This window comes from Rhizobium sp. B230/85 (assembly GCF_019355735.1).
GTDB classification, from domain to species: domain Bacteria; phylum Pseudomonadota; class Alphaproteobacteria; order Rhizobiales; family Rhizobiaceae; genus Rhizobium; species Rhizobium rhododendri.
Genome location: NZ_CP072156.1, coordinates 2,513,132 through 2,570,599 on the forward strand (window position 1 = coordinate 2,513,132; position 57,468 = coordinate 2,570,599).

Annotated in this window: 51 protein-coding genes, 3 tRNA genes and 2 pseudogenes (1 of these 56 running past the window's edge); 17 read left to right on the forward strand and 39 right to left on the reverse strand. The window is 61.4% G+C overall.

The features are described 5' to 3' along the window. Positions 1–659: the end of a Si-specific NAD(P)(+) transhydrogenase gene (sthA, locus tag J5289_RS12220; RefSeq protein WP_142823030.1), read on the forward strand. 748 nt of this gene lie to the left of the window's left edge; the window shows 659 of its 1,407 coding nt (coding positions 749–1,407); the start codon falls outside the window, past its left edge; its stop codon occupies positions 657–659. A 741-nt stretch (positions 660–1,400) separates the two neighbouring features. On the opposite strand, the gene tig is transcribed toward sthA, so the two are convergent. From tig to J5289_RS12240, 4 genes are all read right to left on the reverse strand, one after another. Continuing rightward, positions 1,401–2,894, reverse strand: a complete 1,494-nt coding sequence (gene tig, locus J5289_RS12225) for a trigger factor (protein ID WP_209183928.1) — start codon at positions 2,892–2,894, stop codon at positions 1,401–1,403. 189 nt (positions 2,895–3,083) lie between these two features. Further along, positions 3,084–3,168: transfer RNA gene (locus tag J5289_RS12230), tRNA-Leu, on the reverse strand. Between the two features lie 142 nt (positions 3,169–3,310). Beyond that, a complete protein-coding gene (locus J5289_RS12235; protein ID WP_209183929.1) occupies positions 3,311–3,913 on the reverse strand; it encodes a GDYXXLXY domain-containing protein in 603 nt (200 codons plus the stop codon). Continuing rightward, positions 3,910–5,013, reverse strand: coding sequence for a DUF2157 domain-containing protein (locus J5289_RS12240; protein WP_209183930.1), 1,104 nt, complete (start codon positions 5,011–5,013; stop codon positions 3,910–3,912). Before J5289_RS12240 ends, J5289_RS12235 begins: the two co-directional genes overlap by 4 nt. A gap of 743 nt (positions 5,014–5,756) precedes the next feature. Here J5289_RS12240 and J5289_RS12245 point away from each other — a divergent pair. The 3 genes from J5289_RS12245 (at position 5,757) to trmFO (ending at position 7,908) form a co-directional block, all read left to right on the forward strand. After that, entirely contained in the window at positions 5,757–5,903 is a 147-nt protein-coding gene (locus J5289_RS12245) for a DUF1127 domain-containing protein (RefSeq protein ID WP_111221764.1), read from the forward strand. Positions 5,904–6,190: 287 nt separating this feature from the next. Further along, on the forward strand, positions 6,191–6,334 hold the full coding sequence (locus tag J5289_RS12250; protein WP_111221763.1) for a DUF1127 domain-containing protein: 144 nt from the start codon (positions 6,191–6,193) through the stop codon (positions 6,332–6,334). A 128-nt stretch (positions 6,335–6,462) separates the two neighbouring features. Further along, a complete protein-coding gene (gene trmFO, locus J5289_RS12255; protein ID WP_209183931.1) occupies positions 6,463–7,908 on the forward strand; it encodes a methylenetetrahydrofolate--tRNA-(uracil(54)-C(5))-methyltransferase (FADH(2)-oxidizing) TrmFO in 1,446 nt (481 codons plus the stop codon). Here the strand turns inward: trmFO and J5289_RS12260 are convergent. The 5 genes from J5289_RS12260 to yajC all read right to left on the reverse strand — a co-directional run bounded on the left by J5289_RS12260 (position 7,899) and on the right by yajC (position 12,647). Continuing rightward, positions 7,899–8,360, reverse strand: coding sequence for a hypothetical protein (locus J5289_RS12260; RefSeq protein ID WP_142823035.1), 462 nt, complete (start codon positions 8,358–8,360; stop codon positions 7,899–7,901). The genes trmFO and J5289_RS12260 overlap by 10 nt on opposite strands. Positions 8,361–8,431: 71 nt before the next feature. Then, a complete protein-coding gene (locus tag J5289_RS12265) occupies positions 8,432–9,286 on the reverse strand; it encodes a phytoene/squalene synthase family protein (protein ID WP_209183932.1) in 855 nt (284 codons plus the stop codon). Between the two features lie 9 nt (positions 9,287–9,295). Beyond that, positions 9,296–9,685 carry an Mth938-like domain-containing protein gene (locus tag J5289_RS12270; protein ID WP_209183933.1) on the reverse strand — a complete coding sequence of 130 codons (390 nt, stop codon included), beginning with the start codon at positions 9,683–9,685 and terminating at the stop codon, positions 9,296–9,298. After that, positions 9,685–12,234, reverse strand: coding sequence for a protein translocase subunit SecDF (gene secDF, locus J5289_RS12275; protein ID WP_209187483.1), 2,550 nt, complete (start codon positions 12,232–12,234; stop codon positions 9,685–9,687). Before secDF ends, J5289_RS12270 begins: the two co-directional genes overlap by 1 nt. 62 nt (positions 12,235–12,296) lie before the next feature. Then, positions 12,297–12,647: a preprotein translocase subunit YajC gene (gene yajC, locus J5289_RS12280; RefSeq protein ID WP_142823038.1), complete on the reverse strand. Its 351-nt coding sequence runs from the start codon at positions 12,645–12,647 to the stop codon at positions 12,297–12,299. Between the two features lie 203 nt (positions 12,648–12,850). Here yajC and J5289_RS12285 point away from each other — a divergent pair, with 203 nt between their 5' ends. Both J5289_RS12285 and J5289_RS12290 read left to right on the forward strand, forming a co-directional pair. Further along, positions 12,851–13,723: an ATP-binding protein gene (locus J5289_RS12285; RefSeq protein WP_209184126.1), complete on the forward strand. Its 873-nt coding sequence runs from the start codon at positions 12,851–12,853 to the stop codon at positions 13,721–13,723. Between the two features lie 214 nt (positions 13,724–13,937). Further along, the gene (locus J5289_RS12290) at positions 13,938–15,485 is read left to right on the forward strand and encodes a bifunctional diguanylate cyclase/phosphodiesterase (protein WP_209183935.1); all 1,548 of its coding nucleotides are present in this window, start codon (positions 13,938–13,940) and stop codon (positions 15,483–15,485) included. Positions 15,486–15,619: 134 nt separating this feature from the next. Here the strand turns inward: J5289_RS12290 and J5289_RS12295 are convergent, their stop codons facing one another. The 14 genes and pseudogenes from J5289_RS12295 to J5289_RS12360 all read right to left on the reverse strand — a co-directional run bounded on the left by J5289_RS12295 (position 15,620) and on the right by J5289_RS12360 (position 31,843). Next, entirely contained in the window at positions 15,620–16,168 is a 549-nt protein-coding gene (locus J5289_RS12295; RefSeq protein ID WP_209184127.1) for a TetR/AcrR family transcriptional regulator, read from the reverse strand. Positions 16,169–16,175: 7 nt separating this feature from the next. Next, positions 16,176–16,637, reverse strand: coding sequence for a nuclear transport factor 2 family protein (locus J5289_RS12300; protein WP_209183936.1), 462 nt, complete (start codon positions 16,635–16,637; stop codon positions 16,176–16,178). Between the two features lie 155 nt (positions 16,638–16,792). After that, the gene (locus J5289_RS12305; protein ID WP_209183937.1) at positions 16,793–18,400 is read right to left on the reverse strand and encodes a LysM peptidoglycan-binding domain-containing M23 family metallopeptidase; all 1,608 of its coding nucleotides are present in this window, start codon (positions 18,398–18,400) and stop codon (positions 16,793–16,795) included. A gap of 167 nt (positions 18,401–18,567) precedes the next feature. Then, complete coding sequence (locus tag J5289_RS12310) at positions 18,568–19,221, reverse strand: protein-L-isoaspartate(D-aspartate) O-methyltransferase (RefSeq protein WP_142823042.1); 654 nt, start codon at positions 19,219–19,221, stop codon at positions 18,568–18,570. 216 nt (positions 19,222–19,437) lie between these two features. Then, entirely contained in the window at positions 19,438–20,721 is a 1,284-nt protein-coding gene (gene serS, locus J5289_RS12315) for a serine--tRNA ligase (protein ID WP_209183938.1), read from the reverse strand. Between the two features lie 101 nt (positions 20,722–20,822). Then, entirely contained in the window at positions 20,823–21,650 is an 828-nt protein-coding gene (gene tatC, locus J5289_RS12320) for a twin-arginine translocase subunit TatC (RefSeq protein ID WP_209183939.1), read from the reverse strand. Between the two features lie 293 nt (positions 21,651–21,943). Further along, positions 21,944–22,516 (reverse strand): annotated as a pseudogene (gene tatB, locus J5289_RS12325) (Sec-independent protein translocase protein TatB); the annotation flags it as partial. A gap of 54 nt (positions 22,517–22,570) precedes the next feature. After that, positions 22,571–22,804, reverse strand: a complete 234-nt coding sequence (locus J5289_RS12330; RefSeq protein WP_111221750.1) for a twin-arginine translocase TatA/TatE family subunit — start codon at positions 22,802–22,804, stop codon at positions 22,571–22,573. 187 nt (positions 22,805–22,991) lie between these two features. Next, the gene (gene scpB, locus J5289_RS12335; protein WP_209183941.1) at positions 22,992–23,669 is read right to left on the reverse strand and encodes an SMC-Scp complex subunit ScpB; all 678 of its coding nucleotides are present in this window, start codon (positions 23,667–23,669) and stop codon (positions 22,992–22,994) included. Between the two features lie 35 nt (positions 23,670–23,704). Then, complete coding sequence (locus J5289_RS12340; protein ID WP_374108280.1) at positions 23,705–24,502, reverse strand: ScpA family protein; 798 nt, start codon at positions 24,500–24,502, stop codon at positions 23,705–23,707. A 73-nt stretch (positions 24,503–24,575) separates the two neighbouring features. Further along, complete coding sequence (gene nagZ / locus J5289_RS12345) at positions 24,576–25,589, reverse strand: beta-N-acetylhexosaminidase (RefSeq protein ID WP_209183943.1); 1,014 nt, start codon at positions 25,587–25,589, stop codon at positions 24,576–24,578. Positions 25,590–25,702: 113 nt separating this feature from the next. Next, entirely contained in the window at positions 25,703–28,750 is a 3,048-nt protein-coding gene (locus J5289_RS12350; protein ID WP_209206537.1) for an SPOR domain-containing protein, read from the reverse strand. Positions 28,751–28,810: 60 nt separating this feature from the next. Beyond that, complete coding sequence (gene argS / locus J5289_RS12355) at positions 28,811–30,571, reverse strand: arginine--tRNA ligase (protein ID WP_209183945.1); 1,761 nt, start codon at positions 30,569–30,571, stop codon at positions 28,811–28,813. Positions 30,572–30,625: 54 nt separating this feature from the next. Then, positions 30,626–31,843 (reverse strand): deoxyguanosinetriphosphate triphosphohydrolase, encoded by a 1,218-nt coding sequence (locus J5289_RS12360; RefSeq protein ID WP_209183946.1) that lies wholly within the window; start codon positions 31,841–31,843, stop codon positions 30,626–30,628. Positions 31,844–32,049: 206 nt separating this feature from the next. On the opposite strand from J5289_RS12360, the gene erpA reads away from it, so the two are divergent. Beyond that, on the forward strand, positions 32,050–32,382 hold the full coding sequence (erpA, locus tag J5289_RS12365) for an iron-sulfur cluster insertion protein ErpA (protein WP_209183947.1): 333 nt from the start codon (positions 32,050–32,052) through the stop codon (positions 32,380–32,382). Between the two features lie 125 nt (positions 32,383–32,507). After that, complete coding sequence (xth, locus tag J5289_RS12370; protein WP_209183948.1) at positions 32,508–33,299, forward strand: exodeoxyribonuclease III; 792 nt, start codon at positions 32,508–32,510, stop codon at positions 33,297–33,299. A 22-nt stretch (positions 33,300–33,321) separates the two neighbouring features. Here xth and exoR read toward each other — a convergent pair whose 3' ends face one another. The 8 genes and pseudogenes from exoR to J5289_RS12410 all read right to left on the reverse strand — a co-directional run bounded on the left by exoR (position 33,322) and on the right by J5289_RS12410 (position 42,363). Next, positions 33,322–34,125, reverse strand: a complete 804-nt coding sequence (gene exoR, locus J5289_RS12375) for an exopolysaccharide production regulator ExoR (RefSeq protein ID WP_209183949.1) — start codon at positions 34,123–34,125, stop codon at positions 33,322–33,324. Continuing rightward, positions 34,118–34,426 (reverse strand): hypothetical protein, encoded by a 309-nt coding sequence (locus J5289_RS12380; protein WP_209183950.1) that lies wholly within the window; start codon positions 34,424–34,426, stop codon positions 34,118–34,120. The genes exoR and J5289_RS12380 overlap by 8 nt, the downstream gene beginning before the upstream one ends. Before the next feature lie 366 nt (positions 34,427–34,792). Next, positions 34,793–36,061, reverse strand: coding sequence for an OmpP1/FadL family transporter (locus J5289_RS12385; RefSeq protein WP_209183951.1), 1,269 nt, complete (start codon positions 36,059–36,061; stop codon positions 34,793–34,795). A 402-nt stretch (positions 36,062–36,463) separates the two neighbouring features. Further along, a pseudogene (locus J5289_RS12390) lies at positions 36,464–39,486 on the reverse strand (valine--tRNA ligase). A gap of 23 nt (positions 39,487–39,509) precedes the next feature. After that, positions 39,510–40,463, reverse strand: a complete 954-nt coding sequence (locus J5289_RS12395; protein WP_209183953.1) for a DUF2497 domain-containing protein — start codon at positions 40,461–40,463, stop codon at positions 39,510–39,512. 240 nt (positions 40,464–40,703) lie between these two features. After that, positions 40,704–41,375 carry a protein-L-isoaspartate O-methyltransferase gene (locus tag J5289_RS12400; protein ID WP_209183954.1) on the reverse strand — a complete coding sequence of 224 codons (672 nt, stop codon included), beginning with the start codon at positions 41,373–41,375 and terminating at the stop codon, positions 40,704–40,706. A gap of 438 nt (positions 41,376–41,813) precedes the next feature. Beyond that, positions 41,814–41,887, reverse strand: a tRNA-Cys gene (locus J5289_RS12405). A 158-nt stretch (positions 41,888–42,045) separates the two neighbouring features. Further along, positions 42,046–42,363 (reverse strand): hypothetical protein, encoded by a 318-nt coding sequence (locus J5289_RS12410; protein WP_209183955.1) that lies wholly within the window; start codon positions 42,361–42,363, stop codon positions 42,046–42,048. A 117-nt stretch (positions 42,364–42,480) separates the two neighbouring features. Between J5289_RS12410 and J5289_RS12415 the strand changes: the two genes are divergently transcribed. From J5289_RS12415 to J5289_RS12435, 5 genes are all read left to right on the forward strand, one after another. Further along, positions 42,481–42,555 (forward strand) — tRNA-Asn (locus J5289_RS12415). Between the two features lie 251 nt (positions 42,556–42,806). Beyond that, positions 42,807–43,097, forward strand: a complete 291-nt coding sequence (locus tag J5289_RS12420; RefSeq protein WP_209183956.1) for a hypothetical protein — start codon at positions 42,807–42,809, stop codon at positions 43,095–43,097. 141 nt (positions 43,098–43,238) lie between these two features. Continuing rightward, positions 43,239–43,730, forward strand: coding sequence for a hypothetical protein (locus J5289_RS12425; protein WP_247749104.1), 492 nt, complete (start codon positions 43,239–43,241; stop codon positions 43,728–43,730). 127 nt (positions 43,731–43,857) lie between these two features. After that, positions 43,858–46,812 (forward strand): excinuclease ABC subunit UvrB, encoded by a 2,955-nt coding sequence (gene uvrB / locus J5289_RS12430; RefSeq protein ID WP_209183957.1) that lies wholly within the window; start codon positions 43,858–43,860, stop codon positions 46,810–46,812. A 138-nt stretch (positions 46,813–46,950) separates the two neighbouring features. Continuing rightward, on the forward strand, positions 46,951–47,154 hold the full coding sequence (locus J5289_RS12435) for a hypothetical protein (RefSeq protein ID WP_142823061.1): 204 nt from the start codon (positions 46,951–46,953) through the stop codon (positions 47,152–47,154). Positions 47,155–47,253: 99 nt separating this feature from the next. On the opposite strand, the gene J5289_RS12440 is transcribed toward J5289_RS12435, so the two are convergent. The 3 genes from J5289_RS12440 to J5289_RS12450 all read right to left on the reverse strand — a co-directional run bounded on the left by J5289_RS12440 (position 47,254) and on the right by J5289_RS12450 (position 49,873). Continuing rightward, on the reverse strand, positions 47,254–47,835 hold the full coding sequence (locus J5289_RS12440; protein ID WP_247749105.1) for an SH3 domain-containing protein: 582 nt from the start codon (positions 47,833–47,835) through the stop codon (positions 47,254–47,256). Between the two features lie 8 nt (positions 47,836–47,843). After that, positions 47,844–48,338: an invasion associated locus B family protein gene (locus tag J5289_RS12445; protein ID WP_209183958.1), complete on the reverse strand. Its 495-nt coding sequence runs from the start codon at positions 48,336–48,338 to the stop codon at positions 47,844–47,846. A 953-nt stretch (positions 48,339–49,291) separates the two neighbouring features. Continuing rightward, the gene (locus tag J5289_RS12450; RefSeq protein WP_111223034.1) at positions 49,292–49,873 is read right to left on the reverse strand and encodes a DnaJ domain-containing protein; all 582 of its coding nucleotides are present in this window, start codon (positions 49,871–49,873) and stop codon (positions 49,292–49,294) included. A 676-nt stretch (positions 49,874–50,549) separates the two neighbouring features. Between J5289_RS12450 and J5289_RS12455 the strand changes: the two genes are divergently transcribed. Continuing rightward, positions 50,550–50,762 (forward strand): cold-shock protein, encoded by a 213-nt coding sequence (locus J5289_RS12455; RefSeq protein WP_111223035.1) that lies wholly within the window; start codon positions 50,550–50,552, stop codon positions 50,760–50,762. A 319-nt stretch (positions 50,763–51,081) separates the two neighbouring features. Here J5289_RS12455 and dusA read toward each other — a convergent pair whose 3' ends face one another. The 4 genes from dusA to J5289_RS12475 form a co-directional block, all read right to left on the reverse strand. Then, positions 51,082–52,047 (reverse strand): tRNA dihydrouridine(20/20a) synthase DusA, encoded by a 966-nt coding sequence (gene dusA / locus J5289_RS12460; RefSeq protein ID WP_247749140.1) that lies wholly within the window; start codon positions 52,045–52,047, stop codon positions 51,082–51,084. A gap of 228 nt (positions 52,048–52,275) precedes the next feature. Further along, positions 52,276–52,476, reverse strand: coding sequence for a hypothetical protein (locus tag J5289_RS12465; RefSeq protein WP_209183960.1), 201 nt, complete (start codon positions 52,474–52,476; stop codon positions 52,276–52,278). Positions 52,477–52,699: 223 nt separating this feature from the next. Then, positions 52,700–52,921 (reverse strand): hypothetical protein, encoded by a 222-nt coding sequence (locus J5289_RS12470; protein WP_111218049.1) that lies wholly within the window; start codon positions 52,919–52,921, stop codon positions 52,700–52,702. Positions 52,922–52,967: 46 nt separating this feature from the next. Next, a complete protein-coding gene (locus J5289_RS12475; protein WP_209183961.1) occupies positions 52,968–53,447 on the reverse strand; it encodes a DUF2938 domain-containing protein in 480 nt (159 codons plus the stop codon). Positions 53,448–53,658: 211 nt separating this feature from the next. Here J5289_RS12475 and J5289_RS12480 point away from each other — a divergent pair, with 211 nt between their 5' ends. Next, complete coding sequence (locus J5289_RS12480) at positions 53,659–54,861, forward strand: amidohydrolase family protein (protein ID WP_209183962.1); 1,203 nt, start codon at positions 53,659–53,661, stop codon at positions 54,859–54,861. A 21-nt stretch (positions 54,862–54,882) separates the two neighbouring features. Here J5289_RS12480 and J5289_RS12485 read toward each other — a convergent pair whose 3' ends face one another. Further along, the gene (locus tag J5289_RS12485; protein ID WP_247750564.1) at positions 54,883–55,905 is read right to left on the reverse strand and encodes a prolyl oligopeptidase family serine peptidase; all 1,023 of its coding nucleotides are present in this window, start codon (positions 55,903–55,905) and stop codon (positions 54,883–54,885) included. Positions 55,906–56,226: 321 nt separating this feature from the next. Between J5289_RS12485 and J5289_RS12490 the strand changes: the two genes are divergently transcribed. Together J5289_RS12490 and J5289_RS12495 are read left to right on the forward strand one after the other, a co-directional pair. After that, a complete protein-coding gene (locus tag J5289_RS12490; RefSeq protein ID WP_209183964.1) occupies positions 56,227–56,919 on the forward strand; it encodes a fumarylacetoacetate hydrolase family protein in 693 nt (230 codons plus the stop codon). 13 nt (positions 56,920–56,932) lie between these two features. Then, positions 56,933–57,463, forward strand: coding sequence for a gamma carbonic anhydrase family protein (locus J5289_RS12495; protein WP_209183965.1), 531 nt, complete (start codon positions 56,933–56,935; stop codon positions 57,461–57,463). The last annotated feature ends 5 nt before the right edge of the window (positions 57,464–57,468 follow it).

A 57,468-nucleotide genomic window follows, 5' to 3' on the forward strand; every position in this document is an offset into this window, starting at 1 on the left:
AGGTCACCCTCGGCAGCGGCCGCCGCCTGGTGACCGACATGGTGCTGTTTGCCGCCGGGCGCATGGGCGCCACCGACGAGCTCAATCTGCCGGCCGCAGGCCTAGAGGCTGACAGCCGCGGCCGCCTCTCGGTCAACCCGGAAACCTTTGCCACCAGCGTGCCGCACATCTTTGCCGCCGGCGACGTCATCGGCTTTCCGAGCCTCGCCTCGACCTCGATGGAACAGGGCCGCATCGCTGCCCGCGTCGCCGTCGGCGCCATCGCCAAGGAGCCGCAGAAATATTTCCCCTACGGCATCTACGCCGTCCCGGAAATCTCCACCTGCGGCCTCACCGAGGAAGAGGTCAAGGAACGCGGCATCCCTTACGAATGCGGCATCGCCCGCTTCCGCGAAACCTCGCGCGGCCACATCATGGGGCTGGATACCGGCCTGCTGAAGATGATCTTCTCCTTGAAAACCCGGCGCCTGCTCGGCGTCCACATTGTCGGCGAAGGCGCCACCGAGCTGGTCCATATCGGCCAGGCCGTGCTCAACCTGAAGGGCACCGTAGAGTATTTCGTCGAGAACACCTTCAACTACCCGACGCTGGCCGAAGCCTACAAGATCGCAGGTCTGGATGCCGGCAACCGCATGGGCGACATCAAGTCGGAGCTTTGAGGGTTTTCAACCGGCTGAAAACCGGCGGAGCGTAACCATCGCGGAAAAAACCACGCGATGGGAGCCATCGGTGGGATCGAGCGAAAAGTCCGGAACAGGCGCTGAAAGCTGCCTCGCAGTGGTAGTGGGTAGTTCAATCTCTAAGTGACACCTCTCAGCGCCTCCCGTCCGGCCTGACACCGCCGGGTGGGACCCTCCACACCCGCCAGCCGCTCCCATTCGACCGGCTGACAGGTGCGTCTGCATCGCTGCATACAAGAGGTCCGTCGTAGCCCATTCGCCACGCTTTTCCCCTGGAGGTGACCGTACCTGCGGTCGGAAAAGCAGCCTGCGTCCTGCCCCATCCCCAAACCGGCCCCGCTGAAACTGCCACGCCTGACAGCCACATCGGGACAAATGGAATATATTCCTATTCCTGGGAAATGGGAAGAGAAATTTTACCGGGTGCAAGATTGACGTCGGTTAGGCCCTGCGCCAGCACGCCCCCCTCTGTCACTGCGTGACATCTCCCCCACAAGGGGGGGAGATCGGCCCGGGCAACTTTCTATCGCAAAACCCGCACCGAACTCACAACGCCCTTCTGGTAAAACCGCGACCTATCGGCTGATCTCCCCCCTTGTGGGGGAGATGTCACGCAGTGACAGAGGGCGCGCCACACCCCATGCAACCCGCCGCCCCAAACGCAAAAAGGCCCCGCCGCGAACGGCAGGGCCTTCAAAACTTGCAGAGAGTTCCGAAGAATTACTCGACGGTGTCGTCGGTGGCCTTCTTCTTCGAAGCGGCCTTCTTCTTCGGAGCGGCTTCTTCGGCTTCGGCTTCGGAAGCCTCAGACTTGGAAGCTTCTGCCTTGGCAGACTTCTTCTTCGGCGCCTTCTTGCCTTCGCTCTTCTCGGTGCTGTCGTCGTCTTCGGCGAGCAGCGCTTCCTTGGTGACCGTCTTGTCCGTCACGTCGACTTCGGAGAGCAGGTGGTCGATGACCTTTTCTTCGAAGATCGGCGCGCGCAGGTTGGCGGATGCGCCCGGCGTGTTACGGAAGAATTCCAGGATTTCCTTTTCCTGGCCCGGGAACTGGCGGAGCTGTTCGTAGAGGGCGCGCTGCAGCTCGTCTTCGCTGACTTCGATGCCGGCTTTTTCGCCGATTTCGGAGAGAACGAGGCCGAGGCGGACGCGGCGTTCGGCGAGCTTCAGATACTCGGCGCGGGCTGCTTCTTCGGTCGTGTCTTCGTCTTCGAAGGTCTTGCCGCTCTCACCGAGATCGGTCTGGATCTGGCGCCAGATGCTTTCGAATTCAGCTTCGACGAGCTTCTGCGGGGTGTCGAACTGGTACATTTCGTCGAGCTGGTCGAGGATCTGACGCTTGACCTTCTGACGCGTGACCGAGCCGTACTGGCTTTCGATCTGGCCGCGAACGATTTCCTTCAGGCGATCGGCCGATTCGAGGCCGAGCTTGGTTGCCAGTTCGTCGTTGATCTCGGTTGCGGCAGCAGAGGCCACGTCCTTGATCGTCAGGTCGAAGGTGGCTTCCTTGCCAGCCAGGTTCTTGGCTGGGTATTCGCTCGGGAAGGTGACGGTGATGACCTTCTCGTCGCCGGCCTTGACGCCGACGAGCTGCTCTTCGAAGCCGGGGATGAAACGGTTCGAGCCGATGATCAGCTCGGCGTTCTCGTCCTTGCCGCCTTCGAAGGCTTCGCCGTCGACCTTGCCGAGGTAATCGAGGGTAACGCGGTCGCCATCGGCAGCAGCGCCTTCCTTGGTCTCGTAGGTGCGGGCGCTCTCGGCGATCTTCATGATCTGCTCGGTCACTTCGTCTTCACCGATTTCGGCGACTTCGCGGATGACCTTGATGCCGTTGACCGGCTTAAGTTCGATCGCAGGGATGACTTCGTAGGACAGCGTGAATTCGAAGTCGGCTTCGGCAGCGAGGATCTTCTCGGCTTCGTCCTTGTCTTCGGTCATGGCGATTTCAGGCTGGGTGGCAGACTTTTCGCCGCGGCCGGTGAGGATCTGCGCCGGCTGGTCGCGAACGATCTCGTTGACGAGATCGGCCATGATCGACTTGCCGTACATCTTCTTCAGGTGCGCTGGCGGGACCTTGCCGGGACGGAAGCCGTTGATCTTGACCTTGTCCTTAACCTCTGCAAGGCGCTCGTTCATGCGGCCTTCCATGTCCTTGGCCGGAATTACGACCTTGATTTCGCGCTTCAGCCCTTCAGCCAGCGTTTCGATAACCTGCATTTTCTCAACCTTCATTTCGTAGCGGCGGTGCCCAGACAGCCGTTCGTTTCAATGAGCACGACGCCGGACCGACGACCGGGCGTGGCTTTTCATGCAATTCTCAAACATTTTGCAGGAGGCAAAATGGCGCGTCTTCTCGCAAGCCTTCGTATGAGACTGTATCAGCCTCCCCCGGCAGCAAAGCAGCCTTGGTGCGGGTAGAGAGACTTGAACTCCCACGCCTTGCGGCACCAGAACCTAAATCTGGCGTGTCTACCAATTTCACCATACCCGCGTCCCTAAAACCGCATAGCAATGCCTACGCATGAGGCCTTCCGGAGCGCGGCGTCTCTATATCACCCGTTTCAAACCGCGCAAAGGAAAAATGACAGTTGTGCGGACAGGATCGGGCAATCCCCGATTTTGTTCGAAAAGCCTCAGTATAGCGGCTCTTCATACACAGGCTTGTTGTCGAGAAGCAGGGCTTTGATCTGTGCCGTGCCAGCCGGCGATACGCGGGCGGAGATGGCCATCCGGCCGCCCAGCGGCGCCTGCTCGAGCCTATGCCCCTCGCCTTCCGGCACGTAATAGCTCTCGATCCCGTAATCGACCCGGATCGTCGCGGTATCTGCCGTCGGGCGATAATCGAAGGGCTTGCTGGCAAGCACGACGGTGCCGTCCTTTGGCGCCAGCGGCACGAAGGATGATTCGGCGATGCCCCAGTAGCCATCGGCCTGCTTTGTCAGCCGCACCGAAAGCGTCTGCTCGCCCGCGACGGCAGGCCGCTCGCCCACCAGCGTCGACACCGGCACATTCGAGATATCGTAATTGAGGATGACGTAGTCGCCGCGCAGGAGATCGCGCGGATCGACCGGCGATGCCTTCAGCAGCACCTCGGAGCCGTTTCGCAGGATCGTCGCGCGGCTGACGATCATGGTGCCGATCACAACGGTCTGCAGCAACGCCAAGGCGATGGCGGCGATATAGGCGCGGCGGGCGAACGGCCGGCTCTCGCTGGCGGCGTCGATCAGAAAGCTCATGGCGTGACCTCCGGCGATGGGCTTGCAAAACGGCGTTCCACGCGGATCACCAGCCAGGCGACGACCGCAACCAGGAGCCCGGCCACCAGGAAGAAGCCCGACGTCCCGATGATCGAGCCGATGGTTTCGGAAGCGAGAAACAGGATCTCGCCGGCAAACACCAGATAACCGGTGTAGCGCACCGCGCCGTTGTCCCGCCCGCAAAGAGTAATTGCGCCGACCGCGATCGCAAGCGTCGCAAGACCGAGCGCAATGAGGCGCGGTCCGCTGACGATCTCCACATGCAGCAGCAGAAGGCCGATGGCGACGATGCAGAATGTGTAGAAGGCTGGCGTCGGCCCGGCAGTCCGCAGCATCCCCGCGAGCGGCGGAAGCGGAACGGCGACGCACAGGAAGGCGACAAGCCCGATGGCTGTGTAGAGCACCGCCATCCCCAACCCGTCGTTCAGGGAATAGATCCAGGTCAGCCAGCCAATCAACAGCAGGTAGACCAGATGCCGCGCTCGTGTGGCGCCGGTATAATAGATCAGCGCCAGCACGATGGAAGCCATCAGCGGCGGCGCATAGGGCGACCAGCCGATCCAGTTCGAAAGATTATTTTCGAGATAGAGCGCGAAATAGCCCCAGGCGAGAAAGCCGGCAACCACGACCTGGCTGCCGGAGCGAAACATCAGCGCCGAGAGGCAGGCAAGCCCGAACCACATCAACACCATGGTCATCTCGTCGCCCGAGAGATGGTACATCTGCGCCACCAGCGACACGGCGCCGCCAAAGCTCAGCGTTGCCAGCAGCAGCATGGCAGCAGCCAGCGACGGCTGGTTGCGCGACGTGAAGGCGGCACCGGAGAGATAGAAGCCCCAGATCAGCACCAGGCATCCGCCGACCCGAACCAACCGCGGAATGGCCTCCCAGTTGGAAGCCACCAGCAGCAGGATGGCTGCGGCCACCAACAGCGCTGCCAGCACCGACAGAACCCGGCCGAGGCTGAAGCTCGCCGGACGGCTGTCGTAATCGGCCATGATGGCAGCTGCCTGGTCGCTTTCGAGCAAGCCCTTTTCCACCCAGCCGCCGAGATCTCTCTGAAGTCTGCCGCGATACATTACTGCCTCATGCTGCACCCGGCGCCATCCGCCTCGCCATTCTCTATAGCGACCGAATATGGCAGGTGGCAAATGCTGGCAAGCCTCGCTTTTCCGCTGCACGACATCCGGAGGCGTGGGAATTTAACGCTCCGTTAGGATCACTACATTATACTCGGCTAATGGAGTGCGGATTTGAGCAATCAGATATGCAACAGCGGCATGCCTGACACTCGATTGTAGCACGGTAAGGCCGGAGATCATGTCCGCTAAAGTGTCCCGCGTGGACAACTAGAACCGGCCATCCGATAGAACGCTGACTGATACGCAGACCTAGTTCCTGACGTTTCGGAGCCGCTCGTCCTCCCCGGTTGCTCCGATTGATCGGCAATCCTCCCCCATCCCTTGCTGATCCTCGCAAACAATGCCCACAGCTCCTCCCGCTGCGGGCATTGTCTTTTCAGTTACGAGGCCGGCCTCCGGGCATCCGTGACAAGGTCCAGGCAGCCGACGCCGAGCGAATCGCCAATAGCGACCCACTCCCGCTGCACCCACGCACCCCGCGCTTCTGGCAATGCGACAATTGCGCACATTTTATAACCAATCATGGTGCAAATAATGGCAAGCAATGCGCCTTGCGCATGGGTGGCATGATGCATTGACGCTTTTGGTTTTCGCGGCATGCGTTATATTCAGCCTCAGTAGAAAGAAGCCAGCACAAACGATTGTTGCTGGCGGATCAAACCCTCGGAAAGGGGATTACTATGAACATCACCCGCTCTTACAACAACTGGCGCAAGTATCGTCAGACCGTTACCGAACTCGGCCGCATGAGCACACGCGAACTGCACGACCTCGGCATCGACCGTTCTGACATCCACCGCGTTGCCCGCGAAGCCACCGGTCGCTAAGCAGACCCTGGCATCGCCATCAGCGATCGCCTTACAACGCCCGTTGCGGATCCCGCGGCGGGCGTTCTTTTTTGTCTTTTATCAACCCGCGCGGAGACATTCAAACCCCGCTCTTTTGTCGCCTAAATTTTAAGTCGCGACTGTTATTTATGCGGCGTAGTGCACAAACGCATGGCAGTAGCCTTTTAATTGCACTGCACATTTTTCGGTCTATCGCCTATATAGAGGTCAATCGATGACACGGCAATCAAGCCTGTCTCAAACCTGATAGAACCGAGGATACCACCATGAACCCGATCCGCATTGCCAAGAGCTGGATTTCCTACCGCCGCACACTGAGCGAACTCGGCAGCCTGTCGAACCAGACTCTCTCCGACATCGGCATCAGCCGCTACGAAATCCGCAACATCGCCAACCGCTCGTTCCGTTAATCGTCTACGGAACGTTCTTATAAAAACGGCGCCCTGGTGGCGCCGTTTTTGATTCTGAAGTTTCTCATGCTAGCGTTTTTGAGCCCAGGTGATTGGAAGCGGCGAGCCATCGTGCTATTCAGCCGCCCATGAAAACAACCCTATCTCCCATCCACGTCATCGGCGGCGGCCTTGCAGGCTCGGAAGCTGCCTGGCAGATCGCAGCCTCCGGTATCCCGGTCATCCTGCACGAAATGCGCGGCGTTCGCGGCACCGATGCTCATAAGGGCGACGACCTCGCAGAACTCGTCTGCTCCAATTCATTCCGCTCCGACGATGCCACCAGCAATGCCGTCGGCGTCATCCATGCGGAAATGCGGCTGGCCGGTTCGCTGATCATGGCCTGCGCCGATCGCAACCAGGTGCCGGCCGGCGGCGCACTCGCCGTCGATCGTGACGGCTTTGCAGCCGATGTCACCCGGGAGATCGAAAGCAACCCGCTGATTACCGTCGTCCGAGAGGAAATCACCGGCCTGCCGCCCAAGGAGTGGGATCAGGCGATCATCGCCACGGGACCGCTGACCGCGCCGGGCCTTGCTGCCGCAATCCAGGAAGAAACCGGTGCCGATGCGCTGGCCTTCTTCGATGCAATTGCGCCGATCGTCTATCGCGACAGCATCGACATGGATATCTGCTGGTTCCAGTCGCGCTACGACAAGGTCGGTCCCGGCGGTGACGGCAAGGACTACATCAACTGTCCGATGGACGAAGCCCAGTACAATGCCTTCATCGATGCGCTGATCGGAGGCGATGCCGTCGGCTTCAAGGAATGGGAAGGCACACCTTATTTCGACGGATGCCTGCCGATCGAGGTGATGGCCGAACGCGGCCGCGAGACGCTTCGTCACGGGCCGATGAAGCCGATGGGGCTGACAAACGCCCATAACCCGACCGTCAAGGCCTATGCCGTCGTCCAGCTTCGCCAGGACAATGCGCTGGGTTCGCTCTACAACATGGTCGGCTTCCAGACGAAACTGAAATACGGCGCGCAGGCGGATATCTTCCGCATGATCCCGGGCCTGCAGAATGCCGAGTTTGCCCGCCTCGGCGGCCTCCACCGCAATACCTACATCCACTCGCCGGTGCTGCTCGATCACTCGCTGGCGCTGAAGTCGCGGCCCGGCCTGCGCTTCGCCGGCCAGATCACCGGCTGCGAGGGTTATGTCGAAAGTGCCAGCATCGGGCTTCTCGCCGGACGGTTCGCAGCTGCCGAACGCCACGGAAACACGCCGAGCCTGCCGCCAGCCACCACTGCGCTCGGCGCACTTCTCAACCACATTACCGGTGGCCATATCGTCAGTGACGAGGAGCCCGGCAAGCGCTCGTTCCAGCCGATGAACATCAATTTCGGATTGTTCCCGGAACTCGAACCCGGTTCGATCGTCAAGCCGGAAGGCATCAAGCGCTTTCGCGGCAAGGACAAGACGATCATGAAGCGCCAGCTGGTGGCAAAGAGAGCGCTGGCGGATTGCGCTCAATGGCTCGGTCTTGAGCCGGCTGCCGAACCAGTCGAGGCCATGGCCGCTCAGGGCTGATTGGCAGCTGTCTTTTCCGGCAACACGAGATCATCGGTCGCGACATAATTGCCGAGCAACCACAGCGACACCTCGGCGGCCTCTTTTGCCGAGGTGAACTCATAGGTGCCGTTGTGATGCGGCACGTCGAGGAAATCGATAGTGATGCGGCGCTGGTCGGCCGCATCCCGCACACGCGCCCTGCCCGGCTCGATCACGTGGCAGGCGAAATGCTTGCCGAGATCCTTCATGAAGCCGGCCTTGTTGTCGTGCAGGCGGACGAACAGCGCCTTTCCATCCCTCGTCTTCTGCAACTGGCGGATCGCTTCGGTCGGGAAGGCCCGGCCGAATTCCAGGATCGCCAGACCGAGGTCATTGAGGCTCTCCTCCTTGTCCTGCGCCACCATGCGGGTTGCGTAAAACCCGAAACCGACGACAGCAACAAAGATCGCCAACCAGATGAACATTGCCATGGCGATTCTCCCTTCAGGACGAGTGCGTTAAAGCCGCATAACGCGCGAGACTTGCGCGAGTTTGACCGGTGTCAAAATTTTCCGCGCATTGCGGCAACGGCCATGCTGAGCTGGCGACGCCATTGCGAGGCCTGTATCGGCCGATCGAGGATGCCCGCACCGAGTTTCTGCGCCTTGCGCAGGATAGGCCCTGTGAGCGCCACAGGCAAGAATGCCGGCATGAGGCCGGGTGCGACGGGCCCTGAGGCGCGGGCCTTGGCCAGATGCTCCTGCCCGAGACCTGCAAATGCATCGATGGCAGCGGTGACCCGGGGGATATCCGTGCCCGCGAGGAAACTGTCACGGTCGAGGCCGACGGCGGAGAGGATTTCCAGCGGCAGGTAGAGCTGGCCACGATGGCGATGCAGCGGCATCAGCAGCAGACAGCCGGCAATCGCCTGGGCGACGCCTGCGTGGCCGGCAGCATCGGTCGAGCGGACGGCATCGGACGGCGACAGCACCAGACCGGCCAGCTGGATCAGCGCCGATGCGGTCTCGCCGGCATAGCCTTCGAGCACATTTCGGTTTTCCATCGGGTCGTCATAGAGATCGAAGATCCGGGCGTCGATCATGTTGACCAGCGTGGCGCGTGGCAGCCTGTGTGCCTCGATTGCCTGCAACAACTCCGACGCCAGAGGATTGGCCTCGGTCGACCCGTGCGACTGGCCTTCGAGCAGGTCGCGCCAGTATTGCAGGCGCACCTCGCCGGGCAGCGGCTCGTGGACGAGATCGCGGATGCGGGCAAGTTCGGCATGAAAACCATAGAGCGCGGTCAGCGGGCGGCGCTTGTCCTCCGGCGACAGCAGGCATGCGAGATAACGGTCGCGATCGGTGTCGCGAAGGGTGGCGAGGCAGATCTCCTCGTTGCTGCGAAGCGCTGCCGCCATTTTGGGCCCCTAGTCGACGGCGATCAGGGCGCAGGCAACCGCCCGCGATTCGGACAGCATGATGTTGAAGGTCCGCACCGCCGCTCCCGTATTCATCGGATCCGACGACATGCCGGCATCCCGAAACGCCGTCTTCAGCGCCTGCGGCAAGAGCCGCATGTCGTCACCGGTGCCGACCAGCAGGAATTCGATCTCGGCAGCCTCGTCGATGACCTTCTGGAAGCGATCAGGCGTCAGGGCATCGGCGGCCGTCATGTCCCAGCCGTAGATGCCAGACGGCAGGCAGAGGATCGAGCCGCGATGCGACATGTCGGCAAAACGAAAGCCGCCATTGCCATAAACGTCGATCGGCGCGCGGCCGGGAAAATGGGCGGAGCGGATCTCTATGCCACGGGCCATCAAGCCACCGCCTTGCCGGCTGGCGGCACATCCGGCTGCGGACCGGGCTGCACCCCGCGCGGCCGAAGCTTGAAGGCGATCAGCACCGGTGCTGCGATGTAGATCGACGAGAAGGTACCGACAGCAACCCCGAAGAACATCACGAAGGTGAACGAGCGGATGACCTCGCCGCCGAAGATCGACAGCGCCAGCAGCGCCAGCAATGTGGTTGCCGCCGTCAGCACGGTGCGCGACAGGGTCTGGTTGATCGACGCATCGATGAGGATGGGCAACGGCATCTGCTTGTAGTGCCTGAGGTTTTCACGCATCCGGTCGTAGACGACGACGGTATCGTTGAGCGAATAGCCGATGATCGTCAGCACCGCTGCGATGCTCGTCAGGTTGAATTCGATACCGGTGACAACGAACAGGCCGAAGGTCAGGATGATATCGTGCAGCGTCGCGATGATCGCCCCCAGCGCATACTGCCAGGCAAACCGCACCCAGATATAGATGAAGATCGCCGCCAGGGAGGCCATCACGCCAAACGTACCCGCCCGCGTCAGTTGGCCCGATATCGCCGGACCCACTACCTCGACGCGGCGGAACTCGTACTTGTCCTGCAATTCGCCACGCACCAGCGTTACCGCCGACTGCTCGGCATTTTCGCCGCCATCCTGCGACTGCAGGCGGATCAGCGCACCGGTCGCGTTGCTGATCGGCTGCGCCTGGACATCGCCGATATTCAGCTGCCCGAGGCGCGTCTTGATATCCGGGATATCGACTTTGCCCTGCTTGGCACGAACCTCGATCAGCGAGCCGCCTGTGAAATCGACACCGAGATGCATGCCGAACGAAAAGAAACCAATCATCGACAGGACCGAAAGCACGGCCGAGATCGTGAAAGTATAGCGGCGGATGCCCATGAAGCGGATATTGGCGCCGTCGAAGACAGCAGTCCGCACGCCCTTCGGCAAATGCTTCGGCCGGCGGCGCTTGATCCAGATGGCAATCAGCCAGCGGGTCAGCGTGAAAGCCGTAAACAGCGATGCGATGATGCCGATCCCGAGTGTCACGGCAAAGCCGCGCACGGGACCGCTCCCCATGGAGAACAGGATGGCAGCGGCGATCAGCGTCGTCACATTGGCGTCGATGATGGTCGTGTAGGCGCGCGCAAATCCGCTTTCGCAAGCCTGCACGAACGGCGTCCCACCCTTCAGCTTTTCGCGGATACGCTCATAGATCAGCACGTTCGAATCCACCGCCAGACCCATCGTGAAGATGATGCCGGCGATACCTGGCAAGGTCAGCGTCGCCTGGAAAAGGCTGAGGATCGCCATGATGAGAATGATGTTGAAGACCAGCGCCGCGGTGGCGAAACCGCCGAGCGAACCATAGAAGAACACCATGAAAGCAACCACGGCAAAGGCACCGACGATGCCGGCGATGATGCTCGCGCGGGTCGAATCGGCGCCGAGACCGGGCTCGACTGTACGCTCCTCGACCACCGTCAGCGTTGCCGGCAGCGAGCCGGAGCGCAGAAGGATGACGAGGTCGGCAGCCCCCTCGAGCGAAAAGTTGCCGGCCAGCATGCCCTTGCCATCGGTCACGGGCTGCTTGATCAGCGGCGCCGAGATCACCTGGTCGTCGAGCACGGCGACATAGGACTTACCGACGTTCTTCGCCGTCGCCTGCGCGAATGCCTGGGTGGCCTTTGCGTCGAGCTGGAAAGTGACGACGTTCTGCTTGGTCTGGGTATCCAGCATCGGCTCGGCGGCGATGATGCTCTGGTCATTGGCAACGGGCCGCTTGAAGACGAGGTAGCTGTCCGGCGGATCGTCCTGCGAATACAGCACTTCGGAATTGGCCGGTGGCTGCGTGTCGATCGCCGTCTGCACCGGCATGCTCGTATCCAGCATGTTGAAGGTCAGCTTGGCCGGCTGGTTCAGCAGCGTCTTCAGCCGCTGGGGATCGGTCAGGCCCGGCACCTCGACGATGAGCCGGTCGCTGCCCTGCCGCTGGATCAGCGGCTCGCGGCGGCCGACCTGCTTGACGCGGCTGCGAACCACTTCGATCGACTGGTCCAGCGCCTCTGCGGTACGGAAGGCGATGCCTTCGTTTGTCAGTGCCACGGTGATCAGGCCGCCATCGCCGGGGACGACGGTAGCCTCGCGGATTGAACCGCCGGTGGCCGAGCTTCCGACGCTGTCGGTTAAAGGCTTGAGTGCATCGGTCGCCGCCGCCATCTGGCCGACGTCGGTCAGGTGCATGGTGATGGTCTGGACGGTACCGGAAAGATCGACGGTGGGAATTTTGGCATCACGCAGCCGGCGCGCGACATCGTTGATCGTCGATTGCAGCCGGGCTGCGACGATCTCGTCACGCTCGATCTTCAGCGAGATCCGCGAGCCGCCCTGGAGGTCTAGACCGAGGATTGCCTTGTGGTGCGGCAGCCAGCTCGGGAAACGCTCGAGCTGGCGGTCGCTGAACAGGTTGGGAAGTGCGACGAGGACGCTGGCAACGACGGCAAGCCAAACGAGGATTGTCTTCCAGCGGGAGAATTGCAGCATGGCGTTCTCGACTTTACTATTCGTCGCGACGCGGCCGGACGGCCGGCCGCCCGTTATCGATGCTAGGCTGCGTCCGCCTTGACCGGTTCACCCTTGACGCGGACTTCCGAGATCGCCGTGCGGACGACGCGGACCTTGACGCCTTCGGCAATCTCGACTTCCAGTTCCTTGTCGTCGACGACCTTGACGACCTTGCCGACGATGCCGCCGCCCGTGACGATCTGGTCGCCGCGACGGATATTCTTCAACACGTCGTCACGCTTGCGAGCCTGGGCGCGCTGCGGCCGGATAAGGAGAAAATACCAGACGACCATCAGCGGAACGAAGAGGAAAACCATCTCCATGCCGGAACCGCCAAACACGCCCATGGCGGTATCGGTGGCGCTCTGGGCGTATGCGTTGGTGATAAACATCGGGAACTCCTCAAAATCCAGGCGGGAAACAACCCGTTACACCGCGCGAGATATCATTGTGATCGTGACAAATGCAACAAAAACAGCCGATAACCGTACCGTTTTCTCAGCCTCTTAACCTTTCGGCCGGGGAAAGGCCATGCTAACCGGCAGCGAAATGAACTTTTGCCGCTGCGTCCCATAACCCATCCGGAGGAAACATGGTGACCGAAGATCAAAACACACTGATCCTTGCCGAACTCCGCCGTCTGGCATCGGCGGTCGAAAGATTGGCCGGGCCGGCCCCTGCCGTCAATGACTGGGATGCTGCGGACTGCTTCGTCTGGAGCCCTGCCCGCGAGCACCTGCAGCCCGTGCCCCGTCCGAACCGGGTGGCAATCGGCCTTATCCGGGGTGTCGATCATGTGCGCGACATCCTGCACGAAAACACGCTGCGCTTCGCCGAGGGATTTGCTGCCAACAACGTGCTGCTCTGGGGCGCACGCGGCATGGGCAAATCCTCGCTGGTAAAAGCCGTGCACGCCGACATCATCCGCTCTACCGGCGTCGCATTGAAACTGGTGGAGGTCCATCGGGAGGATATCTCGACGCTCCCCCTGCTGCTCGACATCGTCAAGGCGGCCCCGCTGCGCGTCATCGTCTTCTCCGACGACCTCTCCTTCGATCATGATGACACAGCCTATAAATCGCTGAAAGCAGCGCTCGACGGCGGTGTCGAAGGTCGACCCGACAATGTCCTCTTCTACGCCACGTCCAACCGGCGTCACCTCCTGCCGCGCAACATGATGGAAAACGAGCAGTCGACGGCGATCAATCCGTCCGAGGCCGTCGAGGAGAAAGTATCGCTCTCCGACCGTTTCGGCCTCTGGCTCGGCTTCCACAAATGCAGCCAGGACGACTACCTGCTGATGATCGATGGTTACGCCAAGCACTTCAACCTCGCTCTCGATCGCGACGAGATGCACCGGGAGGCGCTGGCGTGGTCCACGACCCGGGGGGCGCGCTCCGGACGCGTTGCCTGGCAGTACATCCAGGATCTGGCCGGCCGACAACGGATCGAGCTGCCGCGCGACTGACTTTTCCCGGCCCGGGCGAGGAATTGCGACCGTATGCCAGCATTAAACTTGGGGGCTCAAGAAATACTTTGGAAACCCAAAGTATATGAATAAAACCTCATTTTCACTTTGAATTTGCTAATTAAGATTTACTTTATGATGCCGCGATATGTTTGGGCTGAGGAAAATGAGTGACCTCTGAGAAGGCTATGACAGCCATCGCCTGGGAGATGTCATGCCTTTTTTTCGCAGCAAAGCTGGCCACGAAGCGATATTCTTGGGAGTCTTCGGCACAGTCATCTGGGCGCTCGGAAGCCAATTCCAGGCGTTCGAGGCTGTAACCGCATTCGTGCTACGCAATGACGACTATCAGCTCGACGATCTGGCGCTTGCGATCACCGTCACCGGGTTGGTCAGCCTCATCTATTCCATCCTTCGCCTGCGCGATCTCAGCCGGGAAGTCGGCCGCCGCGAGATTGCCGAGCAGGGTGTGAAGTGGATCTCCGGTCACGACGAAACGACAGCGCTCCCCAACCGCCGCTCTCTCGACGAACGCATGGCCTGCCCGCCACCAAGCGGAGAGGACAAGCTTGGCGTCTTCGCCGTCCAGCTCGACGGCTTTAAAAAGATCAAGGACCTGTTCGACCACAAGACGGCAGACGACGTGCTGCGGGTGATGGCGGAGCGTCTCAAGGCGATCTTCCCGCCTGACGATATCTTCAGGACCGGTGGACGGGACTTTGTTGCATTCATCGCCGGAGCGGATCACGCTGAGATCGCCGAACAGGTAGCAGCCGCAATCGCTAGACCGGTTGGCGTCAAGGGACAGGCGGTCGAAGTTGGCGTGACGATCGGCTACGCGGTTCTTCCCGTCGATGGAACTGATATGGCAAGCGCCGTGCGCTGCGCCGAAGTCGCCATGGAGGCGGCAAAGAACGATCCGGCACGAAAAATCCGTGCTTTCGAACCAACGATGCGCGAGCGGTGGCAGGAAAGCTCCGAGCTAGAGAAACAGCTTCGTCATGCGGTGAGAAAAAATACGATAAAGCCCTATTACCAGCCGATCGTCGACCTCCATACGGGCAGGATCAACGGCTTCGAAGCGCTCGCCCGCTGGGAACAGGAACCCGGCAAGTTCGTGCCGCCCACCGTCTTCATCGATCTAGCCGAACGGACCGGCCTGATCGGCGAGCTGACGGTCAAGCTTTTCAGAATGGCCTGCGCCGATGCCGCCACCTGGTCGAACGGCGTCATCCTCTCCTTCAACCTGTCGCCGACCCAGCTGCATGACGGGCTGCTGGCAATTCGCATCCTGACGATCCTGTCCGAAGCCGGACTGCCTCCCTCGCGCCTCGAGATCGAGATTACCGAATCGGCCCTCATCCAGGATCTGGTCGCAGCCGAGCGCATCATCGCGGATCTCAAGAATGCCGGCATACGCATCGCGCTCGACGACTTCGGTACGGGCTATTCGAGCCTTGGCCAGCTCTCGAGGTTCAGCTTCGACAAGATCAAGATCGACCGGATGTTCGTCTCGGAAGCCGCCGACGGCAAGAAAAACGAGAAGATCCTGAGAACGATCATCGGTCTCGGCAAGGGGCTGGATATCCTGACGACGGCGGAAGGCATCGAGACCGAGGAGCAGCTCCAGGCACTGATCCGGATGGGATGCAATCTCGGCCAGGGCTACCTCTTCGGCAAAGCCGTCCCCGCCGCCGAAGCATCCCGCCTCCTCGAACGCGATTTCAAACTGGTGGAAACCTCGGAGATGATGGTCGCCTGAGGCTATTGGCAAGGTCACCTGTATAGCAACTTGCTGGCGACGCGCCGGCTTGAGTCCCTGAAACGCGCGCGAGGGAAAGCCAGCGACAAACACGACGCAACTGGTTTGCGCGCGATTTGCCCGTTTCAGCTGGATTAGCGATATACGGCGCGCATATTTTCAACGGCACGCCGAAAGACTTCGGTGTCATCCAGGGCTCGAGCCAGTACAATTCCGCCTTGGATCGTCATCACCATGCGCTCCGCTTCGATATCAGCCAGATCCACTGGTTGTCCCGCCCTGCGAAGAGCATCCGATAGCGCCGCGATCCAACGTCTAAAGTAGCTCGCGATCGACGCGCCAAAGGTGTCGCGCGTTGCAACCATGGCAAACGTTCCTACCAGACAGATGCGGCTGCCAGACCGGAAGTAGATCACGACGTTGTCTAACATCGCGGCAATCGCCGCATTTGGCTCGCCCCTGCGCAGCGGTTCGTAGATCTCCCGCTCAAACCACGCATCGACGTCTGCAAGCACTGCGGCCGCCATCTCCTCCTTCCCTCCGGGAAAGAAATGGTAGAGGCTTCCCTTTCCTACCCCGATGCGCTCCGTGATGCTGTTTAGGGTCGTGCCGTCATAGCCGAGATCACGAAAGACTTCGGCTAGCAACCGCACAACGTCTTGCCGTTCGAATACCGCTTTCACATCGACCTCAAAATCCGAAATCTGACAGACCGGGGTGGTCATCAGGTCGCCTGCCCAGTGGCCAGAAATACCGGCGCTCGTGCTCGTGTATGGGCTTGTCATTGATGCAAGCAAAGCGTCGCTGCATCAGTCCGTCGGCATCGAATTCCCAGTTTTCGTTCCCGAAGGAGCGAAACCAGTTTTGGCTATCATCGTGCCACTCATAGGCAAAACGGACCGCGATGCGGTTTTCCGAAAACGCCCAGAGCTCCTTGATGAGGCGGTAATCCAGTTCCTTTTCCCACTTTCTCGTCAGGAAGGAAATGATCGCGGGACGGCCGTTTACAAACTCGGCCCGGTTTCGCCATTCGCTGTCTGGCGTGTACGCCAGCGCTACCCTCTCCGGATTGCGGCTATTCCAGCCATCTTCAGCCGCCCTGACTTTCAGGGTGGCGGTTTCAACCGAGAACGGGGGAATCAGGGAAACCACGAGCAAACTCCTGTTTTTACCAATTCGCCTATTCTGTACCAAAAGGTACAGACATGTCAATCGACGAACAGCTACTGAATCACCGTCGTATCGTCCAAAACGACAAAAAGCCCGGCATGACCGGGCTTTTTGCATAACTCCTCGAGACGCACTATCTATTCAAGGAAGGTCATTGGGTTAACCGGCGAGGCATTCTTGCGGACCTCGAAGTGCATCTGCGGCTGCTTGGCATTGCCGCTCATGCCTGAAGTTGCGAGTGTCTGGCCGCGTTGTACTTTCTGTCCGCGCGTGACGCTCAGAGTGTCGGCGTGGCCGTATACGGTGACCGTGCCGTCGTCGTGGCGTACCAGCACCGTGTTGCCGAGCGCCTTGAGACCATTGCCGGCATAGATGACGACGCCGTTTTCGGCGGCCTTGATCGGCGTGCCCGATGGCACCGAGATGTCGATACCGTCGTTGCGGCTGCCTTCGACATTGGCGCCGTAGGCGGCGATGACTGCGCCGCGCACAGGCCAGCGATACTTGCCGATGCCGGTCGATTCCGGCGCAGCCGAGCCGGCGTCCGATTTCTGGGCGTCGTTAACAGACTGGGTCGGCAGCGAGGCGACCTTGGTCGGCTCCTCGGCAGCGACGGGTGCAGCTGCCTTGACCGGTGCCTTTTCAGGCGCGATCGAAGCCGTCTTCATATCGTCGGCAGCCGGTGCTGCGCCAGCCTGCGGCAGCTTCAGCGTCTGTCCGACCTGAATGCCGTTCTTGCCGATGCCGTTGGCTGCCTTCAGCGCGTCGATATGAGTTCCGGTGGCCTTGGCGATCTTGGCGAGCGAATCGCCCGGCTTGACCACGTAGCTGCCCGGTGTCGGGCCCTTGCCTGCCCCTGCCGAAAGTTTGCCGGAGCCGTTCTCGGCGCTCAGCTGCTGCTTGTCGCGGGCCGTATTGCCGTTTGGAAGAACAGCGGCATCCTGTTCGGGCGCCTTCGACGGGATCGGCTGCTTGCCACCCTTGTCGAGATCGGCGGCCTGCGACGAGGCCTTTACGACATTGGCGCCGCCGTTCATGGTCGGAATGATGATGGAGCGGCCCGGTTGGGCGGACGCGGAGCTCTTCAGGCCATTGACGCGCAGGATTTCCTTTTCCGGAACGCCGTAGCGGCTGGCAAGCGTCTTCGTCGTCTCGCCGGGGCGCAGAGTAACGGTTGGCGCGTTGTCGCCGGTCCAGGCAGACGGCTTGCCGGGCGTGGTGCCGGTCGCCATGCGATCTGGGGCCTCGCGCGGTGGGGCCAGCGAATGCGGAGCAGATCCGCGGTTCGGCGCGGCATCTGGATAGGGCTGCGCAAGAGCCTGCTGCTCTTCGCGGGGCGGCCGTGTCGACAGGTGGTCGGATGTGGCGATACCGGCAGGCGCGGCGAGCTGCGAACGCTGGACCGACGGAGCGGCAGCAATCCGTGCGCTGGAATAGGCCGGCTTGTAGGTCTGCGGCTGCGACGGATAGGGCTGGCTCATGGCAGCATTACCATTGCCGTTGCCGTAATCCGATTGACCGGAGGCCACGTTTGCGGGCGGGACAGGATCGCGGTCGAGACCGCTCAGCTGCCGTCGCGGGATGGAACCCGTCGTCATGGTGTCGGAGCTCGAACCGGAGCTTGCGAACATCCCCGAGAAACGAGAGGCATCCGAACTGCAGCCTGTCGCGGCGCTCGCGAGAAATGCTGCAACCAGGACCTTGCCTGTCGTCGTGCTGATATGTAACGGAAAGCTGAAACGCATGACTCGACCCACTTAAGACGCAACCCATTTGTGAGTTCCATTAAAGCGCGTTAATCTTACCATGCGGTTAAGGCGCTGGAGTCATGTGGATTTTTTTGAGAAATTGCTAACCATAGTCCACAGCCCCGTGGCTGCAGCGTGCCGAAACGCTTCAATCCCGCCAAGCGTCAGAGATAGGCTGCGAGCTTGGGGATGATCGGCAGGTAGGGAACTTCGAACAGTTCCTCGCGCTCGAAACGGCTGCCGGTCTTGGTCAGGCGCACCATGCGGCAAACGGTATCCGTTATCATCACAGGCGTGATCATCGAGCCGCCGGAGACCAGCTGGTCGGCATAGAAGCGCGGCATGGTCGGGAAGGCGCCGGTCACCAGAATGCGGTCGAACGTGCCCTCGCCCGGCATGCCGGCGCTGCCGTCCGCCTGGCGCACGATGACGTTGCGCATTGCCAGTGTCTCGATGCGCTTCTGTGCAGCAATCGTCAGCGTCTTGTAGCGATCGACCGTCAGGACCCGTTCTCCGAGCCGGCCCATGACGGCAGCTGTGAATCCCGTGCCGGTGCCGACTTCGAGTACCCGGTGGCCCGGCCGGACCTTCAGATGGTGGAGAAGCCTGATGACAAGATCGATGCCTTCCATAAAGGATCCGCATTCGATCGGGATCGTCCGACTGGAATAGGCATCTGACACCGCCTGCGCCGGCACGAACAGCGAGCGCGGCGTCTGCTCCACGGCGGTCAATAGGTCGATGTCGGAAATGCCTTCGGCACGCAGCCGCAGCACGACGGCCGCAAAACCTTCCCTCTCAAGAAGTCGAGCTGTCAAACCGCTACTCCGTGACCAACCGCCCGCAATGTGCCGGACTGAGCCGCATAATTGGCGTGATCGGGTTTCAAAGAAGTTACCGGCAGCTGTTTTTGCTGTGAAGCGCGCATATCCGCACCCTCACCCGACAGGAAACAGGCAGCGATCCGCGCAGCAAATGGCCGCGAGGTCGCGAAGGTTTGGTCGGTCTTCGTCGATAACACTGGCACCGTCCTGCTATGCTGCCCGCTCGATGGTCTTCAATCCAGCCATATAGGGCACCAGAACTTCAGGCACAGTCACGGAGCCGTCCTCGTTCAGATAATTCTCGAGCACGGCGATCAGGCAACGACCGACGGCCGTGCCGGAGCCATTCAGCGTATGCACGAAGGTGGTGGCCTTGTCGTCCTTGCCACGGTAGCGGGCATTCATCCGCCGGCCCTGGAAGTCACCGCAGACGGAGCACGAGGAGATTTCGCGATAGGCATCCTGGCCGGGCAGCCAGACCTCGATATCGTAGGTCTTGCGGGCGCCGAACCCCATATCGCCGGTGCACAGCATCATCGTGCGGAAATGCAGCCCCAGACGCTTCAGCACTTCCTCGGCGCAGGCGGTCATCCGCTCGTGCTCGGCAACGGCGCTGTCTGCATCGGTGATCGATACCAGCTCGCACTTCCAGAACTGGTGCTGGCGCAGCATGCCCCGCGTGTCGCGTCCGGCCGAACCTGCTTCCGAACGGAACGATGGCGTCAGCGCGGTAAAGCGCAGAGGCAGCTTGTCCTGCTCGAGGATCTCGCCCGAGACGAGGTTGGTGAGCGGCACCTCGGCAGTCGGGATCAGCCAGCGGCCATCGGTGGTGCGGAACAGGTCCTCGGAAAACTTCGGCAGCTGGCCGGTCCCGTACATCGCTTCATCGCGCACCATCAGCGGTGCGCTGACTTCGGTATAGCCGTGTTCGCCGGTGTGCAGGTCGAGCATGAACTGGCCGAGCGCCCGCTCGAGGCGCGCCAGCGGCCCCGTCAGCACGGTAAAGCGCGAGCCGGAAATCTTGGCGGCACGCTCGAAATCCATGTAGCCGAGCGCTTCGCCGATCTCGAAGTGTTCCTTCGGCGGATGGTTCCACCGCGGCTTTTCACCGACCACGCGGGCAACGACATTGTCGTGCTCGTCCTTGCCGACCGGTACGTCGTCGAAGGGAATGTTCGGCAGGCGCGACAGGGCATCCGTCAGCGCCGCCGTCAGCTCGCGCTCCTCGGCCTCGGCGGCCGGCATGGCGACCTTGATCTCGGCCACCTCCGCCTTCAGTGTCTCGGCAAGCGCACTGTTCTTCTGGGCCATAGCCGCGCCGATATCCTTGGAGGCGGCATTGCGACGAGACTGCATGTCCTGCAGCGCCTGGACGACGGAGCGGCGCTTTTCGTCGAGTGCGATGATGCTTTGCGCCTGCGGCTCGGCACTGCGCTTGGCAAGCGCGGCATCGAGGGCTTCGGCATTGTCACGGATCCATCTGATATCGAGCATCGTCGTTCCCGGTCGCTTCGTGAAAACAGCTCCGGCCGGGGCCTGACCAAGCCTCCAGCCGGAGTTAAAGGGCGATACCGCAGGGATGCGGCGTTAAAAAATCAGTCTTCGTCGCGCGGTACGATGGCCGAAGAGGACGCTGTCTCTTCCTCACCCTGTCGCTTGCGGCTGCGCTCCACCATGCGTGCAGCGTAGATCGAAATCTCGTAGAGAAGGATGGTTGGAACGGCAAGGCCGATCTGCGACATCGGGTCCGGCGGCGTCAGTATGGCAGCGGCGATGAAGGCAAGCACGATTGCGAACTTGCGCTTCTCCGCAAGCCATGTCGAGGTCAGCAATCCGACCCGGGCAAGCAGCGTGGTGATGACCGGAAGCTGGAAGACGAGGCCGAACGAAAACACCAGCGTCATGATCAGGCTGAGATATTCCGACACCTTCGGCATCAGCGAGATGGCAATTTCACCATCGGCTGGCGATTGCTGCATCTTCAGGAAGAACCACATCACCATCGGGCAGAAGAAGAAATACACCAGCGCCGCGCCCATCAGGAACAGCACTGGAGAGGCGATCAGGAACGGCAGGAAAGCGTTGCGCTCGTTCTTGTAGAGGCCGGGGGCTACGAATTTGTAGATCTGTGCCGCGATGATCGGGAAGGCGATGACCAAGGCGCCGAACATCGCCACCTTGACCTGCGTGAAAAAGAATTCCTGTGGCGCCGTATAGATCAGCTGCGATTTGGCAACATCGAGATGGGCCCAGATCACCGCCCATTTATACGGATAGACGAGATAGTTGAACAGTTGCTTGGCGAAGGCGAAGCACACCATGAAGGCGATAAAGAACGCGGTGATGGACCACATCAGCCGCGTCCGCAATTCCATGAGATGTTCGATAAGCGGCTGCGGCTTATCGCCGATATCACTGGTCATGCATCGTCTTCCTTGGTGGCAGGCGTGTTCGAGGTGCCATCCGCCTGCTGTGGAGCAGCGTTATCGACAGCAGGCTTCGGCGCGGCCGGCTTGCGCGCCCGCTTCGGCTTGTCGACAGCGGGCAGCCCGACCTGGGCCGGCTCGACGACGGAAGGCCCTTCCAAATCGGCAGCCTGCGCCTTGACGCGGGGCCGACGGACTGGCGTCGACGGGGAGAGAACTTCCTTGACGACGGGTACCGACGTCACGACGGGAGCCGACGCCTGCACGTCGAGCGCTTCAGCCCGCACGCGAGGCTTGCGCGCAGCCTTTGGCGCCGTGATCGCTTCAACCGTCGTCTCGGGGGTCGGCACCTCGGTGGCGATCAGCTCCGGCTTGGCGCGCGGCTTGCGCACCGCCTTGGGCTTTACGGCCGTCTCGGCTACCACGGCAGCGGCCTCCGCAATCGCGGCAGGTGCGGGAGCGACGACCGGTGCCGGAGCTTCGGCTACAACAGGAGCCGTCGGCTCCGGCGCAACGCCATCAGTGTGCGGCAGCATCTGCGGTTCCGCTGGACGTTCGACTGTCGTCGAGCGCTGCAGGTCGGCCTTGATGTCGTTGCCCATCTGCCGCAACGGGTTCATTGCCTCACGCAGGCTATGCGCCGGGTTTAGCTTCTGAGCATCGGCAATCGTCTGGCGGACATCGTCCAGGTCGGCCTCTCGCAAGGCATCGTCGAATTGCGCCCTGAAGTCACCGGCCACCTTGCGAAAACGCGTCATCATCTTGCCGAAAGTTCGCAGCATGGGCGGCAAGTCTTTCGGGCCGACGACAACGATCAAAACAACCGCTATGACGAGCAGTTCGCTCCAACCAATATCGAACATCAAAGGCTCCTGGGTGGGCACGGCACGAGAAGGCCGCCATGCACCCCATTCTGGTTATTTCGTTTCGTCGGCCTTGTGATCGACGGTGCGGCCCATTTCCGGACGAATGGGATCGCCACGGGGCTGATCGCGCGGCGCAGCCGTTTCGTCCTCGTCGGTCATGCCCTTCTTGAAACTCTTGATGCCCTTGGCGACGTCGCCCATCAGTTCCGGGATCTTGCCGCGGCCGAACAACAACAGCACAATGGCCAGAACGATCAGCCAGTGCCACATACTAAAAGAACCCATGACGATACCCCTTGTGTTATGTCCCTAGGATGTAAGCGGTTTGACAAGCTTTTTCAAACACCAAAATCGCCCGGTCGCTAAGACTTGATACCACCATCCATCGCCGCCCGCTTTCGCTATCCATAATCATCTCACGCTGTGGCGGAACAAAGACGGGTTGTCGATGCAATCGTCACCGCAACCGGCGTCAATCCGGTGCACCCGTCGGCGCCAGCAATCCCAGCTCCTCCAGGTCGAGCTGGGTGATCGGATCCTCGTCCTCGGTCAGTTCGTCGCTCATCACAGGCGAGGGCATGGCGAAATTGGCGGGGATACGCCCGGTGAGAAGCCCTGCCCCCTTCAGCTCTTCGAGACCCGGCAGGTCGCGCAGTTCCTCCAGCCCGAAATGATCGAGAAAATCCCGTGTCGTGCCCAGCGTGACCGGCCTTCCCGGTGTACGCCGGCGTCCCCGGAAGCGGACCCAGCCCGCCTCCATCAACACGTCCAGCGTTCCCTTCGATGTCTGCACGCCGCGAATATCCTCGATCTCGGCCCGGGTAACCGGCTGGTGGTAGGCAACGATCGACAGTACCTCGAGCGCGGCGCGCGACAGTTTGCGGACCTCGTGCTCATCCCGCCGGATGATGAAGGAAAGATCGGCAGCCGTCCGGAATGCCCAGGCATCGTCGACCTGGACGAGATTGACGCCCCGCCCCGCATAATCCTCGCGCAGCCGCAGCATCATCGCGCGCACGTCGATGCCATCGGCAATCCGGTCTCGGATATAGGCTTCGGAAACCGGCATCGCCGAAGCGAAGATCAACGCCTCTGTGATGCGCTCGGCCTCGCGCAACCGCGCCGCATCCGCTGCGCCCTCGCACGTCATCTCAGTCTCTGCCTGCCCTTCCGACACAGCCACTCCTATTCCGCCGCGTCGAGGATGGCATGTTTCGGGCCACGGCGCATATAGAGCGGCTGGAAGGCGCCTTCCTGGCGGATTTCCATCTTACCCTCGCGCACCAGTTCCAGCGACGCCGCAAACGCGCTGGCGATGGCGGTCACCCGCTCGCTCGGGCTCGTCATGTAGCGCAGCAGGTAATGTTCGAGCGCCGTCCATTCCGGCACGTCGCCGATCATCCGTGTCAGGATGGCGCGCGCCTCGACGAGCGACCACACGGTCCGCCGTTCGATCGTCACCTGTGTGATCGCCTGGCGCTGACGCAGACCTGCATAGGCATTGAGAAGATCGTAGAGGCTGGCGTCGAAGGCCGACTGCCGCTGGTCCGGAATATGCTCCGGCGCCCCCCGGGCGAACACATCGCGGCCGAGCCGGTTGCGGTTGACGAGGCTGGCGGCGGCATCCCGCATCGCCTCGAGCCGCTTCAGCCGGAAGGCCAGCGCCTCGGCCATTTCCTCGCCGCTCGGCCCGTCATCCTTGTTCTGCTGTGGAATGAGCAGCTTCGATTTGAGAAATGCAAGCCACGCCGCCATGACCAGGTAGTCGGCGGCAAGCTCGATGCGGACCCGACGCGCGGTTTCGACGAAGACCAGATATTGCTCGGCCAGCGCCAGCACCGAAATCCGCGCCAGATCGACCTTCTGGTTGCGCGCAAGATGCAGCAGCAGGTCGAGCGGCCCTTCGAACCCGGCGATGTCTATCACCAGTGCCGGCTCCTGCGGATCGCGATCGACGGTAGCTTCCTGCCACAGCCGATCCATCGGCGTGGCCGCCGCTTTGGTCAGATCCGTGGCCTTGCCGTTATCCAATCTCGCCCCTCGCAGATCGCCCTTTTCAGGCGATCGACAGCATCCCGTCGAACTCGGCGCGAATGGCTTCCTCGTCGGCACCATCGCCGTGCCCGAAGGCCGCCTCGACAGCCCTGGTCCGCGCAAGCGCTTCGCCCGAAAGCACCGGCACTGCGCGCACCACCTGCTTCATTTCGTTCATAATGCCATTGCAATGCAACACGATATCGCAGCCGCCGGCAATGATATTTGCAGCCCGCTCGCCAATCGTGCCGGCAAGCGCATTCATCGAGGTGTCGTCGGAGATCAGAAGCCCCTTGAAGCCGATGAAGTCGCGAATGACTTCGTCGATGACGATCTTCGATGTCGTTGCCGGGTTGTCGGGATCGATGGCGGTGAAGACGACGTGGCAGGTCATCGCCATCAGCTCGTCCCTCAAAGCCATGAAGGGCGGGAAATCATGAGCTTCGAGCTCTGCCCGGGACACGGATACCACCGGCAGTTCGTGATGCGAGTCGGCAAAACCCCGGCCATGGCCCGGCATATGCTTCATGACAGGCAGCACGCCGCCGGCCTTCAGGCCTTCCGATGCGGCGCGGCCCATCTCGGTCACGGTTACCGGGTCGCCGCCATAGGCGCGGTTGCCGATGACGTTGCTGCTGCCCTCGACGGGGACGTCGAGCACCGGCAGGCAATCGATGTTGATACCGAATTTCAGGAGATCGAAGGCATGCAGCCGTGACATCAGCCAAGCCGCGCGCAGGCCCGCATAGCGGTCGCGGCGGTAGATATCTCCGAGCGCCTGGCCTGACGGATAGTGCTGCAGGATCGGCGGACGGATACGCTGCACCCGGCCGCCCTCCTGGTCGATCATGACGGGCACATCGGCACCGACGCTGTCGCGAAGGGCGGCAACGAGGTCGGCGATCTGCGCCGGCTCGCCAATGTTGCGGCCAAACAGGATGAAACCCCACGGCCGCTCGCCGGCATAGAAGGCGCGCTCTTCGGGAGTGATGGACAGGCCGCTACAGCCCAGGATCATTGCTTTCGATTCGGTCATGGCAAAATCATAGGGGTGGCAGGGCTCGATGACGAGCGTAGGCGGCCACTCGTGCACAAAAAAGAACGGCGGACCGAGGTCCGCCGTTCACTGTCTGGGATAGCTGGGATCGCTTATTTCGAGATCAGGCAGGTGCCGCCAGCAGCCCGGAACTTGACGCAGAGCGCTGCGGCATCGTCCTTGGAGCCGACCGCGACACGGACGCGGTAGTAGGTACCCTTGCCGGCGATGTCGACCTTGCGGACCTCCATCGGATGGCCACCGATGACGCTGGCATATTTCGCCGCCATGTTGGCCTGCGAGCGCTTGGCTTCCTGCTCGGAAGGCAGCGACGCGATCTGCATGCCATAGCCGCCGGCCGAGGCCGAGGCCGTGGCTGCAGGTGCAGCCTTGACGGGCTGTGCTGCCTGCGTGGCCGAAGCCACACGAACGGGCTGAGGAGCAACCGGAGGCTTGGCGGCGGCCGGCGTCGCCGATGCGGTTTGCGTCGGACGGGCCGTCGGCACCGGTGCTGCGTCGGTGGAGCCGGCAGCAGGCGTGTTGACTGGCGGCTGCGCAGCAGCGGGTGCGTTGGCAATCTGCGTCGTCTTCACCGTGCGGATCGGAGCGCTGTCGGCACTCGGCGCGTCGCCATCATCGGCCGATGCCATCTGGCTGTTGTCGGCAGCAGGCGTCGTCGGTGCCGCAGCCGCAGCGGGGGCGGATGGAGTAGCGCTGTCATCTGCGGGAGCCGCTTCTTCACGAGCTACCAGCGAGCCGTCAGGCTTGACGATCATGGTGCGAACGCGCCGCGCCGCAACACCGGAATTGCCGTCCTGGCTGGTGGCAGCAGGGTTGCCCTGGCCTGGCAGCAGGCGCGGATCTTCCGTTTCGCCGACGGGTGTCGACAGATTGGCTTCTCCGCTGCCGTCATTGTCATCGGGAAGGCTGTTTTCGGGGATCAGCGTCTTCTGGACGACGTCGACCGGCTGCTCGTCCGAAGTCACGAGTTCCTTCTGCTTTGGCGGCTGGGTGGCCGCGCCGGCAACACGGTCGTAGACCGCCTTGTCCTGGTTCGGCACCACCTTGCCACCCGGATCGGTCGGAACGACCTTCACGGGATCCTTGTCGGCGGTGATGACGCGTGGCTCACCCGAGGCAAAGCTGATCGGCGACCCGTTATGGGAGACCCAGCGGTACATGCCGTAGGCACCGCCACCGAGCACAACGACAGCGGCAGCAGCAATGGCGATGCCGCGCATGGAACGCGCCCGCCAGCGGTCGTTGGCCGTGTGCGACGATTCGAACATCATCGGCGAGACGTTTTCAGGCCGGCTGGGCGTTTCGCGGAAGCTTTGGCGGAAATCTTCCTCCAGTGCCCGTTCGAACTCGTCGAGGCCTCCGCCGGTCTTCTGCTGCATCGTCACGCCGCGAACGGGAACAGACGTTGCCACTCCCGGCGCGAATGCCGCTTCCGTCATGGATGGCGCCGAAGCTGGCTCGGGCGAAGTATCTGCCGGCGCACTGAACAGGCTCGCCATCTCCGCATCGATGTCGAAATCGTAGTCGGGTGCGGCAACGACTGGCTCGTCCGGTTCTGCCGGCGGTAGTGCCGGAACGTGGATATCCTCGAATGTCTCGACCCGATCTTCCGTCTCCGAAATCTCATTGGGATCGAATGGCAGTTCCTGGTAGCTGTCGACGACGGGTTCAGCCTCGTGGATGGCGGCGCGCGGTTCGGCAGGCGCAGCAGCACTGGCATAAGTTGGCGCAGCGGCGCTGGCATAGGTAGAGGCAGCTGCAGCGGCATAACTCGGAGAGCGCTGGACGGCGGCCAAAGGCTCCGGTTGCCTCCAGTCGGTTGCCGGCTCAGCAGCCTTTGCAGGCTTTTCGACCTCTGCGAGCGACTTCGGGTCGGCAAAATCAAGTTCGGCCAGTTCCAGTTCGATATCGGCAAGGTCGAGGTCGAAGTCATGCTCGTCGAAGCCATCGAAGTCTTCGTCCGCAGCAGCAACGACTGGCTCGGGGTCAGGCAGCTTTACCGGTTCAGGCTGGGCCATGACAGGCGTGGCCATCGACGGGCGCGGTGCTGCCGGATTGACGAGTGATGGATTGATGCGCGCGGCGATCTGTTCGCGCGACGGCACGGGATAACGCGATACGTCGGCCAGGAGATCGTCGATATCGAGACCCTGGTAGCTGCTCGCAGCCGATACAGGCGCAGGTTCCGGCACGACGGTAGCGGCCGCAACCTCTTCGGCGCGGGCTGCGGGTGGGAGATCGACGCCAGCAAGCGACGCTTCTTCTTCCACATGCACATCCCCCACAACGGGATCGGGATCGGAAACGACTGGCGTCTCTGCCTGCACCGCTTCGGCACGGTCCATTTCGACAGGATAGGAAGGCTGCTTGTGCGCCACGAATTCTGCGACGGGTTCGGGTACAACGGTCGCGACTTCCGGCGGCGCAGCGGGAGCAACAGGCTCTATGGTGGGCACAGGCTCGACAGCGCCGAAGGCATCCATCGTCGGCTCGCGGCGCGGCGCATTGAAATTCGCAAGCGGCAACCGGATGGTGGCTGCAGCCCACTGCTGCGTTCTCGGCGCGGTCGGCTGGACGTCCGGCGCAGATATTGACATTTCCAGTTCATCGACCAGATCGCGGTTGGCAACCTCGGGCGCAGAAGCCAGTTCTTCCAGCTCTTCGGCAGCAACCGGCATGGTGGTCGGCTCGACGACCGCTTCCCAGCTCTCTTCAGCCGGTTCGAAATGCGAGGCATCGACGACCGGCGGCTCAGCATGAACCGGCTCTTCCGGCTGCCGCACGTGTTCTGCTGCCGGCGCATCGTATGCGGCCTGCACTTCGGACTGCGGTTCCGGCGCATGCGTCGGTTCGACGGCGGCGAAATCGTTTGCCGGCGTGCCGTTGCCGTACACCGGCTCGGAATAGACGGCAGGGTTGGGCTGCGATGCCTGGGGGCTGCGCGGCGCGTCGTAACGCTCGAACTCGCGGAGCAATTCGTCCTCGAGGTCGAAGGCCGGCTCCTGCCGCTGGTTTGCAGCGACAGGTGTGGATGGCCGCTTGTCGTATCCGACGATGCGGGCGAGTTCGGCGAGCGGATCGTCGTCCGCGAAGAACTCATCTTTTCCGCCTGCGCGGTACGCCAACTGTTTTTCAGCCATTACTTCATCCACCCGCAACTGCTACGCTATTGCCAGCGCAATGTGGGTAAATGGTGACGTTTATCGCATTTCAGCCGGTGCTGCGGTCCCGGTAATACCGAGACCAGATTTCAAAACCGACGCGACAGCGTGCACCAGCCCAAGTCTGGCAATGCTCAATTCTCGGTTTTTATCGTTAACAAATCGTAATTCCGGAAAATCTTTACCTTTATTCCAGTGTCCGTGGAAGAAACTCGCCAGGTCATACAGGTAAAATGCGATGCGATGCGGCTCCTGAGCCAAGGCCGCACTCTCGATGATTCGCGGAAACTCCGCCAGTTTGGCAACCAGCGCTAGCTCCGCCGGATCGACAATCGCACCATGGACGGCAGCCGCCATTTCCTCGACTGATACTTCCAGACCCGGGAACGCTTCCTTCGCCTGGCGGAAGATCGACATGCAGCGCGCGTGGGCATACTGCACGTAGAACACAGGATTGTCCTTCGACTGCTCCGTCACCTTGGCGAAGTCGAAATCGAGCGGCTCGGAGCTCTTTCTGTAGAGCATCATGAAGCGCACGGAGTCGCGGCCGACTTCCTCGACCACATCGCGCAGCGTCACGAAGTCGCCCGAGCGCTTCGACATCTTCACCGGCTCGCCGTTGCGAAACAGTTTGACCAGCTGGCAGAGCAGCACCGTCAGCTTGGCCTGACCGTCCGAGACGGCGCGGGCGACCGCTTCCAGCCGCTTGACGTAGCCGCCATGGTCGGCACCGAGGACGTAGATCATCTCGTTGAAGCCGCGGTCATACTTGTTCTTGAAGTAGGCAACGTCGGCCGCAAAGTAGGTGTAGGAGCCATCCGACTTGATCAGTGGCCGGTCGATGTCGTCGCCGATCTCGGTCGAGCGGAACAATGTCTGCTCGCGATCTTCCCAGTCCTCCGCCACCTGACCCTTGGGCGGCGGCAGGGTTCCCTTGTAGACGAAGCCCTTGAAGGTGAGGTCGTTGATCGCAGTCCGGATCGGCGCAGCACCGTTGGCGTGCAGCGTGCGCTCGGACAGGAACACGTCATGCCTGACGTTCAGTGCTGCAAGATCCTCGCGGATCATCGCCATCATCGCATCGATGGCCTTGTCCTTGACGACAGGCATCCACTGGTCTTCCGGCATGCTGCGCAGCTTGGTACCGAACTCCTCGGCAAGCTGCTGGCCGACCGGCACGAGATAGTCGCCGGGATAGAGCCCTGCCGGAATATCGCCGATCTGCTCGCCGAGCGCCTCGCGGTACCGCAGGAACACCGAGCGCGCCAGGACGTCGATCTGCGAGCCGGCGTCGTTGATGTAATATTCCTTGGTTACGCCGTATCCGGCAAACTCCAGCAGGTTGGCCAGCGTGTCGCCGACCACGGCGCCACGGCAATGGCCGACATGCATCGGTCCGGTCGGATTGGCCGACACGTATTCGACGTTGACCTTGACGCCGTCCCCGACGGTCGACCTGCCGAACGTCTCGCCACCGGCAATCACGCCGGAGAGCAGGCGCTGCCAGTAGCCGACGGCCAGGCGGATGTTGATGAAGCCCGGACCGGCGACGGAAACTTCTGCGATATCCGCATCTTCTCTCAGCCGGACACAGATGGCATCGGCCAGCACGCGCGGGTTTGTGCCCACGGCTTTCGCCAGCACCATCGCCGCGTTGGTCGCCACATCGCCATGACTAGGATCGCGCGGCGGCTCGACAGCGACGCGGCGAAAGTCCAGCTCGGATCGCTTTTCCTTGATGATATCAATATCTTCAAGGGCGAGCTTAACTCTGGCTTCGAAGTCTGTGAATAGGTTCATAATCAGTTCCAAGCATGGGCGGTTTCAGTCAGCCATCCGTCGGCGACCCGGTGCCTAACGTAAATCGGGAGTCTGGTCAAACAATCGCCTGTGGGCACTTATGGCATAGGTATCGGTCATTCCCGCCAGATAATCGCCGACATGCCGGGCCTTGGCGGCATCGGCGAGGCCGGAGATATGATCTACCCAGTAGTGGCTCTGCATCTCGCGCGGATCGGCCATATAGGCGTGGAAAAGATCGGTGACGATCTGCGCGGCGCCCGCGCGGATGCGCATGATATCGGGATGCCGGTAGATGCGCTTGAACAGCATAGCCTTGATCTGCCTGTCGGTCTCGGCCATGTCGGGCGAGAAGGCGGCGACCACGCGGCCGGCACTGCGGATATCATCCGCGCTCGTCGGCCGGATCGAGGCAAGATTTTCCTGCGCCACCGAAATCACGTTCTCGACCATGCGAGTGATCTGCCGGCGCATGATCTCGTGGGTGAAACGGCTGGCTTCCAGATTGGGGTAGCGCGCCCTCACCTCGGCCATCAGCCCGGCCAGGAACGGAATATCTTCCAGCATCTCGAAGCTCAGATAGCCTGAGCGCAGGCCATCGTCGATATCGTGCGTGTTATAGGCGATATCGTCGGCAATCGCCGCCGCCTGCGCCTCGAGGCTGGCATAGCTGCCGATCTCGAGATCGTGCAGCTCGCAATAGTCGAGGATCGGCTGTGGCACCGGCCCGTGCGTGCCTTTGCCGTCAGGCGCAAGTAGCGGGCCATTGTGCTTCACCAGTCCCTCGAGCGTCTCCCATGTCAGGTTCAGCCCGTCGAACTCGGCATAGCGCCGCTCGAGCTTGGTGACGATGCGCAGCGACTGGGCATTGTGGTCGAAGCCGCCATAGGGCTGCAGCATCTCGTGCAGCGCATCCTCGCCGGTATGGCCGAACGGCGTATGGCCGAAATCATGGACCAGCGCCACGCCCTCGGCCAGGTCCTCGTCGAGCCGCAACGCCCGGGCCAGCGCCCTTGCCACCTGCGCCACCTCGATCGTATGCGTCAGCCGCGTGCGATAGTGATCGCCGTCCTGGGCGATGAAAACCTGGGTCTTGTGCTTCAGCCGCCGGAAGGCGGTGGTGTGCACGATACGGTCGCGGTCGCGCTGGAAATCGGACCGGGTCGGGCTGGAGGATTCGTCATAGAGCCGGCCGCGCGTTGTCCAGGGGTCTGCCGCATAGATCGCCCGTTCGCCCGTGCCGAAACCCAATGCATGCCTGTCGATCGTCATAATCCATCCATCTCGGCCGCTGGCCATTGACGCCGCGTTCCGGCCTTCATACCTACAGTTTCAAGGAACGGCAAAGCAGTCCGGCAAAAACTCCCAACTGCTGCTGTCGCCGCCAGAACTTTGGTGATAGCCTTGTTCGATATCAGGCGTTTGAACGCCATCCTCAACTCATTCTCTCCGGGCCTTGACCCCGGCAGGAGGACATCATGACCGAAACAACTGTAACCCTTTCGGATTCCGCCGCCAAGCGCATAGCGGCAATCGTCAGTGCCGAAACCGGCAAGAGCGCGCTGCGCGTCGCCGTCGAAGGCGGTGGCTGCTCGGGCTTCTCCTACAAGTTCGACCTGGTGGACGCCCCCGCCGAAGATGACATCGTCGTTGCCAAGGGCGACGCCACGGTCTTCATCGACAAGCTATCGCTGATCTACATGGCAGGCTCGCAGATCGATTTCGTCGACAACCTGCTCGGCCAGTCCTTCCAGATCAACAATCCGAACGCGGTTGCCAGTTGCGGCTGCGGCACCAGCTTCTCCGTCTGAGCCGACAAGCAGCATTCCAGAACCGGTCGACGGCACTGCCGCCGGCCGGTTTTCTTTTGTCCGGAAGCCAATGGCCAAGCGGCGGTCGTGACGATAAAAGGGGCAATCCAAGGAGTCCCTCGCCCATGAAAATCGCCACCTGGAACATTAACGGCATCAAGGCCCGCATCGACAACCTTTGCCAGTGGCTGAAGGATTCCAGCCCAGATATCGCCTGCCTGCAGGAAATCAAATCCGTCGATGAGAGCTTTCCGAGGCTGCAGCTCGAGGAGCTCGGATATCATGTCGAGACCCACGGCCAGAAGGGCTTCAACGGCGTCGCGATCCTGTCCAAGCAGAAGCCGGATGCGGTGATCCGTGGCCTGCCGGGCGACGACACCGACGAGCAGTCGCGCTTCATCGAAGCCTCCTTCTCCATCGCCGACGACCGGACGCTGAGGGTCGGCTGCATCTATCTTCCGAATGGAAATCCGGTCGATACTGAAAAATATCCCTACAAGCTCGCCTGGATGGAGCGCCTGCAGGTCTTTGCAGCCAGCCGCCTGGCGCTCGAGGAGCCGCTGATCCTTGCTGGCGACTACAATGTCATCCCGGAGCCGCACGACTGCTTCGATCCAAGGGTCTGGGCGAATGACGCATTGTTCCTGCCGCAGACGCGCCAGGCATTTCGAAGACTGGAAAATCTCGGCCTCACCGACGCCCTGAGGGCGACAAGCGATCAGTCAAAGCTCTATACGTTCTGGGACTATCAGGCCGGTGCCTGGCAAAAAAACAACGGTATCCGCATCGATCACCTGATGCTGTCGCCCGAAGCTGCCGACAAAATGACCTCGGCGACAGTTGAGAAACACGTTCGCGCCTGGGAAAAGCCGTCCGACCACGTCCCCGTCGTTGCCCATTTCGATTTTGCGGCCTAAGCGGCAATAACCGTCCGCCCCATCACTCCGGAGCGGTCACGTCGAGCTTGTGGGCCATGACGACGGCGTTGCGGCGGTCGTTCTCGTTGGCGACGGAGAAAGCCTGCTCCTGCAGGTCTTCCATCCACGGACAATCCTTCGGCTTGCACTTGTCGAGAGCCGCAGTCATGAACGCCAGGCCGCGTGTCGACTGGCCTTCCTGGAACAGGATGTTGCCGAACACCGCCATGGCGCCGGGATGGCCGCTCTTGCGAGCCTGATTGAGCCACTTCTTCGCCTGCTGGACATTCGGCGTGCCGCCCTCGCCCGACAGCATCATCTTCGCCAGCTGGAACTGCGCCTCGGCGATACCAAAGGTCGATGCGACCTGGAAATACAGCTGGCGGGCCTGATTGAGATCCGTCTTGACGGGCGTGTTCGGAATTCCGCTCTTGTAATAGTTGGCGAGAGAAAGCAGCGCATTGATGAAGAAACCGGTGTCTTCGGACCCGGGCTCGACGCCTTGCTGGGCGATCTCGTTGTAGATCTTGAAGGCCTCGAAGTCGTCCTGTGCAACGCCGTCGCCATCGGCATACATGTTCGCAAGTGCCCAGCGCGAGCCGGTATGGCCCTTCTCGGCCGCATATTTGTAAGCCTCGACGGCTTCTTCCTTCTGGCCGTTCTTGTAGGCCTTGAAGCCGAACTTGAAGAGGTCGAAGGGTCCCGATTCCTTTGAGACGCCGGCATTGATATCAAAGGCCAAGGCAGGTGCCGCAACGGCAGCCGGCACGATCAACGCCATGCCAAGCCACATAACTCGTACTGATGGAAACTCGGATCTAAGCATCACAGTCGATTTCTTTCGCTCTATCCGGATACGCCACGATCAACCCCTCGTCACCGTTCAGCGCCGGATAAACTCCCACAAGCCGCATACACCGGCCCGCATTCCATTCCGACCGGACCTTGAGAACGCCCCCGCTCCAGGATCCACTCGCCGCTTGTCCTTGCGCTGCGGCAAGCCGTTTCCAAACTTCGGAAACATTTGCCGCCTCGCCATTCGTCACATTTTCAACCGTATCGCGAAATTGTGACCAAACCAGCGTAGGCACGTCCAACGAAGCATTTTTTGGCTCTTCAAACGCCAAATAATTCCTCGCTCAGGATCGATAGGCAGACTCTCGAATATTCAAAAAGTGCCATGGCAACAAAACGTTACACCCATTAGCTCGAAGTCACTCGAACCTCAGTCATGACACCTGTCCCACACTCTCCGAAATTAGCCTGAAGATCCGCACTGCACGTTTTCAGACGGGCTCGCCCTGAGCCCGCACTTATCGGTGCGCTCTATTTGTGGCGGGAAATGGACAGATTTCCCGCAGGAGCGGGCAACGTAAACGGTTGCAAACGAGTGTTGCGATTTCGTCACAAAATGGCGCGACGGCGCGAAACGTACCCGCACGGCGCAACTGCACGGAGCGCGTACATCCAGGCGCAAACGGTGGTTGAGACAGCTAGAATTTGACCTTGACCGACGTCGAAAGGGCGCCGACGAAATCGTTGCCGTAGCGATAGGTAACATCGTCGCCGTAGGTCACGCCACCGGAGGTAACGGTCCCGGACTTGCCTGAAGTCAGCAGACCGACAGCGCCGGCAAGCCGGTACTCGACATGCTCGGTCGGCGAGAAGGAAAGGCCTGCCCCGAGCATCCAAGTATCGGACGACAGGCCATAGCCCTGGCTCGTGCCCTGGTCCCAGGTGAGGCTGACGGCGCCGCTCCACTGGGCATTGAACTTGTGGCCGATGCCGCCGCTCAACGTCCATCCGTCCTTGTAGAGGAGATCGAGGGAGGTCAGTTCCACGGCGCTGCCCGGCCTGCAGGCAACCAGTCCGCGCGTCGATTTCGGACAGAATGCGATACTCTGCAGCGTGCTCCAGTTGGTCCACTTGGCAGAACCGAACGCCAGCCAGTCGGGCGCGATGCCGGTCTGCAGCTTCAGCTCCAGCGAATCCGGCGCCGTGGCCGATCCATAGACGGGCGTGACCGTGCCCACCGCCGGATTGCCCGGGACTGCAATCTTCGGCACGGATGTCAGATCCACCGTGCCGGACAGATTGTCGTACTTGACCTGGCTGTTATAGACGAGGCTGGCGCGCATGGCATATTCGGGGATCTCGTAGGCAACGCCGGAGCGCCAGCCCCAGCCGCTGTCGCTGATATCGAGACGGCCCATGCCGCTGTAGAGGGACGAAAGCGACGCCGGCAGGGGCACCACCAACTCTTCCTTGAATCCACCGACCTCCTGGTAGAAGCCACCGCCGATCAGCCGCAACTGGCCCGGACCTGCATCGAACTTGTAGGAGCAGGTCAGGCCGTAGTTGTGGCTGTATATCTTTTCGTCGCTGTTATAGTTGGCACCGGCCCAGTTTGTCCCGGGATTGGAATGGGCGCCGAACGGCTCGGAGTAGTCGCCCAGGCAATCGACATCGTCAGTGATACCGATCTTGATGCCCACGGAAGGCACGCCAAAATTGGGACCGTCGCTGACGGACTGCGGGCGATTGTTGAGGTTTCCATCACGTGGATTGATGTCACGTGCAATGGTCAACTTGCGCTCCGGCATCACGAACGTGACGCCGCCCTCGAAAGCATAGCGTGACTTATCGAACAGCAGATCTATGTCATAACCCGCGCGCTCGATGCCTCCGGCCGCTGCGGAGCTGACGAAGCTACAGCCGGCAAGCAGCACGAGGGCGGCCTTGGCCACTGCACGATGTCTCATTACACTTCCCCGATACCCAACTGCGGCAATCTTACGGTCATCGCAAGAATAGGCAACGTAACGATAAGCCCGTGGTATCAATACTGGAGCGCGCTCCATGAGAAGTAGCGGCATCCTATCGCGTGAATATCACGAAGCGCAAAATTTTCTTCCCGAGAATGTATCGTTTAGTGCTTGAACTAGATTCTCTTTCTCTCTCTTGCGCGCGATGTATCAAACGGATCACAGCAGCGAAATATAAACACCCCCTTAAAATGAGGGGTTTGATATTCAACCCGAGACTATACTTTGAATGCAACCAATCCACCTGAAGTCGAATTTTCCATGGATTCAAGAAGGGCGCACCGCTTTCGTGGCACGCCCTTTGTAATTCCACCGAACGATTCTCAGAGGTCGTGGCAATCAGCCGACTTCGCTGAGCCTTATCAGGGCGACCTTGAGGCTGGCGAGCTGGCTCTGCAGCTCCTCCAGCCGTTCGCGTTCCGCAGCCACGACTTCGGGGTTGGCGTTGGCAACGAACCGTTCGTTCGACAATTTCCCGACAATGCGATCCGCCTCGGCCTGTGCCTTGGCGACAGCCTTTTCAAGCCGGCTCCGTTCGGCGTCGATGTCGATCAATGTGCCCAGCGGCAGGCATGCAGTCGCCTCGCCGATGACGATCTGTGCCGAGCCCTTCGGCGCAGCTTCGGCGAGCGAGATCGCCTCGACGCGGGCAAGCCGCTTGATCGCTGCATCGTGGCGGAACAGCCGCTCGCGGGTGACGCCATTGGCATCGACGAACACCAGCGGCGCCGTGGCTGCCGGCGGCACGTTCATTTCCGAGCGCACGGAACGGATGCCCGAGACCAGGTCGATCAGCCAGTTGATCTCTGCTGCCGCGACATCGTCCGCATAGGACGGCACCGGCCAGTCCGCGTGGCAGATCAATCCGTCGCGCTCCTTGCCCTCGCCAGCTGTGTGGGCCCAGAGCTCCTCCGTCATGAACGGCATGAACGGATGCAGAAGCTTGTAGATCTCTTCCAGCACGTAGGCGCTGCAGCCCTGCGCTTCGACCTTGTCAGCCTCTTCCTCGCCCATGAAGACGGGCTTCAGCAGTTCCAGGTACCAGTCGCAGAACTGGTTCCAGACAAAGCGATAGAGAGCGCCGGCCGCGTCGTTGAACCGGTAAGCCTCCAGGGCCTCCGTGACATCACGGGTGGTGCGCGCCAGTTCCGTCAGGATCCAGCGGTTGACCGTCAGTTCGGCCGCCTCGGGCACGAAATGCGCGCCGCTGGCAGCGCCGTTCATCTCCGCGAAACGCGTCGCATTCCACAGCTTGGTGCCGAAGTTGCGGTAGCCGGCGATGCGCGCCGGATCGAGTTTCACGTCGCGGCCCTGCGCTGCCATGATGGCCAGCGTGAAACGCAGCGAGTCGGCGCCGTACTCGTCGATCAGTTCCAGCGGATCGATGACGTTGCCTTTCGACTTCGACATCTTCTGGCCGCTCTTGTCGCGAACCAGCGCATGAACATAGACCGTGTTGAACGGCTCGACCCCGTTGCCGGCGTCGTCCTTCATGAAGTGCAGGCCCATCATCATCATCCGGGCGACCCAGAAGAAGATGATGTCGAAACCGGTGACCAGCACGTTGGTCGGATAGTAGCGGGCAAGCTCCGGCGTCTGCTCAGGCCAGCCGAGCGTCGAAAACGGCCAGAGAGCAGACGAGAACCAGGTGTCGAGCACATCCTCGTCGCGGATGAGGATTTCACCCGGCTTGAAGTTCTCCAGCTTCTCCTCGACCCAGGCCTTCCAGACACCTTCGTGAGACAGGTAATGCTGGATCGCCGCCTGCAGCGCCTCTTCCTCGGTCTTTTCGACGAAGACCTGACCATCCGGGCCGTACCAGGCCGGGATCTGGTGACCCCACCAGAGCTGGCGCGAAATGCACCAGGGCTGGATGTTGTCCATCCACTCGTAATAGGTCTTGTCCCAGTTCTTCGGCACGAAATTGGTGCGGCCTTCGCGCACGGAGGCGATGGCCGGCCCTGCCAGCGTCTTCGCATCGACGAACCACTGGTCCGTCAGCATTGGCTCGATGACGACGTTCGAGCGGTCGCCGAACGGCTGCATGATCTTCTTGGCTTCGACGTAGGGAATATCGTTGCCTTCGGCATCCTTGACGGTAACTGCCAGGCCCTCGGCGTTAATCGCATCGACGATGCGTTTGCGGGCGACGAGCCGGTCGAGGCCGCGATATTCTTCCGGTACGAGGTTGATGTCGTCGATTTCGGATTCCGTCGGCATGTCGCCGCCGCGGGCAATCGCCTGCGCCTGGGCAGCGCAGACTGCGTAGGGCTCGCCGTCATCGCGCATTTCGGCACGGCCGTTCATCAGCCGGTAGAGCGGAATGTCGTTGCGCTTGGCGACCTGGTAGTCGTTGAAATCATGGGCGCCAGTGATTTTCACGGCGCCGGAGCCGAAGTCCGGTTCCGGATATTCGTCGGTGATGATCGGGATCAGGCGGCGATGCTCCTTAGGCCCGACGGGGATTTCACAGAGCTTCCCGACGATCGGCGCATAACGTGTATCCGAGGGGTGAACGGCCACGGCACCATCTCCCAGCATCGTCTCCGGCCGGGTCGTCGCAATCGAGATGTAGTCGCGCTCCTCCTGGAAGGTGACGTTACCGTCGGCATCCTTCTCGACATAGGTGTATGTCTCGCCGCCGGCCAGGCGGTACTTAAAGTGCCACATATGGCCGTTGACTTCGCGGCTTTCGACCTCGATGTCGGAGATTGCTGTTTCGAATTGCGGGTCCCAGTTGACCAGCCGCTTGCCGCGATAGATCAGGCCCTCCTTGTAAAGAGACACGAAGACCTTGAGGACGGCTTCCGAGAGCCCTTCGTCCATGGTGAAGCGCTCGCGCGACCAGTCGCAGGAAGCGCCAAGGCGCTTCAGCTGATTGAAGATCAGGCCGCCCGATTCGTCCTTCCACTCCCAGACCTTGTCGATAAAGGCTTCGCGGCCCATGGCGACACGGCCGGGCAGCTGCAATTCCTTCAGCTTGCGCTCGACGACCATCTGCGTGGCGATGCCGGCATGGTCCATGCCTGGCTGCCAGAGCACGTCCTTGCCGCGCATGCGCTCGAAACGCACCATGATGTCCTGCAGCGTGTTGTTGAGCGCATGGCCCATGTGCAGCGAACCGGTGACGTTCGGCGGCGGAATGACGATGGTGAACGTCTCGGCTCCCGGCTTGGCATTGGCACCAGCGCGAAACGCGTCGGCCTCGTCCCATTTCTGGGCGATTTTCGGCTCAACAGCGGCAGAATCATAGGTCTTTTCGAGCATTTTGGGACCGGATCTAGAGTTCGATGATGCCGGTTGGTAAACAGGATGGCCGTCGGCAAGTCAATAAAAAAGCCGCCCCATGCCCGGAGCGGCAGTTGTCGCCAGGTGTCGGGAAAAACTAGCGGCGGGGGCCGCGGGCGACCCGCTCGATCTCCTCGCGTACCAGCTTTTCAACCAGCGTCGGCAGGTTGTCGTCCAGCCATTCCTGCAGCATCGGACGCAGCATGTCCTGGGCGATGTCGTCGAGCGAGCGGCGCTCGGCGCCAAGCGCTGCGGCAAGCTCGTCGAAAGAGCGGGCAACCTGTTCACCGGTGGCCTCCGAGACCAGCATCTTCTGGGCCTCTTCATGCAACTGCGGCAGGAACCGGTCGTGCTGCTCGGCAGGCGCTACATAGGCGGCTTCCGGCTCGACCTGAACCGGCTTCGGCGCGGCGGCGCGCTCGGGCTGCGGCTGTGTCCGGACACCGGACGGCATGTCAGGCGACCGAGTCACCTGTTCGACGACCTGCTGCACAGGCTCGACCGGCCTGATGTGCACGACCACGTCGGACATCGCGGCCGCAAAATCCTGCGACACGGCGGCCATCGGTTCGCGTTGCGTATGCCGCACTTCCGCCTCGGCGGCATCGGGCTGCATCGCATGCGAGCCAAGGCGCACCTCGGCGAGACGGGCGGCCATCGCCGGCGGCAATTCGCGAGACGGCGCCGCTTCACGCGACGCGTTCATCTGCATGGAATTGCGATCGGAAGCGGCACGCACGCGGGCTGCGACGTCGGCGAGCGACATGGTGCTGCGCGGCGCCGCATCCGGATCGTGGCCGGCCGAATTGGCGGCAACGAAGCGCGGGTCCTGGGGAGCCGGCATCGGCGGCATGTCGTCGAGCGCGCCTTCGAACTCATCGTCGACAGTCAGATGGATGTCGTTGTCGTCGTTTTCAGCAGCTTCGTAGACCGGCGGCATCGAGGTCGACAGGGAAGGACCACCGCCTGGCTCGTTGCTTTCGATGATCTTGCGGATAGAGGCAAGAATCTCTTCCATCGACGGTTCACGCGCAACATTGGACTGAGCCATTTTCATCCCCGTTATCCTGCAGAAAGGACCGAAATGCCAGCGCGCCAGCCATTCGAATCATAGTTACCTTAGGATACTCTCCGGGGGAAAAAAATCACCGCGAATCGACTAAGTCCGCTGATGCACAGTTTTGTTTACCTTGTCCAGAGCCGCACGCAAAAGCAGCAGCTATGGAAAAACTGCAAATGAAAACGGGCACCCAGGGTGCCCGTCCGAAAGATCGTCAACCGGTGGCCATGCTCAGAAGACGAATTCCTTGACCTTGGCAAAGCCCGGCAGCGCCTTCACGGAAGCGTTGAAAAATGCGTTTTCCGAGATTGCGCCACGTTCGCGCACGAACACCGAAGCCCGCGCCGAATTGCCGAAACCCTTGACGACGACGAGACGGCCATTGTCACGCAACTGCTCGAAAAGATCGGAGGATACTTCTTCGACCGCGCCGTTGACAAAGATCAGATCGTAAGGCGCCCCGGCCGCATAGCCCTTTTCGAGCGCACCCGTCGCTACCGTGACATTGCCATAGCCAAGCGCCGAAAGCGTTTCGCGCGCCTGCGAGGCCAAAGCCCCGTCGCATTCGAGCGCAACGACCAAGCCCGAAAGCAGCGACAGCAGCGCCGAGGTGTAACCGGTCCCGGCACCGACCTCGAGCACGACATCGTCCTTGCCGATTGCCGCAAGCTGCAACAGCTTTGCCAGCGGCGATGCCTGCATCAGGTAACGGGGCGGATTGCCGTCACGAGCAGGACAGATCTCGACGTCATTATCGATATAGGCCAGCACCTTGAGCTTTTCCGGCACGAACGCTTCGCGCGGCACGGCGAGGAAAGCGTTCAGCACGGAGTGCGAGGTGACATCCGTCGTCCTGATCTGGCTTTCCACCATCTTCAGCCGCGCAGTTCCGAAATCCATCATGCTGTCCCGCCCCATCAAAAGCGATTAACCGTGCACCGTCTTAATCGCCACCGCGAAAGCTTTCAAGGCGTGGATGTGGACCGGAGGGAAATTCGTGCGGGAGGCTCAGCTGGCTTAGTTGCTTCAAATAGGCAATTGAAAATACCCATGACGTGCCTTGTCGTTCGGAGCCATCGTCGTCGGGCATCGAATAAAAGGAGACGGCAGCCTCGAAGCAGATCGGCTTAAAATAAGCAATCGCCCGAGAGCGAGAGTTTTGGGCATATCAGTCACGGACGCAAATCTCGTCAAAGCGTCCGAGTTGTCGCTTTTCTCTGCGATATCGCGGTGGAAATGGCCGGAAAGCAAGGGGAACAGCTTGCAACACAAGCGCAACGCGCATTGGCCCAACTAGCCATCGCATTTCAGCTAAATTATTGATTTTATTGATTTAAAAATTGGAGGCCTCGCCCGGAATTGAACCGGGGTACGAGGATTTGCAGTCCTCTGCGTCACCACTCCGCCACGAGGCCATCCGTGTGTGGTCGCGGCGATTTAGACTAGCTCTAGACAGAGCGCAAGACCATTCGCCGCCAACGGGATAATTTTTCGTGCCCTCCGCTGCCCCGATAGGCTGACGTTAGGTAGCCCTGCCGCAGCGAAGCGATGCGGCTTTTCCGGGCATCAGGCACTATTTGTTGTCCGGCTCACGCTTGCGGCCCCACCACACCGACATGCGGCGGCGCCAGCGGCGGACGGTGGCGCTGTCCTGCGAGAGGATGACGAAACCGAGCGGGATCATCCAGAATCCGAGAATCGGCAGGAAGCCGAGGCAACCGCCGCCGATCAGCGCCGTGCCGACCGACATGCGCGCCAGCCGCGATTTCGGCAGCGGCACGTGCACGGAGCCGAGCACCAGCTTGCCGCGTGCGTGATCGACACCAAAACGTTTTTTTGGCGTGGGGCGGCGCGTGGCGTCCGCATGCGATGGGTTCGAAGCGTCATTCATCCACAGGAAATGGGGATATGGGCGATTAATGCAAGCCGATGGGCGATTTTTGAAAAAACCGCTTGGCAAATCGGGAAAGCATTTGTATTAGGCCACTCACACCGCGCCAAGCGGTCTTCCCTGGTAGCTCAGCGGTAGAGCATTCGACTGTTAATCGACAGGTCGCCAGTTCGAATCTGGCCCGGGGAGCCAAATTATAAAAAGCCTTTGCAGCGATGCAGAGGCTTTTTTCTTTTTCGGTGCAATGGTTTCCCGCTGACATTTCACAGGTTTGGTGAAATGTCCGAGAACTGGTATTTCCCAAAAATGAACCGCTGCTGCGCTTCATGGTACATTGTGCTCTGACACTGCACCTGCGACCAGTAGGCTCCGGCCGAACGGGTGACAGGGCGACCTCCGAACGATCGCCAAAAGCCGGTACCGCAACGCCCGAGGAGCGTGAAATGAAACTTGTGCCTTTGCTTTTCGCTGCCGTCTTGCTCTCTCCCGGCCTTTCGCTGGCGGCTCAATGTACGCCGAATAACGGCTCGGCCCGGATTCTGGCATCCCCGAACCCGGACGACATCCATCCGGACTGGAGCGACGGCTCTACTATCGGGTTAAGCTGGACCTTCGAAGGTAAGGAAGTCGGCGACAGCGGCGACTACATGAAGGGAAAGCTGATTTCCCCGCGTGGCGATGTCGCCAATAAGGGTGTCTATATTATTGCCCGCGAATGGGATTGCGCCGAATAGGCCCGACACGTTGCAGAACTGAGCCCGATTTCCCGTTGATCGAACGGAAAAAGCAGTGGAGAATGGCGCCAGTTCGGCGGCCCGCGCCATGACCCGCTGGCGGCGTTTGCAACTGTTCGTGTCCCAGCAGGAATCTATCCCTTGATCCAGACATCCGTCACCCGACTTCGCGCTCTCAGCCTTGCCGTTGGCACCTTCGTCGCTCTTGTGCTGCCGCAAACGGCTGCGATGGCGGCGCCGAGCTGCTGGTCGCTGTTGCAGAGCAAATACGGACCGGGCATCCTGAAGGCCGCCGACGAAGCCGATCCCTGCGCCAAAATTCCGGGCTTCGACAAGAAGGAGCGCTTCAACCTCACCGGCCTCGATCTCTGCACCGCGCCGGATGGCGTGCAGATCAACGCCCAGGCTGACCTTGCCTGCAAATCGAGTTCGCACGGACTTCTCGGCGGCATCGATATGAAGGGCAAGCTGCAGGCATCGATGTCCGTCGATATCGGCGCCTGCAAGGTCACCGACGCCCGTGTCAGCGTCAGTGGCCCCGTCGGCGAATTGCTGAGCTCGGTCGGCGATATCCAGAATCTGGCGCGCAATTTTGCCCAGAGGAAGATCTCCGAGGTCTGCGGGCCCCACTAGCCGCGTGCGCTGAAAAGCGGCGGCCTGTGAATTCAGGCCGCCGCCCCCTGTGGCAAACTGCTGTGCCGTTGCCCTTTTGTACTCATGCCCTCTTCACTTTCCGCCATCGCCGCTCCATATTCCGGGCATGGCAAGATCCCCGAAAAACTCTCCCGCTCGCGATGATCGAAATACCGGTTTCGAGGAGGCGCCGCAGGCGCCGTTCGAAGGCGCGCCGCTGTCAGGCGGGGTTGCCGACTGGGTGAAGCAGCTCGAAGCGGAAGCGGAGATTTCCGGCGTCGAGACGCAGCGCGAGATCGCCTCCAAGGCCGGCAAGCATCGCAAGAAGGTGGAAATCGCCGCCTCCAAATCGGCGCGCGGCACCTCCATGGGCGGTTCGACCGATCCGAAGACGCGGGCTGCCGCCGGGCTCAACCCCGTTTCCGGCATGGATACTTCGCTGGAAGACGCCGCCAATGCGGGAACGGCCGTCACAGCCACCGTCGAGGCGCTGTCGGCGCTGATCGAGAGCGGCAATCCGCTGTTCAAGGACGGCAAGATGTGGACGCCGCATCGCCCTGCCCGGCCGGAAAAATCGGAGGGCGGCATCAGGATCCGCATGCAGTCCGACTATGAGCCCGCCGGCGACCAGCCGACGGCGATCAAGGAACTTGTCGCCGGCATCGAATCCGGCGAGCGCAGCCAGGTGCTGCTCGGCGTCACCGGCTCCGGCAAGACCTTCACCATGGCCAAGGTGATCGAGGCGACGCAGCGGCCTGCCCTCATCCTGGCGCCGAACAAGACGCTGGCGGCTCAGCTCTATTCCGAGTTCAAGAATTTCTTCCCCGACAATGCGGTGGAATACTTCGTCTCCTATTACGATTATTACCAGCCTGAAGCCTATGTGCCGCGCTCCGACACCTTTATCGAGAAGGAATCGTCGATCAACGAGCAGATCGACCGGATGCGCCACTCCGCTACACGCTCGCTGCTGGAGCGTGACGACTGCATCATCGTCGCCTCCGTCTCCTGCATCTACGGTATCGGCTCTGTCGAGACCTACACGGCGATGACCTTCCAGATGACGGTCGGCGACAAGCTCGACCAGCGGCAGTTGCTCGCCGACCTCGTGGCCCAGCAATACAAGCGCCGCGACATGGATTTCCAGCGCGGCTCTTTCCGGGTGCGCGGCGATACGATCGAGCTCTTTCCTGCCCACTTGGAAGATGCGGCCTGGCGGATCTCGATGTTCGGCGACGAGATCGACTCGATCACCGAGTTCGATCCACTGACCGGCCACAAGACCGGCGACCTGAAATCGGTCAAGATCTACGCTAACTCGCACTATGTGACGCCACGCCCGACGCTGAACGGCGCCATCCGCCACATCAAGGAAGAGCTGAAAATGCGGCTGGCCGAGCTCGAAAAGGGCGGCCGCCTGCTGGAAGCCCAGCGGCTGGAACAGCGCACCCGCTACGACATCGAGATGATCGAGGCGACCGGTTCCTGTGCCGGCATCGAAAACTATTCGCGCTATCTCACCGGCCGCAACCCGGGCGAGCCGCCACCCACCCTGTTCGAATATATCCCCGACAATGCCCTGCTGTTCATCGACGAGAGCCACGTCTCCGTCAGCCAGATCGGTGGCATGTACCGGGGCGACTTCAAGCGCAAGGCGACGCTGGCCGAATACGGCTTCCGCCTGCCGTCCTGCATGGACAACCGGCCGCTGCGGTTCGAGGAATGGGACGCCATGCGCCCCAACACCATCGCCGTGTCGGCGACGCCCGGAAACTGGGAAATGGAGCAATCCGGCGGCGTCTTTGCGGAGCAGGTCATCCGCCCGACCGGGCTGATCGATCCGCCCGTCGAGGTGCGCTCCGCCCGCACTCAGGTCGACGACGTGCTCGGCGAGATCCGCGAGACGGCGGCTGCCGGCTACCGCACGCTGGTCACTGTTCTCACCAAGCGCATGGCCGAGGATTTGACGGAATACCTGCACGAACAGGGCGTGCGTGTGCGCTACATGCACTCCGACATCGACACCCTGGAGCGCATCGAGATCATTCGCGACCTGCGGCTCGGTGCCTTCGACGTGCTCATCGGCATCAACCTTCTGCGTGAGGGCCTCGACATCCCGGAATGCGGCTTCGTCGCCATTCTCGATGCAGACAAGGAAGGTTTCCTGCGCTCCGAGACGTCGCTGGTGCAGACCATCGGCCGCGCGGCGCGTAATGTCGATGGCAAGGTCATCCTTTACGCCGACAACATCACCGGCTCGATGAAGCGGGCGATGGAGGAAACCTCGCGCCGCCGCGAAAAGCAGATGGCCTACAATACCGCCCACGGCATCACGCCGGAATCGGTGAAGGCCCGGATTTCCGACATCCTCGACAGCGTCTACGAGCGTGACCACGTGCGCGCCGATATCTCGGGCGTGTCGGGCAAGGGCTTCGCCGATGGCGGCAACCTGGTTGGCGGCAACCTGCAGGCCCATCTCAACGCGCTGGAAAAGCAGATGCGCGACGCCGCAGCCGATCTCGACTTCGAGAAGGCAGCAAGGCTGCGCGACGAGATCAAGCGCCTCAAGGCCGCCGAACTCGCCGTCATGGACGACCCTATGGCCCGCCAGGAAGCCAGGGCGGTCGAGGGCGACAACGGCAAGCCGAAGGGCAAGCGCCAAACTGCCGTCTCCGCCCTTGCGGGGGAGATGCCGCCGCAGCCCACAGAGGGGCGCGCAACCGCAAATTCCGCTTCATCCACCTCCTACTTCCAGAAACCGTCGCTCGACGACATGGGGCCCGGCACCGATACGGCCCGGCCGCTGTTCCGCAAGAACAGCCTCGACGAGATGACGGTCGGGCGGACGGAGAAGCCAGCGGCGGGCAGCCTGCCGGAACGCCCGCCGGAAACGGTGAGCAGCAAGAAGCGCTTCTCGCCGCTGCTCGAAGGCCAGCCGGACAAGGACGGCAGCCCCGCATCCGGCAAGGACGACCCTCGCCCGATCATCCGCGCCAAGGCCGGCGCCGGCTCCTACGAAGACGCCGGCGACGTCAAGCGCCAGAAGCGCACCAAGGGCAAGACGGGACGCCCGGGGCGGTAAAAACAAGGCCGGCCGAGCGCAAAAAGCGAAAAACTTGGGCCCGGCGGCGCTCGTTGATGGGTTGCGGCCGCGCTGTTAAGACTAAGGCAATCTCCGCATGGCAAGCCATATGTCACTTGCCTTAGAGAGGACGAAACCATGGCGCTGATCGGCTTCAAGAATACCCACAACCAGCCCGTCTACGTCAATCCGGCGCAGGTGCTCTATGTCACGACCTTCGAGGAAGACGTGTCGATCATCGCCTTTGCCGTATCCGGCGCCGGCGGCAATCCGCTGACGATTTATGTGCGCGGCAATGTCGACCAGATCCGCCTGAAGATCGACGGGACCGCCCAGCGCTGATGATGCAGAGCGGCGCAAACGGGCGCCTGTCGCAACACTCCGCTGCCTGCGTTCAGACGTAGGCGATGCAGCGAGCGAAGTTCTCGCCAGCCTGCGCCCTCACCCGAACACCTCGCCGGGATAGGCACCCCAGATGGCGGCCTGCCTGATATAGCCGGTGAGCCGCGGCCCGCTCAGATGCACGCGGCACCAGCTGCCGTCGCAGGCCGATAGCCTCAGCAGCACCTTCGGCTGCAGCACCGCGATTGCGCTCGCCTTGGCATTGGCGGCCACCCGCAGCGGCACGTTGGCCGAGAGCCAGGGGCCGACAATGCCGGTCCGCTGGCCCGATAGCAGCGAGCCATACATCCACCCGGACGTGCCGTCGGAATCCCGCACCTGCCGCCAGCGGCCATATTCCTGGATGACCTCGAGCGGCAGGCCGGGCGCGACATAGATGAAGCGCGTCGCATAATCGAGCGAAGGCCCGATGCGCAAGCGCGCCTTGCGCGGCTTCAGCGACACGAAACGCGGCACGGGCAAGCCGCTTTCGCTGCCGCGCGCAAATCCGGGCGCCAGCACCGGAGCCGAAGAACCAGTGCCTGAAAGCAGCGGCGCTGCCGATGGCAGCGGCTGCGAGAGTGGCGATACCAGCAGCACAATGGCCGAAAAACCGGCGACCGCCACAAGGCTGCGGGACAAGGGCGCCCTCACCGGCAGGCCGAGACCTTCTTCAGCGCCGCAGAGATGCCGTCCAGCGAATAGGTATAGCGGGTCGGCGTGCCGCGTTTCGAGGTGGCGCTGACGGTCATGTCGCTGCCGCCGCGCATTGCCGCCACGAGATCCGGCTCCTGCGCCACGTCCCGCACCCAGGCGGCATTGTCCTTGGACACCATGGCGAAGCGCTTGTCGTCGACCGAAACGGTGATCGGCGCCCCCGGCTTCAGCATATAGCCGCGCACCGCCTCGGGCACGAAGCCGCCATCCGCAGACGGCGACACCAGGAAGAAGTTCTTTCCGTGATCGATCCCCGCAGGCTCCATCTTCGTCGGCATCGAAAGCGCATAGCAAACCGTCCCCGACTTCGCCGCATAGGAATAGACGCCCCAGTCATCGAACTGCTGGATCCGGCTAGGCTCGGCAAACGCGGCGGCAGAAGAGACAAGAACGGCAGCGACGGCGAAAATGGGGAGTTTTGCGGGCATGATATTCCAGACAGGTTTCGGACAAACTCAGGCCGGATTTCAGAACATTTCCGGCCACGCGAAGGCCCAATTGGAGCCCGTCGAGGGTTACCGGGAGGTTAATGGGGTGGTTACGATATTGTGATGGGGGGTTGTGAGATCGGATCTACCGCCTGAGGCAAGAACCGGCGCAGGCAACTTCCGGAGCTATTTCCGACTGCGTCTGATAACATCACAAAATACTTCATCATCCGACTGTATATGAGGAGAAAGAACGTCTAGGTAGGATTTGAGCCTAGCTTGCAATGAATCATTTTTCTTTGGAGTTTCTGAATAGTTGGAAATCTGCCGAACTGATTTGATAGAAAGCAACTGCAGCAACACTCGAACGCCCTTTTTATCCGTCAGCCCTACGCTACGGGCGTCATAAGATCCTGGAAACCCAGCCAACTCGGGAAAAAGCTCTCCCTGTAAGGTACGGTTTGTCTTAGTTTGCCTCGCCTCGACATCGCTTAGCATGCGCCTCAAGGCCATTGTTTCAAGCTTCCGCGACTCTGCAATGATTAGATTGGAATGCCTAACTCTCAATTCACGGATAACTTCTTCGTATGTATACTAACCTTTAAGGCCAAGTTCGTGCGAAATACTTCTAAGAGCGCCGCGCAAGTTCATTTCGTCAAACTCCATTGGCACGCAAGACGAATCATAAGATCAAAAGGTGAACTTAAAAACCAAGCCAGTCAAGCATACTACAAAATAGAGTCCGAGCATCACGGCCATATTGGAGTATAAGAAACTGATACAACGGCGCATATATAGAATTGCCACCAAACAGATCAAATCTTGCATGTAGCGTTAAGCTTCGAAATGCGATCGCAGCCGCGTATCGTCACACTCAAAAACTACTCGATTTCTGGAAAAGAAGACAACGGTTAAAGATTTTCCCGTCTATTTTGGCGCCTAAACGAGGTCACTCACTCCGCCGCCCGTAACTCCACCACGTCCATCTCGTACCCATACTCCTCGAGCATCGTATACGCGTGCTCGATCGTCTCCACCTGCGCCTCCGCCTTGCGGATTGCCTCGGCAATCGCCGTTGTCCGCGCGCGGAGCATGGAGCCTAGGACGTCGGCTTCGGGGCGGCGGCCGAGGCGGTCCATGTGTTTGCGGACGCGGGCCCGGTGGCGTTCCAGCTCGAGGATGTGGAAGCGGTTCTTGACCGCCTCGTCCGAGAGTTTTCGGCGCATCGCGGCAACCGGATCGAATGACCCGGGCTCGCGCTCGTCGAGAATGAAATCGTTGACCAGCGCCTCGATCATTGCCGCCCCCTGCAGGTCGCGCGGGTCGGCGAGCTGCGGATCGTAGCCGGTGTCGTCGTAGACCTTGCGGCGGATCGGGTCCTGCAGCAATTCGTACACGGCCTGCAGCCTACCAAAGTGTTCAGCATCGCCGCCGCTGTCGGGATGGGCGGTCTTGGCAGCTTTCCGATAGGCGCTCTTGATCGCATCGAGGCCCGCATCGCGCGCGAGACCGAGCATCGCATAGGGATCCATCATCTTGCTACCTCTTCCGCCTGCCCGCACGCACCCACTCCGACTAGCCTCTTGCACGCCCGGCTTCAACCCCCGCAGCGCGTTGATATCATCGGCCTTGCTCGGGACCAAATTGTGGAAGCCGTCACGATATCCCCGACTTTAAGGCAACCACAACCTTATGGCGACTGGCCGTCGGCCGCATGCCGAAAACCTGTGCCAACGGGCGCGAAAATCACGCCGCCGGGCCATCGGGGCGGAGGCTTTATAGGCGGAATATAACGGACCATGCCGGTGGTCTGCGAGGTCAGAAATGTTCGCCTGAAACTGCCCGAAACCACGTCCGGGAAGAGCCGGAATCCCGATCCGGGACAGCGAAAAATGCATCAACGCAACCTCCCGAAATGGCACAACCGGCTTGCGTAGGGCTTCAAAAACCCTTCAAACCCTTGATTTAAAGGCGCTATGCCGCGCAGGTTGAAACGTGTCAAAATTTTGTCGCTTGCTTTTTTAAAAAAATGCTGCCACGAATTGGTTCTCGGGCATTTACTTGCCGGTGACTGGACAGATGTGGCAAAGCCTGCGTAGACGTTCTTTCCCCGTACGTGACTACTCGACCCGTCTTCCGCGCCGCGCGAAGGCACAACCGTCCGGCTTCGACCACCGGGCAAAATGGACTAGAGGGAAAAGGACTATTTCCATGGCGACCAAGGGCACCGTTAAATTTTTCAACCAGGACAAGGGTTTTGGTTTCATCACGCCAGAAGGCGGCGCGAAGGATGTGTTCGTTCACATCTCCGCTCTCCAGGCTTCCGGCATCCAGTCGCTGCGCGAAGGCCAGCAGGTCACGTTCGACACCGAGCCGGATCGCATGGGCAAGGGCCCGAAGGCCGTCAACATCTCGGCTTTCTGAGACCCGTCCAGTCACGAAGAAATTTTACAAGAACGGCGTGCTGCAGGGCGCGCCGTTTTTTTGTGTTTTGAGCCTGAGTTGATGCTTTGGGAATTGCCTGGGAGGGCCACCTCGTTGGTCGGCGCCCCCCTCTGTCAGCTGCGCTGACATTTCCCCCACAAGTGGGGAGATTATTCTTTTCCCTTGCGGACCTTGGCTTTCGGCTGATCTTCCTCTTGCGGGCTGACCGCTCCCGGCCAATCTCACCCTTGTGGGGGAGATGTCCCACAGGGACAGAGGGGGGCGATCTGGCACCGCAACTTACCTCCCGGCGACCCTGTCAGGCCGAAAGCACCGTCGGCTCGGCGGGCGAGAAATCCACGGCGGCAAAAGCGGCGGCGATGACCTCCGGCCCCGCGCCCGGCTTTGCCACATCGCTCGACAGGATCTGCCGGAACCGCCTCGCCCCGGTCATGCCCGAAAACAGCCCGATCATATGGCGCGTCACCTGCTGCAGCCGTCCGCCAGCGGCGATATGGGCGCCGGCATATGTCATCATCGTATCGCGCAGCGCCAACCAGTCCGGCGCGCGAAAAGGCTTGCCGTAGATGCGGTGGTCGACATCGGCGAGAACCGCCGTATCGCCATATGGAGCCCTGCCCAGCATGACGCCATCCACATGGCGCAAATGCATCTCCGCCTCGTCCAGCGTCTTGATGCCACCGTTGATGCCGATGAACACATCCGGAAAACGCTGCTTCATGCGGTAGACGATGTCGTAGTCCAGCGGCGGGATATCGCGATTTTCCTTCGGCGACAGGCCCTTCAGCCAGGCCTTGCGCGCATGGATCCAGATGGCGTCGGCGCCGGCGTCCAGCACCCGCACCATCAGGTCGGGCAGCGCCACCTCCGGGTCCTGCTCGTCGACGCCGATCCGGCATTTCACCGTCACCGGCAAACCGGTCACCGCCTTCATCGCCGCCACAGCAGAGGCCACCGTATCCGGCGTCAGCATCAGGCAGGCACCAAACGTGCCGGATTGTACCCGGTCCGAAGGGCAGCCGACATTCAGGTTGATCTCGTCATAGCGGTAATCCGCGGTAATCCGCACCGCCTCGGCAAGCTTGCCCGCATCCGAACCGCCGACCTGCAGCGCCACCGGATGCTCCTCGGCATGATGCCCGAGCAGCCTGTCGCGCGGCCCATGAATGATAGCATCCGCGACCACCATCTCCGTATAAAGCAACGCTTCCCGGCTGATCTGCCGATGCAAAAACCGACAATGCCGATCCGTCCAGTCGATCATAGGTGCGACGGCGAAGATCTTGCCGCCGGATGCATAGGGCGACGCTGTCGGCACGGGCGCCGTGGAGGGGGATGGGGAATTCATTGGCGTATCGCTCGGGATCTTCATGTCGGGAGCGCAGGGCCCTTGGGCGTGCGTGCATCGCTCTATATAGCGGAGCCGACAAAAAAGCGAGGCCCGGTCGGGCATGAAGCCGACCGGGCCCTGTGATGTTCCGATATTGGCGCTTTAGATAAAGGCGACCGGCATCTGGATCGGCGCGCGCTTGGCGCCGTAGTCGCGTTCGTGCGACGAGAGATTGACTTGCTTTTCCTGGGCGCGGACCAGAGCTTCGAGTGCCGGATGCAGCGCTTCTTCGCGGGAAAAGTCGATGGCATCGGTTTCGATGGAAGCGGCGCGCTTGCGGGCGTTGAAGAAATTGAAGATCATGGTCGGGGCCCTCCTGATAGCTGCCGGATAAACGACGCATGCGCCGTCTTCGTTCCCTTCCTAGCATGTGAGTCGTTAAAAATTAACCATGCTGCACTGCACTAGGAAGAGCCATCAGCATAACCCGCAACGAAGACAGCGACGCGACAGCAGCAAGGCGGAAATCGGGCGTTCCCGAGGCCATCCGACAAGGCGAATTCGTCGTCTGACGCGAACTAAATCTTTAGTCGTCGAACTCGAACTTGTGCTTGGAAAGCTGCCACTCGCCGTTCGCATCCTTCTCGACGCGCTTGTTGCCGCGATAGAAAATCGGCTTGTTGACGCGCTTGTCGATGGCATAGCGGCTCGGCGTCCATTTCGCCTTGGGGTCGGTCCCGGTCACCGAGGCCAGTGCCTCCTTGAACTTGCCTGCCTTGTACAGCGTCATGAATTCGTCGTCGGCCATGTCAAAGTCTCCTTAAGCGTCGGCGGCGCGCGCGCCGCCCGTAAATTCAGCGGATCAGCAGCGCCGTCCCGTACAGCCCGAAGCCGAATACCGTGTGAGCCACCAGGTTGAGCAGGCGAGCATTGTTCGGATTGGGCGTCTTCGATGCTGCCCAGCCGATGCCAAGCCCCGGCTGCAGCAGGAACCAGCCAGCCGCCACGGTGACGATCGCCCAGATCCAGGCAACCAGGAATGTCGGCGCCTGCAGCCAGCCCGGGCCGGTGATCGCCACCAGCAGGAAGGCATAGGCGATGCCGACAGCATAGTGGCCGATCCAGCCGAGCGCCAGTTCGTGGGCATAGGGCGCGCTCGCATTGATATCGTCGTGAAACACCGTGCCATGGCTGAGGTGATAGAACCAGCGGCCGACCGGCGCCCAGTTCGGCATGCCGCTGCCGGAAAGCCGGGCGTAGAGGATCGCCCAGAGATCCATGAAGATCGTTGCGCCAATGCCGATGACAAGGCAGCGCCAGAAAATGTCGACCATGTGAAATCCGATAATTTGGGACGCCGGAAGCAGGCGCGCACCAAACCATAGGCGCACCGGCGAAAGCAATGCCCATCCATCGAAGCCGGCCAAAAGAATCGCCTCGCCCCAAGCTTTCAGGCCTCGGATCCGGCCGCCCTTGCTGTCGCCGCCGCATTATTGCGCTACAAAGCCTCAGAAGACGCGCACGACCCTTGCGAAGGAGAGAGATTTGACCGCCATCGACACGCTTTTCATCCATGCCCGGCTGGATGACGGATCCTTCAGCGACATCGCCGTCACCGGCGGCCGCATCGTTGCCATCGGCGCCAGCGGCAGCCTCGGCACCGGCGCCGGCACGACCGTCGACCTCGGCGGCGCGCTCGTGGTACCCGGCTTCGTCGAAGGCCACATCCATCTCGACACGAGCTTCTACGGCGGCCCGTGGATTTCCCACAAGCCCTGCACAGCCGGCTTCGACGTGCACGAGCGCGTCGCCTTCCAGCACCAAAACCTCGCCATTGCCGAACCGATGGATGTGCGCGCCAGAAAGCAGCTCGAGCTTGCCATCGGCAACGGCGCCACCGCCCTGCGCAGCCATGTGATGGTCGACGGCTCCGTGGGCCTCAAGCACCTCAAGGAGATCCTGAAGGTCCGCGACGAGTATGCCGGGCTGATCGACATCCAGCTCGTCGCCTTCCCCCAGAGCGGCATCCTGAAAAGCCCGGGTACACCAGGACTGATGGACGAGGCGATTGCCATGGGCGCCGATGTCGTCGGCGGGCTCGATCCGGCCAGTTTCGACCGTGACCTCGGCGGTCATCTCGACGTCATCTTCGACATTGCCGAGCGCCGTGGCGTCGATATCGACATCCACCTGCACGATGGCGGCACGCTCGGCCAGTTCACCATCGAGGAAATTTGCGCCCGCACCCGCTCGCTGTCGATGGAGGGCCATGTTGCCGTCAGCCACGCCTATGGCCTTGGCGACCTCGCCCCTGACGCGGCAAAGCGCGCGGGCGAGCAATTGGCGGCCTCCGGCGTGTCGATCATGACCAACGCGCCCGGCAACCACGCCTTCCCGCCGGTGGCGCTGCTGCGGTCGGCCGGCGTCACCGTCTTCAGCGGCAGCGACAACATCCGCGATAGCTGGTGGCCCTATGGCGATGGCGACATGCTGGGCCGCGCCATGATGATCGGCTACCGCTCCGGCTTCTACACCGACGAAGAACTGCGCGCCGCCTTCGACGTCGTCACGACCTCGGGCGCCAAAGCGCTGCGGCTGGAGGACTATGGCCTGACGGTCGGCTGCCGCGCCGATTTCGTCACGCTGACGGCCGCCCATGTCCCGGAAGCCGTCGTCTCCGTGCCAAAACAACGCTCCGTCTACAAGGGCGGCAGGCTGGTGGCGGAGAACGGGATGGTGGTGCGGTGAGGCGGTGGCTCGCTCCTACCCTTAGCGACCCGAACCAAGCTCTCGCTTGAAGGCCGCCGTCACGATATCGATCAACTGCCTGTGGATGGCACTCCTGGAGCGGCCGCCGTCCCTGCAGATCGGATCGCCGATCTCCTTTGCCATAGCGGTCTCTTCAGCCCCCGGCTTGCATTCGGCGAACATGCTGAAATGACTGGCGTCCGGGATCGTCGAGTATCTCGACTTTAAAATCGCCTTGGCAACTCCGGCCGCATCTGCGGTGGCTGGAATTGCACCCGGCTTGCCAAGATTGACGATCTCGACGGGAATGGAAATTTCCGCGAACGTCCCGGGCTGGAAAATGTCGATCGGCGCAGGGTCGATCGCCATTGCAAATCGAATGCGCTTGTCTTCGCTATGACGGCCGGAGGACTGCATATCCATGGCATGAAGATCGACACCGCTTTGGCGAACCCAGCCACAAAGCGATGGGTTGAGCGCATCCGTGTCGCAATAGCTTGCGAGCCGCTGCGGATCGATCCGGGCACCGGCCAGCGCCAAGGCTGTGCTGCCGCCCGCTGACAAGCCCAGTGCTCCTGTCTTGTCGCTTTCCAGATGCTCTTTGAAAAAGGCGTCTTTCCCGATTGCATCCAGAGTATCGCTGATATCGCCAGGTCTCAGCCAAAGTTTCATCGTCTCCGCTGCGGATCGCCCGGCCCCCGAATTGCCAGGGTGGTTGGGAGCCGCGACGATGAAACCCTCGCTAGCCAGTGGCGCTGCGAGCCAGCTCAGCGCCTGCGCGTTTCCGGCGATACCGGCGCCATGCGAAAGCAAGACAACGGGAAATGCACCCTCCGAGATCGGAGCGCCAAGCATGGCAGGCGTTCCCACGAAGAACGTGCTTTCTCCGAGCAGCGTGGATTTTCCACCGGGGAGCGCCTGGTACCAGACGGTAACGTCTAGATCGGTGCCGCGCTCAGGCGACGGTACGGAAATTTCGCGCACTCCGACATTCTCACTGGCCAGGGCTCGCTGCTGCGCCGGCATCGTCAAGACTGTAGCCATGCACAGTATGGCGATGGTTTTTAGTGGAGAAAGCATATTGGTCCTCATGCTTGCGAGCGCCGAGGAGTAAGTTTCCGCGTGTCGTGGCGGAGAGAAGGCCGGCGCGCTTCGAAGCACAGCATCGACCACGGTCCTCAACCACGCGACCTTGATCGCAATCCCGGACGTCCGAAATCGCGATTGAGGTCCATGCCGGCGCCAGGTTGCGACCGCAGCCTTCGCACCTCCAATAAAATCATCACGCAAACGGCACCACACAGTGCTGGATTTGTTGCCGGAATCGCGAGACAAAAGGCTCTGATCAGTGAAAGAGTTTGCGCCATGACCGACCTTGCCACCGTCATTCCCCTGCCCCATCCCACCCTTCTGCCTGTCGATGGAATGGCTACGACCTTTCCGGTGCGGCGTGTCTATTGCGTAGGCCGAAACTATGCCGACCACGCCATCGAGATGGGACACGATCCCAGCCGTGAGCCGCCTTTCTTCTTTCAGAAGAATGCCGACAATCTTCTCGTCGGCAGCGACTTTCCCTACCCACCACTTTCCAGCGACGTTCATCACGAGGTCGAACTCGTCATCGCGCTGAAATCCGGCGGCAGCGATATCCCGGTCGAGGCGGCCTTGGGTTGCATTTACGGATACGGCGTCGGCATCGATTTCACACGCCGCGACCTGCAGGCCGTTGCCAAGAAGGCAGGCCGCCCCTGGGAGGTTGCCAAGGCCTTCGAGCATTCGGCACCCGTCTCAGCCCTAGTACCCGCCGAGCGCACCGGTCATCCTAACTCCGGCGCCATCTGGCTCGAGGTCAATGGCGAGCGCGTGCAGAACGGCGACATCGAGCAGATGATCTGGAAGATCCCCGAAATCATCGTCGAACTGTCGAAGCTGTTCACGCTTGCCGCTGGCGATGTGATCCTGACCGGCACGCCGGCGGGCGTTGGCCCTGTCACCAAGGGCGACCGTATTACCTGTGGCGTCGATGGCGTCGCCACGATGTCGCTGACCGTCATCTGACCGGGAGAACGCCATGCCGATCTATATGCTGGGAGGACTGACCCCGAAGACGCCGCCTGCCGGACGCTACTGGCTGGCGCCGGATGCGTCGATCATTGGAAAGGTCGAGCTTGGCGAGGACGTCGGCATCTGGTTTGGCGCGGTATTGCGCGGTGACAACGATCCGATCGTCATTGGTGCACGGACCAATATCCAGGAAGGCAGCATGGTCCACACCGATGCCGGCTTTCCGGTCGTCATCGGCGAAGGCTGCACGATCGGTCACCACGCCATCGTCCACGGCTGCACCATCGGCGACAACACGCTGGTCGGCATGGGCGCCACCATCCTCAACGGCGCCCGCATCGGCAAAAATTGCCTCGTCGGCGCAAATGCACTGGTGACGGAAGGCAAGGAATTTGCCGACGGCTCGCTGATCGTCGGCTCGCCCGCAAAAGCGATCCGTCTTCTCGACGACGCCGCCATCGAAGGCTTGCGCCGCTCGGCAACAAGCTACGTCGCCAACTGGCAGCGTTTCGCACGGGATCTGAAGCTGGTCGATTAAAAGTC

Bases quoted from the DNA above. Each gene is read 5' to 3' on its own strand.
- tig (WP_209183928.1), bottom strand. From the start codon at position 2,894: ATGCAGGTTATCGAAACGCTGGCTGAAGGGCTGAAGCGCGAAATCAAG.
- J5289_RS12235 (WP_209183929.1), bottom strand. From the start codon at position 3,913: ATGAGCTTTCTGATCGACGCCGCCAGCGAGAGCCGGCCGTTCGCCCGC.
- J5289_RS12240 (WP_209183930.1), bottom strand. From the start codon at position 5,013: ATGTATCGCGGCAGACTTCAGAGAGATCTCGGCGGCTGGGTGGAAAAG.
- J5289_RS12245 (WP_111221764.1), top strand. From the start codon at position 5,757: ATGAACATCACCCGCTCTTACAACAACTGGCGCAAGTATCGTCAGACC.
- J5289_RS12250 (WP_111221763.1), top strand. From the start codon at position 6,191: ATGAACCCGATCCGCATTGCCAAGAGCTGGATTTCCTACCGCCGCACA.
- trmFO (WP_209183931.1), top strand. From the start codon at position 6,463: ATGAAAACAACCCTATCTCCCATCCACGTCATCGGCGGCGGCCTTGCA.
- J5289_RS12260 (WP_142823035.1), bottom strand. From the start codon at position 8,360: ATGGCAATGTTCATCTGGTTGGCGATCTTTGTTGCTGTCGTCGGTTTC.
- J5289_RS12265 (WP_209183932.1), bottom strand. From the start codon at position 9,286: ATGGCGGCAGCGCTTCGCAGCAACGAGGAGATCTGCCTCGCCACCCTT.
- J5289_RS12270 (WP_209183933.1), bottom strand. From the start codon at position 9,685: ATGGCCCGTGGCATAGAGATCCGCTCCGCCCATTTTCCCGGCCGCGCG.
- secDF (WP_209187483.1), bottom strand. From the start codon at position 12,234: ATGCTGCAATTCTCCCGCTGGAAGACAATCCTCGTTTGGCTTGCCGTC.
- yajC (WP_142823038.1), bottom strand. From the start codon at position 12,647: ATGTTTATCACCAACGCATACGCCCAGAGCGCCACCGATACCGCCATG.
- J5289_RS12290 (WP_209183935.1), top strand. From the start codon at position 13,938: ATGCCTTTTTTTCGCAGCAAAGCTGGCCACGAAGCGATATTCTTGGGA.
- J5289_RS12305 (WP_209183937.1), bottom strand. From the start codon at position 18,400: ATGCGTTTCAGCTTTCCGTTACATATCAGCACGACGACAGGCAAGGTC.
- serS (WP_209183938.1), bottom strand. From the start codon at position 20,721: ATGCTCGATATCAGATGGATCCGTGACAATGCCGAAGCCCTCGATGCC.
- tatC (WP_209183939.1), bottom strand. From the start codon at position 21,650: ATGACCAGTGATATCGGCGATAAGCCGCAGCCGCTTATCGAACATCTC.
- J5289_RS12330 (WP_111221750.1), bottom strand. From the start codon at position 22,804: ATGGGTTCTTTTAGTATGTGGCACTGGCTGATCGTTCTGGCCATTGTG.
- scpB (WP_209183941.1), bottom strand. From the start codon at position 23,669: ATGACGTGCGAGGGCGCAGCGGATGCGGCGCGGTTGCGCGAGGCCGAG.
- J5289_RS12340 (WP_374108280.1), bottom strand. From the start codon at position 24,502: ATGGATCGGCTGTGGCAGGAAGCTACCGTCGATCGCGATCCGCAGGAG.
- nagZ (WP_209183943.1), bottom strand. From the start codon at position 25,589: ATGACCGAATCGAAAGCAATGATCCTGGGCTGTAGCGGCCTGTCCATC.
- J5289_RS12350 (WP_209206537.1), bottom strand. From the start codon at position 28,750: ATGGCTGAAAAACAGTTGGCGTACCGCGCAGGCGGAAAAGATGAGTTC.
- argS (WP_209183945.1), bottom strand. From the start codon at position 30,571: ATGAACCTATTCACAGACTTCGAAGCCAGAGTTAAGCTCGCCCTTGAA.
- J5289_RS12360 (WP_209183946.1), bottom strand. From the start codon at position 31,843: ATGACGATCGACAGGCATGCATTGGGTTTCGGCACGGGCGAACGGGCG.
- erpA (WP_209183947.1), top strand. From the start codon at position 32,050: ATGACCGAAACAACTGTAACCCTTTCGGATTCCGCCGCCAAGCGCATA.
- xth (WP_209183948.1), top strand. From the start codon at position 32,508: ATGAAAATCGCCACCTGGAACATTAACGGCATCAAGGCCCGCATCGAC.
- exoR (WP_209183949.1), bottom strand. From the start codon at position 34,125: ATGCTTAGATCCGAGTTTCCATCAGTACGAGTTATGTGGCTTGGCATG.
- J5289_RS12385 (WP_209183951.1), bottom strand. From the start codon at position 36,061: ATGAGACATCGTGCAGTGGCCAAGGCCGCCCTCGTGCTGCTTGCCGGC.
- J5289_RS12395 (WP_209183953.1), bottom strand. From the start codon at position 40,463: ATGGCTCAGTCCAATGTTGCGCGTGAACCGTCGATGGAAGAGATTCTT.
- J5289_RS12400 (WP_209183954.1), bottom strand. From the start codon at position 41,375: ATGATGGATTTCGGAACTGCGCGGCTGAAGATGGTGGAAAGCCAGATC.
- J5289_RS12410 (WP_209183955.1), bottom strand. From the start codon at position 42,363: ATGAATGACGCTTCGAACCCATCGCATGCGGACGCCACGCGCCGCCCC.
- J5289_RS12420 (WP_209183956.1), top strand. From the start codon at position 42,807: ATGAAACTTGTGCCTTTGCTTTTCGCTGCCGTCTTGCTCTCTCCCGGC.
- uvrB (WP_209183957.1), top strand. From the start codon at position 43,858: ATGGCAAGATCCCCGAAAAACTCTCCCGCTCGCGATGATCGAAATACC.
- J5289_RS12435 (WP_142823061.1), top strand. From the start codon at position 46,951: ATGGCGCTGATCGGCTTCAAGAATACCCACAACCAGCCCGTCTACGTC.
- J5289_RS12445 (WP_209183958.1), bottom strand. From the start codon at position 48,338: ATGCCCGCAAAACTCCCCATTTTCGCCGTCGCTGCCGTTCTTGTCTCT.
- J5289_RS12450 (WP_111223034.1), bottom strand. From the start codon at position 49,873: ATGATGGATCCCTATGCGATGCTCGGTCTCGCGCGCGATGCGGGCCTC.
- J5289_RS12455 (WP_111223035.1), top strand. From the start codon at position 50,550: ATGGCGACCAAGGGCACCGTTAAATTTTTCAACCAGGACAAGGGTTTT.
- dusA (WP_247749140.1), bottom strand. From the start codon at position 52,047: ATGATCGACTGGACGGATCGGCATTGTCGGTTTTTGCATCGGCAGATC.
- J5289_RS12465 (WP_209183960.1), bottom strand. From the start codon at position 52,476: ATGATCTTCAATTTCTTCAACGCCCGCAAGCGCGCCGCTTCCATCGAA.
- J5289_RS12470 (WP_111218049.1), bottom strand. From the start codon at position 52,921: ATGGCCGACGACGAATTCATGACGCTGTACAAGGCAGGCAAGTTCAAG.
- J5289_RS12475 (WP_209183961.1), bottom strand. From the start codon at position 53,447: ATGGTCGACATTTTCTGGCGCTGCCTTGTCATCGGCATTGGCGCAACG.
- J5289_RS12485 (WP_247750564.1), bottom strand. From the start codon at position 55,905: ATGGCTACAGTCTTGACGATGCCGGCGCAGCAGCGAGCCCTGGCCAGT.
- J5289_RS12490 (WP_209183964.1), top strand. From the start codon at position 56,227: ATGACCGACCTTGCCACCGTCATTCCCCTGCCCCATCCCACCCTTCTG.
- J5289_RS12495 (WP_209183965.1), top strand. From the start codon at position 56,933: ATGCCGATCTATATGCTGGGAGGACTGACCCCGAAGACGCCGCCTGCC.